The sequence below is a fragment of the Rhodococcus sp. NPDC077669 genome, assembly GCF_040686915.1.
GTDB classification, from domain to species: domain Bacteria; phylum Actinomycetota; class Actinomycetes; order Mycobacteriales; family Mycobacteriaceae; genus Rhodococcoides; species Rhodococcoides fascians.
Map to the genome: position 1 here is coordinate 57,672 of NZ_JBFBMD010000004.1, position 57,671 is coordinate 115,342.

The 57,671-nt window shown below is 64.9% G+C and carries 51 protein-coding genes, 1 pseudogene and 1 riboswitch (2 of these 53 cut by a window edge); of the genes and pseudogenes, 28 read left to right on the forward strand and 24 right to left on the reverse strand.

From position 1 onward, the window contains the following. The 12 genes from idi to gcvP all read left to right on the forward strand — a co-directional run. Positions 1-447: the 3' portion of an isopentenyl-diphosphate Delta-isomerase gene (idi, locus tag AB0P23_RS06600; RefSeq protein WP_032372389.1), read on the forward strand. The gene continues 162 nt to the left of window position 1, outside the view; only the last 447 of its 609 coding nucleotides appear in the window; its start codon lies beyond the left edge, outside the window; its stop codon occupies positions 445-447. A gap of 69 nt (positions 448-516) precedes the next feature. Continuing rightward, entirely contained in the window at positions 517-1,098 is a 582-nt protein-coding gene (locus AB0P23_RS06605; RefSeq protein WP_363797169.1) for a CoA pyrophosphatase, read from the forward strand. Positions 1,099-1,165: 67 nt separating this feature from the next. Next, positions 1,166-1,771, forward strand: a complete 606-nt coding sequence (locus AB0P23_RS06610; protein WP_032366166.1) for a CDP-alcohol phosphatidyltransferase family protein — start codon at positions 1,166-1,168, stop codon at positions 1,769-1,771. 59 nt (positions 1,772-1,830) lie between these two features. Continuing rightward, positions 1,831-2,628 (forward strand): DUF881 domain-containing protein, encoded by a 798-nt coding sequence (locus AB0P23_RS06615; protein ID WP_257886087.1) that lies wholly within the window; start codon positions 1,831-1,833, stop codon positions 2,626-2,628. Between the two features lie 56 nt (positions 2,629-2,684). Continuing rightward, a complete protein-coding gene (locus AB0P23_RS06620) occupies positions 2,685-3,065 on the forward strand; it encodes a small basic family protein (protein WP_027497171.1) in 381 nt (126 codons plus the stop codon). Positions 3,066-3,068: 3 nt separating this feature from the next. Further along, on the forward strand, positions 3,069-3,800 hold the full coding sequence (locus AB0P23_RS06625; protein ID WP_206497566.1) for a DUF881 domain-containing protein: 732 nt from the start codon (positions 3,069-3,071) through the stop codon (positions 3,798-3,800). Positions 3,801-3,840: 40 nt separating this feature from the next. Beyond that, a complete protein-coding gene (gene gcvH / locus AB0P23_RS06630; protein WP_027497169.1) occupies positions 3,841-4,245 on the forward strand; it encodes a glycine cleavage system protein GcvH in 405 nt (134 codons plus the stop codon). A 229-nt stretch (positions 4,246-4,474) separates the two neighbouring features. Next, positions 4,475-4,972 carry a glycogen accumulation regulator GarA gene (gene garA / locus AB0P23_RS06635; RefSeq protein WP_027497168.1) on the forward strand — a complete coding sequence of 166 codons (498 nt, stop codon included), beginning with the start codon at positions 4,475-4,477 and terminating at the stop codon, positions 4,970-4,972. Beyond that, complete coding sequence (locus AB0P23_RS06640; RefSeq protein ID WP_027497167.1) at positions 4,969-5,706, forward strand: MerR family transcriptional regulator; 738 nt, start codon at positions 4,969-4,971, stop codon at positions 5,704-5,706. Before garA ends, AB0P23_RS06640 begins: the two co-directional genes overlap by 4 nt. Before the next feature lie 97 nt (positions 5,707-5,803). Next, positions 5,804-6,277 (forward strand): bifunctional nuclease family protein, encoded by a 474-nt coding sequence (locus AB0P23_RS06645; RefSeq protein WP_027497166.1) that lies wholly within the window; start codon positions 5,804-5,806, stop codon positions 6,275-6,277. A gap of 413 nt (positions 6,278-6,690) precedes the next feature. After that, complete coding sequence (locus tag AB0P23_RS06650) at positions 6,691-7,230, forward strand: MerR family transcriptional regulator (RefSeq protein WP_157226114.1); 540 nt, start codon at positions 6,691-6,693, stop codon at positions 7,228-7,230. A gap of 12 nt (positions 7,231-7,242) precedes the next feature. After that, a riboswitch (glycine riboswitch) is annotated at positions 7,243-7,340 on the forward strand. 205 nt (positions 7,341-7,545) lie between these two features. Next, on the forward strand, positions 7,546-10,386 hold the full coding sequence (gene gcvP, locus AB0P23_RS06655; RefSeq protein WP_032400830.1) for an aminomethyl-transferring glycine dehydrogenase: 2,841 nt from the start codon (positions 7,546-7,548) through the stop codon (positions 10,384-10,386). Between the two features lie 31 nt (positions 10,387-10,417). Here gcvP and AB0P23_RS06660 read toward each other — a convergent pair whose 3' ends face one another. The 9 genes from AB0P23_RS06660 to AB0P23_RS06700 form a co-directional block, all read right to left on the reverse strand. After that, entirely contained in the window at positions 10,418-11,557 is a 1,140-nt protein-coding gene (locus AB0P23_RS06660) for a metallophosphoesterase (RefSeq protein WP_032372392.1), read from the reverse strand. 3 nt (positions 11,558-11,560) lie between these two features. Next, entirely contained in the window at positions 11,561-13,225 is a 1,665-nt protein-coding gene (locus AB0P23_RS06665) for a VWA domain-containing protein (protein ID WP_230595109.1), read from the reverse strand. A gap of 67 nt (positions 13,226-13,292) precedes the next feature. Further along, the gene (locus AB0P23_RS06670; RefSeq protein ID WP_032372755.1) at positions 13,293-15,467 is read right to left on the reverse strand and encodes a malate synthase G; all 2,175 of its coding nucleotides are present in this window, start codon (positions 15,465-15,467) and stop codon (positions 13,293-13,295) included. Positions 15,468-15,531: 64 nt separating this feature from the next. Next, positions 15,532-16,446, reverse strand: coding sequence for a 3-methyladenine DNA glycosylase (locus tag AB0P23_RS06675; protein ID WP_206497565.1), 915 nt, complete (start codon positions 16,444-16,446; stop codon positions 15,532-15,534). Then, positions 16,447-17,568, reverse strand: a complete 1,122-nt coding sequence (locus AB0P23_RS06680; protein ID WP_032370576.1) for a hemolysin family protein — start codon at positions 17,566-17,568, stop codon at positions 16,447-16,449. Next, the gene (locus AB0P23_RS06685) at positions 17,561-18,940 is read right to left on the reverse strand and encodes a hemolysin family protein (RefSeq protein WP_027497158.1); all 1,380 of its coding nucleotides are present in this window, start codon (positions 18,938-18,940) and stop codon (positions 17,561-17,563) included. Before AB0P23_RS06685 ends, AB0P23_RS06680 begins: the two co-directional genes overlap by 8 nt. Before the next feature lie 331 nt (positions 18,941-19,271). Next, positions 19,272-20,708, reverse strand: coding sequence for a GuaB1 family IMP dehydrogenase-related protein (locus AB0P23_RS06690; RefSeq protein ID WP_027497156.1), 1,437 nt, complete (start codon positions 20,706-20,708; stop codon positions 19,272-19,274). 11 nt (positions 20,709-20,719) lie between these two features. Then, positions 20,720-21,619, reverse strand: coding sequence for a DMT family transporter (locus AB0P23_RS06695; protein WP_032384324.1), 900 nt, complete (start codon positions 21,617-21,619; stop codon positions 20,720-20,722). Beyond that, positions 21,616-22,944, reverse strand: coding sequence for a DEAD/DEAH box helicase (locus tag AB0P23_RS06700; protein WP_204856581.1), 1,329 nt, complete (start codon positions 22,942-22,944; stop codon positions 21,616-21,618). The genes AB0P23_RS06695 and AB0P23_RS06700 overlap by 4 nt, the downstream gene beginning before the upstream one ends. A gap of 87 nt (positions 22,945-23,031) precedes the next feature. On the opposite strand from AB0P23_RS06700, the gene AB0P23_RS06705 reads away from it, so the two are divergent. Beyond that, positions 23,032-23,559: a DUF4262 domain-containing protein gene (locus tag AB0P23_RS06705; protein WP_052061585.1), complete on the forward strand. Its 528-nt coding sequence runs from the start codon at positions 23,032-23,034 to the stop codon at positions 23,557-23,559. 71 nt (positions 23,560-23,630) lie between these two features. On the opposite strand, the gene gndA is transcribed toward AB0P23_RS06705, so the two are convergent. The 4 genes from gndA to AB0P23_RS06725 form a co-directional block, all read right to left on the reverse strand. Next, the gene (gene gndA, locus AB0P23_RS06710; protein WP_027497152.1) at positions 23,631-25,082 is read right to left on the reverse strand and encodes an NADP-dependent phosphogluconate dehydrogenase; all 1,452 of its coding nucleotides are present in this window, start codon (positions 25,080-25,082) and stop codon (positions 23,631-23,633) included. 164 nt (positions 25,083-25,246) lie between these two features. Beyond that, positions 25,247-26,908, reverse strand: a complete 1,662-nt coding sequence (locus AB0P23_RS06715) for a DEAD/DEAH box helicase (RefSeq protein ID WP_230591740.1) — start codon at positions 26,906-26,908, stop codon at positions 25,247-25,249. Between the two features lie 382 nt (positions 26,909-27,290). Next, a complete protein-coding gene (locus AB0P23_RS06720; protein WP_032383817.1) occupies positions 27,291-28,247 on the reverse strand; it encodes a M56 family metallopeptidase in 957 nt (318 codons plus the stop codon). 23 nt (positions 28,248-28,270) lie between these two features. Continuing rightward, complete coding sequence (locus AB0P23_RS06725) at positions 28,271-28,687, reverse strand: BlaI/MecI/CopY family transcriptional regulator (RefSeq protein ID WP_032366177.1); 417 nt, start codon at positions 28,685-28,687, stop codon at positions 28,271-28,273. A 194-nt stretch (positions 28,688-28,881) separates the two neighbouring features. On the opposite strand from AB0P23_RS06725, the gene AB0P23_RS06730 reads away from it, so the two are divergent. Continuing rightward, positions 28,882-30,183 carry an alpha/beta hydrolase-fold protein gene (locus tag AB0P23_RS06730; protein ID WP_032370569.1) on the forward strand — a complete coding sequence of 434 codons (1,302 nt, stop codon included), beginning with the start codon at positions 28,882-28,884 and terminating at the stop codon, positions 30,181-30,183. A gap of 101 nt (positions 30,184-30,284) precedes the next feature. After that, positions 30,285-32,807, forward strand: coding sequence for a DUF2156 domain-containing protein (locus AB0P23_RS06735; RefSeq protein ID WP_032372757.1), 2,523 nt, complete (start codon positions 30,285-30,287; stop codon positions 32,805-32,807). Between the two features lie 9 nt (positions 32,808-32,816). Here AB0P23_RS06735 and AB0P23_RS06740 read toward each other — a convergent pair whose 3' ends face one another. The 3 genes from AB0P23_RS06740 to AB0P23_RS06750 are packed head-to-tail and all read right to left on the reverse strand — an operon-like array spanning position 32,817 to position 36,258. Further along, a complete protein-coding gene (locus AB0P23_RS06740) occupies positions 32,817-33,686 on the reverse strand; it encodes an ABC transporter ATP-binding protein (protein ID WP_032372399.1) in 870 nt (289 codons plus the stop codon). Then, on the reverse strand, positions 33,683-34,786 hold the full coding sequence (locus AB0P23_RS06745; RefSeq protein ID WP_045841749.1) for an iron chelate uptake ABC transporter family permease subunit: 1,104 nt from the start codon (positions 34,784-34,786) through the stop codon (positions 33,683-33,685). The genes AB0P23_RS06740 and AB0P23_RS06745 overlap by 4 nt, the downstream gene beginning before the upstream one ends. Further along, a complete protein-coding gene (locus AB0P23_RS06750; protein WP_080736528.1) occupies positions 34,783-36,258 on the reverse strand; it encodes an iron chelate uptake ABC transporter family permease subunit in 1,476 nt (491 codons plus the stop codon). The genes AB0P23_RS06745 and AB0P23_RS06750 overlap by 4 nt, the downstream gene beginning before the upstream one ends. Before the next feature lie 222 nt (positions 36,259-36,480). On the opposite strand from AB0P23_RS06750, the gene AB0P23_RS06755 reads away from it, so the two are divergent. The 8 genes from AB0P23_RS06755 to AB0P23_RS06790 all read left to right on the forward strand — a co-directional run bounded on the left by AB0P23_RS06755 (position 36,481) and on the right by AB0P23_RS06790 (position 43,686). Continuing rightward, complete coding sequence (locus AB0P23_RS06755) at positions 36,481-37,203, forward strand: hypothetical protein (RefSeq protein WP_228139410.1); 723 nt, start codon at positions 36,481-36,483, stop codon at positions 37,201-37,203. Between the two features lie 222 nt (positions 37,204-37,425). Beyond that, a complete protein-coding gene (locus AB0P23_RS06760; protein WP_027497142.1) occupies positions 37,426-37,887 on the forward strand; it encodes a PaaI family thioesterase in 462 nt (153 codons plus the stop codon). Positions 37,888-37,892: 5 nt separating this feature from the next. Then, positions 37,893-39,164, forward strand: a complete 1,272-nt coding sequence (locus AB0P23_RS06765; RefSeq protein WP_283550398.1) for an aldolase/citrate lyase family protein — start codon at positions 37,893-37,895, stop codon at positions 39,162-39,164. A 50-nt stretch (positions 39,165-39,214) separates the two neighbouring features. After that, on the forward strand, positions 39,215-39,847 hold the full coding sequence (locus AB0P23_RS06770; protein ID WP_363797093.1) for an urease subunit gamma: 633 nt from the start codon (positions 39,215-39,217) through the stop codon (positions 39,845-39,847). Continuing rightward, positions 39,847-41,568 carry an urease subunit alpha gene (locus AB0P23_RS06775; protein WP_027497140.1) on the forward strand — a complete coding sequence of 574 codons (1,722 nt, stop codon included), beginning with the start codon at positions 39,847-39,849 and terminating at the stop codon, positions 41,566-41,568. The genes AB0P23_RS06770 and AB0P23_RS06775 overlap by 1 nt, the downstream gene beginning before the upstream one ends. After that, the gene (locus AB0P23_RS06780) at positions 41,568-42,257 is read left to right on the forward strand and encodes an urease accessory UreF family protein (RefSeq protein ID WP_048320346.1); all 690 of its coding nucleotides are present in this window, start codon (positions 41,568-41,570) and stop codon (positions 42,255-42,257) included. Before AB0P23_RS06775 ends, AB0P23_RS06780 begins: the two co-directional genes overlap by 1 nt. 61 nt (positions 42,258-42,318) lie before the next feature. After that, positions 42,319-43,023, forward strand: coding sequence for an urease accessory protein UreG (gene ureG, locus AB0P23_RS06785; RefSeq protein WP_032370566.1), 705 nt, complete (start codon positions 42,319-42,321; stop codon positions 43,021-43,023). Positions 43,024-43,026: 3 nt separating this feature from the next. Continuing rightward, the gene (locus tag AB0P23_RS06790; protein WP_027497138.1) at positions 43,027-43,686 is read left to right on the forward strand and encodes an urease accessory protein UreD; all 660 of its coding nucleotides are present in this window, start codon (positions 43,027-43,029) and stop codon (positions 43,684-43,686) included. 91 nt (positions 43,687-43,777) lie between these two features. On the opposite strand, the gene AB0P23_RS06795 is transcribed toward AB0P23_RS06790, so the two are convergent. From AB0P23_RS06795 to dapA, 5 genes are all read right to left on the reverse strand, one after another. Continuing rightward, positions 43,778-45,181, reverse strand: coding sequence for an NAD(P)/FAD-dependent oxidoreductase (locus AB0P23_RS06795; RefSeq protein WP_032372402.1), 1,404 nt, complete (start codon positions 45,179-45,181; stop codon positions 43,778-43,780). Positions 45,182-45,293: 112 nt separating this feature from the next. Further along, positions 45,294-46,094: a DUF2470 domain-containing protein gene (locus tag AB0P23_RS06800; protein ID WP_363797096.1), complete on the reverse strand. Its 801-nt coding sequence runs from the start codon at positions 46,092-46,094 to the stop codon at positions 45,294-45,296. Between the two features lie 99 nt (positions 46,095-46,193). Continuing rightward, entirely contained in the window at positions 46,194-46,754 is a 561-nt protein-coding gene (locus AB0P23_RS06805) for an isochorismatase family protein (protein ID WP_094694514.1), read from the reverse strand. A gap of 32 nt (positions 46,755-46,786) precedes the next feature. Then, positions 46,787-49,168 (reverse strand): excinuclease ABC subunit UvrA, encoded by a 2,382-nt coding sequence (locus tag AB0P23_RS06810; protein ID WP_363797098.1) that lies wholly within the window; start codon positions 49,166-49,168, stop codon positions 46,787-46,789. Positions 49,169-49,239: 71 nt separating this feature from the next. Next, entirely contained in the window at positions 49,240-50,184 is a 945-nt protein-coding gene (gene dapA / locus AB0P23_RS06815; RefSeq protein WP_037220295.1) for a 4-hydroxy-tetrahydrodipicolinate synthase, read from the reverse strand. A gap of 73 nt (positions 50,185-50,257) precedes the next feature. On the opposite strand from dapA, the gene AB0P23_RS06820 reads away from it, so the two are divergent. Continuing rightward, a complete protein-coding gene (locus AB0P23_RS06820; protein ID WP_363797100.1) occupies positions 50,258-50,785 on the forward strand; it encodes a LysR family transcriptional regulator in 528 nt (175 codons plus the stop codon). Then, positions 50,698-51,177, forward strand: a complete 480-nt coding sequence (locus AB0P23_RS06825) for a LysR substrate-binding domain-containing protein (protein WP_363797102.1) — start codon at positions 50,698-50,700, stop codon at positions 51,175-51,177. The genes AB0P23_RS06820 and AB0P23_RS06825 overlap by 88 nt, the downstream gene beginning before the upstream one ends. Here the strand turns inward: AB0P23_RS06825 and helR are convergent. Then, entirely contained in the window at positions 51,133-53,295 is a 2,163-nt protein-coding gene (helR, locus tag AB0P23_RS06830; RefSeq protein WP_363797104.1) for an RNA polymerase recycling motor ATPase HelR, read from the reverse strand. The genes AB0P23_RS06825 and helR overlap by 45 nt on opposite strands. A 94-nt stretch (positions 53,296-53,389) precedes the next feature. Here helR and AB0P23_RS06835 point away from each other — a divergent pair, with 94 nt between their 5' ends. Next, a complete protein-coding gene (locus AB0P23_RS06835; RefSeq protein ID WP_363797105.1) occupies positions 53,390-53,908 on the forward strand; it encodes a hypothetical protein in 519 nt (172 codons plus the stop codon). 4 nt (positions 53,909-53,912) lie between these two features. On the opposite strand, the gene AB0P23_RS06840 is transcribed toward AB0P23_RS06835, so the two are convergent. Together AB0P23_RS06840 and AB0P23_RS06845 are read right to left on the reverse strand one after the other, a co-directional pair. Beyond that, positions 53,913-54,749, reverse strand: a complete 837-nt coding sequence (locus tag AB0P23_RS06840; RefSeq protein ID WP_363797107.1) for an EAL domain-containing protein — start codon at positions 54,747-54,749, stop codon at positions 53,913-53,915. 20 nt (positions 54,750-54,769) lie between these two features. Continuing rightward, positions 54,770-56,107, reverse strand: a complete 1,338-nt coding sequence (locus AB0P23_RS06845) for a diguanylate cyclase (RefSeq protein ID WP_363797109.1) — start codon at positions 56,105-56,107, stop codon at positions 54,770-54,772. Between the two features lie 373 nt (positions 56,108-56,480). On the opposite strand from AB0P23_RS06845, the gene AB0P23_RS06850 reads away from it, so the two are divergent. Together AB0P23_RS06850 and AB0P23_RS06855 are read left to right on the forward strand one after the other, a co-directional pair. Then, positions 56,481-57,425, forward strand: a complete 945-nt coding sequence (locus tag AB0P23_RS06850; RefSeq protein ID WP_032400734.1) for a hypothetical protein — start codon at positions 56,481-56,483, stop codon at positions 57,423-57,425. A gap of 145 nt (positions 57,426-57,570) precedes the next feature. After that, a pseudogene (locus AB0P23_RS06855) lies at positions 57,571-57,671 on the forward strand (hypothetical protein); it runs 997 nt beyond the window's last position.

Below are 57,671 nucleotides of genomic sequence, written 5' to 3' on the forward strand. Positions count from 1 at the left end.
GCGTCGAGCAAGACGACATGGCCCGGCGTGTTGACGAACAGTTGTTGTGGACATCCAGCACCCGGCGAGGACCTGGAGTCGGCAGTGCTCCGGCGCATCGGCGAAGAGCTGGGTCTGCAGGCACGGTCCGCGGAACTGGTGCTGCCGCATTTTAGGTACCGCGCTGTGATGGACAACGGGATAGTCGAGAACGAGATCTGCCCCGTCTACCGAGTGACGGTCGGCGACGACGCGACACTCGACCCGGATCCTGACGAGGTCGACGAAACGCGGTGGGTGTCCTGGGCCGAATTCTCGGCCGACGTGCTCGCAGACCGAATCGATGTATCGCCCTGGTGTCGAACACAAGTGGAGCAACTCGCCGGGTTGGCCGAGCACGCACTGGCCTGGCCCGCGTCCGCCGACGAACTCCTTCCTCCGGCAGCGCGTCTCGCGGATTCCCCATGACGGCAACCGAATCGGTGGGTACTCATGGCGGGTAGCGACGAATCGAGCGACTGCCTCGGCCGCGACTCGATGGAGCGTGCACTCGGCCACTTCGAGTTTCGGACAGCCGATGCCGACGGTCTGCGCCACGCAGCTGTTGCTCTGGCGGTCGGCGGGGAGCGCGGAGACCGTCGCCTGCTGTTGACCAGACGGCCGAGCCGATTGCGCGCTCACCCGGGTCAGTACGCGCTACCTGGTGGCGGAGTCGATCCGGGCGAAACCCCGGCACAGGCCTGCCCGCGTGAACTCCAGGAAGAGTTGGGCATTCGTACCGACCCGGGTGAGGTACTCGGGCGCCTCGACGATTACGTCACCCGTTCGGGTTACGTCATCACACCGTTCGTGGTGTGGGTGGGCGAGTACTCGTCGTCGCTGCAGCCCAGTGCCGACGAGGTGGCCGAAGTGTTCGAGGTGACCGAGGCCGAACTCGATGTCGATGCGGAATTCGTCACGATCCCCGAGTCGCCCCGACCCGTGATTCGGTGGCCGTTCCGAACCGGTGCCATCCATGCTCCCACGGGTGCGATAGTGCACCAGTTTCGTGAAGTGGTCCTTCGCGGTCGACACACCCGGGTCGCGGACTTCGAGCAGCCGGTGTTCGCGTGGCGCTAACGTGGCCTCGAACCGCCGGTGCGCTCGCGCCGGCTGCCACGACGCCCGAGGCGACAGGAGGTGAGCGGTGACGGACAAGAGCGAACTCGAGGTAACGGATCGGATCGCAACTGTTCCCAACCTGCTCAGTGCCGTGCGACTCGCCGGCGTTCCGCTGTTCTTGTTTCTTCTTCTCGGCCCCCAGGCAGACGGCTGGGCGCTGGTCATTCTGCTCGTCAGCGGCGGCACCGACTGGCTCGACGGAAAACTCGCGCGTTTGCTCGGGCAGTCGTCGCGGCTGGGGGCGATTCTCGACCCGCTCGTCGATCGCTTGTACGTCGTCAGCACGCTGGTCGCATTCGTGGTGCGCGGCATCATCCCGTGGTGGGTCGCTGCCATCCTGATCGGGCGAGACGCGGTTCTCGGCCTGACCATGTTCGTCTACCGACGTCGCTCCCTCCCGCCTCCGGACGTGATCTATCTCGGGAAGGCAGCCACGTTCGTGGTCATGATCGCGCTGCCGGTGCTGTTGGTCTCCGTGGGCACCGGTTCCGTGGCCGACGCCGCTGGGCCGCTCGGTTACGCGCTCCTGATCTGGGGGACGGTGCTGTACACGTGGACCGGTGCGTTGTACCTCGGCAAGGCAGTGGCCGTCGCGCGAGCGATCGCGCCCACCTCCGCACCGGGCAGGTGACGGTGCAGCCACCAGCACGACCGAAGAGGAACCCGACTCCGTCACTGCTCACATCGCTGTTGACGGATCACCTCGATCCGGGTTACGCAGCCGCCGCCGTCGAACGGTCGGCGCACCACGTGCGTAACCCGAGGGTGCCGCCTGTCCTCTGGCTGATCACCGGTGCCGTCGCTGTCGGAGTGGTCTTCGGGGTCGCGATGTCACAGCTGGCCTCGGATGCGGCGGATATCGACCGGGCCAGCGCCGACGCCTCTGCTGCAGTGCGTGCTGCCCAGGAGCGTGAGGCCGAACTGGACGTCACGAGGGATGAACTCGCAGCGCAAGTATCGACCGAGCGTGATCGCGCGCTCCAGTCCGATGCTGCCGGGAGCGAGCTTCTGGACCGTCTCGATGCGGTCGAGTCGGCTGCCGGTATCGACTCGGTGACCGGTCCCGGCTTGTCGGTCGTCGTGACAGAACCTGCCGCAGGCGGTGCATCCAACAGATCGGTCCGTACCGGGTCCGGCGCAACCGTTCTCGACCGCGACATCGCTGCCGTCGTCAACTCTTTGTGGGCCAGCGGCGCCGAAGCGGTATCCGTCGACGGCAATCGAGTCGGGCCGAACGTGACGATCAGACAGGCAGGCGGCGCGATGCTGCTCGACAATCGCCCGATCACCTCGCCCTACGACATCGATGCGATCGGTCCACCGCAGCGCATTCAGGTGCAGTTCGCCGTCAGCGATGCATACCTGCGCATGAGCACGGTCGCTCAGCTCTACGGTGTCGGTTTCTCGGTACGGCCTGCCACCGATCTCGAGTTCGGGCCGGCCGTCGCCAGGGAGTCGTTCGAGGCGAAGGAGGTGGCCCCACGATGACGGCGAGTGACGTCCCGGACGTCGAGCCATCCGACTCCGGCAGCCCCGGTCCCGAGGTGCCCGGCGGCACCGAGCCCGCCGCGACCGGCCGCGCCGGATTCGCGCTCGCAGCATTGGTCGCGCTCGTCGTCGGAGTCGTGATCGGTCTCGTCGCCGGGCCTCGGGTTCCTGCAGTCGTCGCCCCATACCTGCCGATCGCCGTCGTGGCCGCTATCGATGCAGTGTTCGGCGGCGTGCGCGCCTTTCTCGACGGCATTTTCGACGCCAAGGTGTTCGTCGTGTCGTTCGTCTTCAACGTCCTCGTCGCGGCGCTCATCGTGTGGCTCGGCGATCAGCTCGGAGTCGGAACGCAACTGTCCACCGCCATCGTCGTCGTGCTCGGAATACGTATCTTCGGCAACGCCGCTGCGTTGCGCCGACGGCTTTTCGGTGCCTGACCGATGAACGCAGGCCCCGGACGGCACGGTCGGCGCACCCGACGTGGACAGCGCACGTGGTTCGGCATTCTCGCTCTCGTGTTGATGTGTGCCCTCGGAATCGGAATCGCGACACAGGTGCGCGAAACGAGCACGTCGGGCAATCTGGAGAATTCGCGGCCCGAGGACCTGTTGGTGGTGTTGGACTCACTGACGCGACGCGAGGCGTCGATCCGCGACGAGATCAGCGCGCTTCAGGGCACGCTCGCCACCCTCCGGCAGTCCGGTTCAGGGTCGGACGCCGCGGTGGCGGAAGCCCAGGAAAGATTGTCCGCGTTGTCCATTCAGATCGGCACCGTGGCGGCCCGAGGACCCGGCGCCACGTTGACGATCGACGACACCGACGCCGGCGTCGGAGCAGAGGTTCTGCTCGACGCGTTGCAGGAGCTGCGGGCCGCCGGTGCCGAGGCGTTGCAGATCAACGGTGGTGGGGTCGCCGTCCGCATCGGTGTGGATTCGTGGATGGCCGGACCGGCCGGCCGAGTCGTGGTGGACGGCCGAGAACTACGCGCTCCCTACACCTTCACTGCCATCGGAGATCCGGCGACTCTGGAAGCTGCACTGAACATTCCGGGAGGGGTGATCGACACGGTCGCCCGCAACGGGGCGAGCTCGCGAGTCGAGCGATCGGACCAGGTCACGGTCTCCGCCTTGCGGGATCCGCGCCCACGTCAATACGCTCAGCCCGGAAACTGATCGCCCGCTCGCCCCGGGCACGATGGAAGGGAATGCCGCGTTGAGCGACATCGACACACCAGCTGATCTGCTTTACACCCCCGAGCACGAGTGGGTGCAGCGGACGGGGCCTGCGACGGTTCGAATCGGTATCACCGACTACGCCCAGACTCAGTTGGGCGACGTCGTGTTCGTTCAGCTTCCGGCGATCGGTGACAGCGTCACCGCGGGCGAGTCTCTCGGTGAAGTGGAATCGACCAAGAGCGTGTCCGACGTGTTCAGTCCTCTCACGGCCAAAGTCGTTGCCGTGAACGAAGATCTGGATTCCGAACCCGAGAAGGTGAACTCCGGACCGTACACCGGCGGGTGGCTGATCGAGCTCGAGGTCGCATCCTCGGAGGCATTGGACGCGGCGCTGGCACCGATGCTCGATGCCGCCGGATATGCTCTCATCACAGCTGAGTGACGAAGGGCCGTACACACCGGCCAACCGACCACAGGTCCTCGGCGCGCAGGGTACGGTCGACACCGAGCGAACAGCCTGTCGGGGCGAAGGTCGCGCATGGTGAGTGGTCCGCCACGCACCGAGGAACCGAAACGCACCACCGAACGCCAGCAGAACCAGAAGTGAAGACCATGTACTGCGTTACCCGAGGTGATCGTTGCCCGGGTCAACGGACTGAGAAGGAGTAACGGTGAGCCAGAACGACAACGACAGCAACTACGGGGAGTCGCCGGCCGAGACCACCTCGGTCTTCCGCGCCGATTTCCTCCAGGAGCTGGACAACTCCGCTACCGCCCAGAGCACCGAAGCTCCGGTATCGGGTGTCGAGGGCTTGCCTGTCGGAGCTGCCCTGCTCGTCGTCAAGCGTGGTCCCAACGCCGGATCCCGATTCCTGCTCGACCAGCCGACCACGTCGGCCGGTCGTCACCCCGACAGCGACATCTTCCTCGACGACGTCACCGTGAGCCGTCGACATGCAGAGTTCCGCCAGGACGAGGACGACTTCCAGGTCGTCGACGTGGGCAGCCTCAACGGCACCTACGTCAACCGTGAGCCGGTCGACTCCGCCGTGCTCGCCAACGGTGACGAGGTGCAGATCGGCAAGTTCCGTCTGGTCTTCCTCACCGGGCCGCGTGGCGGCAATGGATCTGCAGTCGGCGAGTCGTCTGCGGGTGCAGGAAGCCAGTGACCGCCGTCGGGCAGCAGTCCAGCGGGGGGATGTCGATTGGCTCCGTCCTCGATCGACTCCGGCCCGACTTTCCCGACGTGACTATCTCGAAGATCAGATTCCTCGAAGCCGAGGGTCTGATCTCTCCGGAGCGCACTCCGTCGGGCTATCGGCGTTTCTCGATCGCGGACTGCGAACGGCTGCGGTTCGTGCTCACCGCTCAGCGTGATCAGTACCTGCCGCTGAAGGTGATCAAGGAACAACTCGAAGCGATCGACCACGGCGTTGCAACCGTCGAGAGAGCAGACGCCTCGGTCAAGCGCCCACGGTCGTTGACGATCGCGGCCGGTGAAGTCTCGCCGGAGGAGTTCCTGCCCGATCGCGAGGTCCGCATCAGCAAGGCAGATCTACTGGCTCAGGCCGGCATCGACGACGCCTTCCTGACCGAGTTGCTGCGCAGCGGTCTGATCACTCCCGGGCAGGCCGGGTTCTACGACGACGGTGCCGTCACGCTCGCTCGTACCGCGCACGCGATGTTGCAGTTCGGGCTCGAGGTTCGTCACCTCCGTGCGTTCAAGCTCGCGGCGGACCGCGAAGCGGGTCTCGTCGCTCAGATCGCCGGGCCGGTCGCCAAGGGGCGCGATGCCGGTGCACGTGATCGTGCCGAAGAGATGATCCGGGAATTGGCAGCTCTGTCGTTGACCTTGCATACGTGTCTGGTCAAAGCAGCGGTGCGTGGTGCGCTCGACCGGTGAGGTTCGCTCGCGCCGGTTCGGATTCCAATAGACTCGGTTCTGGTGAGCTGGACCAGCGACGACCAGCGAAGATTTCTCGAGGTGTGAGGTGGACACGATGAGTGAAATGCGTGTGGTCGGTATTCGTGTCGAACAGCCGCAGAACCAGCCCGTGTTGCTGCTGCGTGAATCCGACGGAGATAGGTACCTCCCGATTTGGATCGGCCAAACCGAAGCTGCCGCAATAGCTTTGGAGCAGCAAGGTGTGCAGCCGGCTCGGCCGCTGACGCACGATCTGGTGAAGAACCTGATCTCTGCGTTGGGGCACGAGCTCAAGGAGGTGCGCATCGTGGACCTCCAGGAAGGCACCTTCTACGCCGATCTCGTATTCGACAAGGACATCCGCGTGTCGGCGAGGCCGTCGGATTCGGTTGCCATCGCGCTCCGTGCCGGAGTCCCGATCTATGCGGAGGAGCCTGTGCTCGCCGAGGCCGGCCTGCTGATGCCGGACGAGCGGGAGGACGAGGTGGAGAAGTTCAAGGAATTCCTCGAATCGGTGTCGCCGGACGACTTCAAGGCCACCGACGGGTAACGGAATAGTCTCAACCTCAACTTTAGGTTCAGGTTTACGGCGCGTTGCGTTGAATCTGGTCGATCGCCCCCATAACGTTCGTGCCAGTGAAGTTCATCGCCGGCGCAGTCCGGACCGACGCAGTTCACGCCTCTTCGGTTGCCGCCGAGGCGTAGTCTGGCCCTGGTACACGGTATGACTTCACGCGAGTACACCGAGGCGTTCAGGCGCGCTTCGGACGGATCCCAGTACTGACTGGATCCGAACGCAGTGAGACATCCGAGAGGGAGCAGTCAGTGGGAGATCAGCCGCAGCAGCATCACGGCAGTCGAGAATCCGACGCCGCAAGCCGGACAGAGGACGCGTCCGCAGCCGATGCTCGGGTCGAGACCCCCGACGAGGCGTCGAATCGCCCTGTCGCACAGTCGCAGGACATTCAACCCGGCCTGTTCCCCGACGATTCGGTGCCCGACGAACTCGTCGGATACCGCGTACCCAGCGCGTGCCAGATTGCCGGCATCACCTATCGGCAACTCGACTACTGGGCTCGTACGGGCCTGGTCGTACCGTCCATCCGAGGCGCAGCAGGTTCGGGCAGCCAGCGGCTGTACTCGTTCAAGGACATGCTGGTCCTCAAGATCGTCAAGCGCCTACTCGACACCGGAATCTCGTTGCAGAACATCCGCGTCGCGGTGGATCACCTGCGCCAGCGTGGCGTGGGCGACCTCGCCAACATCACCCTGTTCTCCGACGGCACCACCGTCTACGAGTGCACGTCGGCCGAGGAAGTAGTCGACCTGCTGCAGGGCGGGCAGGGCGTCTTCGGTATCGCCGTCAACGGCGCGATGCGCGAGCTCACCGGCACCATCGCCGACTTCCCGGCCGAGCGAGCAGACGGCGGAGAGAGCCAGCCGAGCCCCGAAGACGAACTGGCGTCCCGCCGCAAGAATCGCGCGAGTCGTAAGACCGGCTAGACTTCTCACCGTCGCGCCTGCGCGGGAGAGTTCCGAGGCATCCAGTCTCGGACGCCGAAGGAGCAATACCTCCCCGTCAATCTCTCAGGCACACGGACCGTGTGGGCTTCGACAACTCTGGAAAGTGGTGGGAGCACCCACCCGCCCAAGGGGAAAGGTGCCGGTGCGCGCACGTCAGCGCGCCGTGTTCTACCGAATCTCTCAGGCGCACGCGTCAGCGAGCACACGACAGAGGGGGAGGAGCGGTCGGCGCGTATGCCCCGGCCGTCCGACGCCTTGTCTTGGGACCCCTGGGAGTAGACCGTGACCGACCGAATGACTTCGACCGCATCGGCTTTCGTCGACAGACACATCGGCCCCGACACCACCGAACTGGCCCGCATTCTCGACGCCATCGGTGTCGACAGCCTCGACGAGCTGGCCCGCAAGGCTGTTCCCGAGTCCATTCTCGATACCGTCGTCGACGGGGTTCCCGATGGCCTGGCGACATTGCCGCCTGCTCTGAGCGAGCACGATGCGCTGGCCGCGCTGGCCGATCTCGCCGGCCGCAACACGGTGGCCACCTCGATGATCGGCCTGGGCTACTACGACACCCTGACGCCTCCGGTGCTCACGCGCGGCATCCTGGAGAATCCGGCCTGGTACACCGCCTACACCCCTTATCAGCCCGAGATCAGTCAAGGCCGACTCGAGGCACTGCTCAATTTCCAGACGATGGTGTCGGACCTGACCGGTATGGATGTCGCGAATGCCTCCATGCTCGACGAGTCCACTGCCGCAGCCGAATCCATGACGCTCATGCGTCGCGCCAACCGAGGCTCGAAGTCACCCCGCCTCGTCGTCGATTCGGATATTTTCCCGCAGACCAAAGCCGTGCTCGCTACGCGCGCCGAACCGCTCGGGATCGAGCTGGTGTACGCCGACCTCGCCGACGGCCTGCCCGAAGGCGACTTCTTCGGAGTGCTGGCGCAGCTGCCGGGAGCATCAGGCCGTCTGGTGGACCACACCGCCACGATCGAGGCAGCACACGAGCGCGGTGCGCTGGTTGCAGTCGGGGTCGATCTGCTGGCCGCCACCCTGGTGACCGCGCCCGGCGAAATCGGTGCCGACGTCTGCTTCGGAACCACCCAGCGCTTCGGGGTTCCGATGGGGTACGGCGGTCCGCATGCCGGTTATCTCGCAGTGCGCTCCGGTCACTCGCGCCAGCTGCCAGGGCGGTTGGTGGGAGTGTCCGTCGATGCAGACGGACATCGGGCCTACCGCTTGGCCCTGCAGACGCGCGAGCAGCACATTCGCCGTGAGAAGGCGACCTCCAACATCTGCACCGCCCAGGTGCTGTTGGCCATCGTGGCCGCGATGTACGCCAGCTACCACGGCGCGGATGGGCTGCGCGCGATCGCACGTCGCGTCAACACCCGTGCTCGAACCGTCGCAGCAGGGTTGCAGGCTGCGGGCATCGACGTGGTGCATGCCGAGTTCTTCGATACCGTGCTCGCCGCGGTCCCCGGCGCGGCCCACACCGTCGTCGATGCCGCCAAACAACGCGGTATCAACCTCCGACCGGTCGACGACGATCACGTCGCGATCGCCTGTGACGAGGCAACCACGGAGGCTCACATCGTCGATGTGCTCGCTGCATTCGGTGCCGAGCCCGCCGGCCCGGGAGCCGAGTCCGTCCCGGCCGATTGTGCCCGCACGTCCGAGTACCTGACGCATCCCGCCTTCACGCGCTACCGCACCGAGACAGCCATGCTGCGCTACCTTCGCGCGCTGTCGGACAAGGACATCGCCCTCGACCGCAGCATGATCCCGCTGGGATCGTGCACGATGAAGTTGAACGCGACCGCTGAAATGGAGTCGATCACCTGGCCTCAGTTCGCGCGCCAACACCCGTTCGCGCCGTCGACCGACGTCCCCGGACTACTCCGGGTGATCGCCGACCTCGAACAATGGCTCGTCGACATCACCGGCTACGACGCGGTCAGCCTGCAGCCCAATGCAGGAAGCCAGGGCGAGTACGCGGGACTACTTGCGATCCGCCGATACCACCAGGCCAACGGCGACACCGGTCGCACGGTCTGCTTGATCCCGTCGAGCGCACACGGCACCAACGCCGCCTCCGCGGTGATGGTCGGGATGCGCGTCGTCGTGGTTGCGTGCCGACCGAACGGAGACGTCGACGTCGACGACCTGCGGGCCAAGATCGCCGAGCACGCCGACACCCTCGCCGCCATCATGATCACCTACCCCTCCACCCACGGTGTGTACGAGCACGAGATATCCGATATCTGCGCCGCGGTGCACGACGCGGGTGGACAGGTGTACGTCGACGGTGCCAACCTCAACGCTCTGGTCGGGTTGGCTCGGCCGGGTCGTTTCGGCGGAGACGTCAGTCACCTGAACCTGCACAAGACCTTCTGCATCCCGCACGGCGGTGGCGGTCCCGGCGTCGGACCCATCGGCGTCCGTTCGCATCTGCAGCCGTACCTGCCCGGCCACCCGCTGGCACCGCAACTGGGCGACGGTCCGACCGTTGCGGGCGCACCGTACGGAAGCGCGTCGATCCTGACGATCACGTGGGCATACATCGCGATGATGGGCGCGGAGGGGCTGCGCCGGGCGACCTTGACCGCCATCGCGTCGGCCAACTACATCGCGCGCCGCCTCGACGAGTACTTCCCCGTGCTCTACACCGGCGACAACGGCATGGTGGCGCACGAGTGCATCCTCGATCTGCGAGGTCTGACGAAGGACACCGGCGTCACCGTCGACGACGTGGCGAAGAGACTGGCGGACTACGGCTTCCACGCGCCGACGATGAGCTTCCCGGTGCCGGGGACCCTGATGGTCGAGCCGACCGAGAGCGAGAATCTGGAGGAGATCGACGCATTCTGCGACGCGATGATCTCCATCCGCAGGGAAATCGACCGCGTCGGCTCCGGCGAGTGGACCGTAGAGGACAACCCGTTGCGCGGCGCTCCGCACACGGCGCAATGCCTCGTCGCCGACTGGAACCACCCGTACTCGCGGGAACTCGCGGCGTACCCCGCAGGCTACGACCGACCGAAGGTGTGGCCCGCGGTCCGGCGGATCGACGGCGCGCACGGCGACCGCAACCTGGTGTGTTCCTGCCCGCCGATCGAGGCGTTCGCCTGACCTGCTGTTCGCCCGATGGACGGGCAGATGGTCAGCCCCGCGTGAGTTCGAGCATCGCGATCTCGGGCGGGGCTGCCACGCGCACCGGCGGACCCCACGCGCCTGCACCGCGGGTGGTGTAGAGCGTGGTGTCACCGATCGTGTCCAGCCCCTCGACACTGGGCTGCTGGAGCGGCACCAGATAGCGGATCGGCCAGATCTGCCCGCCGTGAGTGTGTCCGGACACCTGCATGTCCACGCCCAGCTCGGAGGCCTCCACAGCCTGCTTGGGCTGATGAGCCATCAACAGCACGAAGCGATCCGGGTCGATGCCGTCGAGCGCAGCGCCGAGATTCGGTTCGTACGGTTCCGGGGCAGTGGCGTCGTTGATGCCGGCGATATCGATGGCAACGCCATCACGGGTGATCGTCGTGCGCTCGTTGCGCAACACGTCGATGTCGAGGGTCGACCAGAAGTCGAGCCACTCTCCGCCGTCGCCCGCGTAGAACTCGTGGTTGCCGCTGACAGCGAAGACCCCGAGAGGGGCTTCGAGGTCGCGCAGCGGCTCGAGGTCTTCTCCGACCAACTCCACTGTCCCGTCGATGAGATCGCCGTCGAGCAGCACGACATCAGGCTGCTGCGCGTTGACCGAATCCACGACCGTGCGCACGAAGCCCGCACCGCGAGACGGTCCGGCGTGAATATCGGACACCAATGCCACTCGCAGACCGTCGAATTCGGCCGGCAACCGGTCGAGCGCAACCTGGGTGCGTGTGACACGAGGCGAGGCGGCTTCGACGAGGCCGTACCCCACTGCGACGACGCTGACGAGAGCCACGACGACGGAGCCGACCCGCGATATGCGCAGCCGAACAGCAGTCGAATCACGATGCGACAGCGCGAACATCACCCGCACGACGGTGCAGATAAGAGCAACGAGGACCGTGCCGAGGAACAGATACAACACCACCGCCAACCAGGTCAGGCCGAGGAAAGCCGGGCCACGGGCCCAGGACGGATCGAACTCGACGCCGCTGCCGAAGCCGACCACCGCGCACAACCACAGAAGTATCAGCAACAGATCTGCAGGGCGTCCGACACGTGCCGGTGCCCTCGTTACGGAGAGAAACCGCCAGTGCAGGAAGAGCGTGACGAGGAGTAGGAAGACGCCGACAAAAAGTACACGAGACATGTTCTAGTACAGCAACTTTCCGAGTCGATCGAGGAGGTCTGGGGAATCCGATGTCGGGACCGTGTCCACGGTGCCGCCGGTGCGAGCTGCGATGTCGGTGAACACGGGGGCAGGGCTGCCGTCGCCGATGCGCACGACGTTCACCGCGACCGGCCGCGCCGGATCGGACGCCGATGTCAGTTCGGTGAGTAGCTCGTCCGCCGACAAGGGTGAGTCGTCCGGGCCGTCCGTGATCAGCACGACCGAATTGACGCGGCCGGGGACGTAACCGGCCACGGCGTCGAGATACGCGACGAGGACGGACGCGTACGTGAACGAGCCGGTTGCCGGCGTCAACGCCTCAGCGGTCGCATCGAGGGCGGAGCGCCTCGGAGTGGTCCCGACGGGAACTGTCATCGGTCCGGTCGGGACATCCACCCGGAAGGGCAGCGAGTTGTTCAGGTCTTCGCTGAAACTCCACAGACCGAGTTCGGTGGCGTCGGGGACTCGTCGGAACTGCTCGCTCAGTGCGCGAACAGTGTTCTGCAGCCGCGTCGCACCGCCTTCGGTGGTGCGCATCGACTCGGACACGTCGAGTAGAACAGTGGCACGGCGGGGCAGAACCGGATTGCGAAGCACAGCGAGCAGAGCGTCGGCAACCGGCCCCGATGGTGGGGCGACGATGCCCGCGTCCTGGGGCTCGTCCACGCTGAATCCCGCGTCCAGGAGTGTCTGCGTACCGTCGGGCTGACGAACGAAATCCACGAATGCCGCGGCTGCTCGGGTGGAGGTCTCGTCACCGGAGAGCACGACCGCCGGATGATCGGCGACAGGCGTTGCACCCTGTGGGCGAACGGCGGTCAGCGTCGAGGAATCGGTCGACGCGAGTTGCTGTTCGGTGACCGGGACCGCGTGGACGGCGGCGTCGGGGCCTGCAGCATTCTCGAGCGCCGCGAGGGCGTCGTACGTGGTGGAGGCCAAGGTTGCGGCAGCGCCGGTATCGGTCACCGCCAACTCCGACATCGCCGACACCAGTTGCGTCGAGGAGGCCTCCTCGACGGTGAGTGTGGTGGTCGGGTCACCGCGTACGCCTGCCGCGATGGCCGTGACCGCAAGAGTGCTCGCGCCGGTGTCGGAGCCGGACGGCACGGCGAGTCGAAGCCCACCCCACTCGGGGAGTCCGAGAGCCTGCGGGTCGCGTTGCAGTCGTATCAGATCTGCCCAGCTAGAGCCTGCAGCGACGACGGCGTCGGCCACCGCGCCCGGTGCAGCGAGGACGATCGGACTCGATGCGACGGGCCGCGGCGTACCGTCGATGGCTCCACGGTCTACGACGGCCTCGACGTCTGCCGAGGACTGGGGTATCCACAGACCTGGACGAGCGCCGAGCGCACCGACATCCCAGTTGTCGGCGCCGGAGTTCAGTGCCGCCCGCACCGCATCGGACGCGATGGCTCGAACCTCTACTGTTACACAGTGATCGCGAATTACCGGGGCGGTCGCGTCGAATCGTGTTGCCAGCTGTTCGATCGCGGCGGAGATGTCGGGGTCGGCCGCCACGGTGAGGACGGCCGGTCCCTCCACGCAGGTGTCGGCTGCCTCGATCCCCTGATCCGAAATTCGATCACGCAGCGCAAACCATCCGAACACGGCTGCCACCAGGACCGCGATCGTCAGTACGACGATCACGGGCCCGGCGGCTATGGAACGTCCGCGCCCTGAGTTCCGGTGTTCACCCACGTGGTCGACAAGTCCGTCAGGCGTTGACGGCCTTGTACTCCCGTCGGCGACGATGCAGGATCGGCTCGGTGTACCCGTTGGGCTGGCTCGTGCCCTGGAAGATCAGATCACTCGCAGCCTGGAAGGCGATGTTGGTGTCGAAATCGGGTGCCAACGGCTTGTACGTCGGATCGGACGCGTTCTGCCGGTCGACCACCGGTGCCATTCGCTTCAGCGATTCGCGCACCTGCTCCTCGGTGACAATGCCGTGCCGCAACCAGTTCGCGATGAACTGGCTCGAAATGCGCAGCGTCGCACGGTCTTCCATGAGAGCGATGTCGTTGATGTCGGGCACCTTGGAGCATCCGACACCGTGGTCGATCCAGCGCACGACATAACCGAGGATGGACTGCGAATTGTTGTCGAGTTCGTTCTGCTTCTCCTCGTCGGTCCAGTCGGTGGACGGCGCGAGAGGGATCTCGAGGATCTCGTCGACGGTGGCGCGCTTGGCTTTCGCGATCTCGTGCTGACGGGCGAACACGTCGACCTTGTGATAGTGCAAGGCGTGCAGGGTCGCTGCGGTGGGGGAGGGAACCCACGCAGTGTTCGCGCCGGCCTTGGGGTGGCCGATCTTCTGCTCGAGCATGTCGTGCATCAGATCGGGCATGGCCCACATGCCCTTGCCGATCTGCGCCTTGCCCTGCAAGCCGGCCGCCAGCCCGGTGTCGACATTGAAGTCCTCGTAGGCGGCAATCCACTTCTCGCCCTTCATCGCTCCCTTGCGAACGACGGGCCCTGCCTCCATCGAGGTGTGAATCTCGTCGCCGGTGCGGTCGAGGAAGCCGGTGTTGATGAACACGACCCGCTCGGACGCGGCCTGGATGCAGGCCTTGAGGTTGACCGTCGTGCGGCGCTCCTCGTCCATGATGCCGACCTTGAGCGTGTTGGTGGGCAGGCCGAGGACCTGCTCGACGCGGCCGAACAGTTCGGCGGTGAAGGCGACCTCGTCCGGTCCGTGCATCTTCGGCTTGACGATGTAGAGCGAGCCCGTACGCGAGTTCGAGAGCACGTTGTCCGGAGTCAACGAGTGCAGACCGGCGAGCGAGGTGAACAGTGCATCGAGAATGCCCTCGGGAACCTCGTTGCCCTCGGCGTCGAGGATCGCGTCGGAGGTCATCAGGTGGCCGACGTTGCGGACGAACAGCAGCGAACGACCGTGCAGCGTCAGCTCGGAACCGTCGACCGAGGTGTAGGTGCGGTCCCTGTTCATCGCGCGAGTGAACGTCTTACCGCCCTTGGAGACCTCCTCGGTGAGATCGCCCTTCATCAGACCGAGCCAGTTGCGGTAGCCCAGAACCTTGTCGTCGGCATCGACTGCGGCGACCGAATCCTCGAAGTCCATGATCGTGGTGACAGCCGACTCGAGGAGCACGTCCTTGACGCCCGCTCCGTCGGTCTTGCCGATCGGGCTCTCGGGGTCGATCTGGATCTCGAAGTGCAAACCGTTGTGCACGAACAAGATTGCCGTCGGCGCATCGGGTGTGCCCTGGTAGCCCAACAGCTGGGACGGATCCTTCAGGCCGACGGTGCTGCCGTCGGCCAACGTCACCGTCAGCGACGCGGCGTCGACGACGTATCCGGTGGTCCCGACGTGCGAGCCGGAGCTCAGCGGCAATGCCTCGTCCAGGAAGTCACGCGCGAACGCGATGACCTTGTCTCCGCGGACCTTGTTGTAGCTCGTGCCCTTCTCGGCTCCGTCGGTCTCGGGAATGGCGTCCGTTCCGTAGAGGGCGTCGTAGAGCGAGCCCCATCGTGCGTTGGAGGCATTGATCGCAAAGCGTGCATTGAGCACAGGAACCACCAGCTGCGGCCCGGCCGTGGTGGTGATCTCGGTGTCCACGCCGGAGGTGGTGATCTGGAAGTCGGCAGGCTCGTCGAGCAGGTAGCCGATCTCTGTCAGGAAGGTCTTGTACGCTGCGCGGTCGTAATCGGCACCGGCATGTTCGCCGTGCCACGCGTCGACCTTGCCCTGGATCTCGTCACGGACGGCAAGCAACGCTTTGTTCTTGGGAGCGAGATCGGCGATCACCGACGCGGCACCGGCCCAGAAGGCCTCCGAATCTACGTCGGTACCCGGCAGCGCCTCCTTCTCGACGAAATCGAATAGGACCTTGGCGACCTGAAGTCCACCAGCCTGCACACGATCGGTCATGAATTCCTCACTCTTTCCGGTCACGGACACCGGTGACGGTGTCCCCACGACAACGCTGTCGATGTTACTCGGCGGTAGGTCCGACGCCGAACCCGCCGCCGGTGAGCAGCTTTCGACACCGATCCACCAGTGCCGAGCGTAGGGGAGCGGCCTTTTCCGACAGCTCTCCCTGCGCGCGAACGTACTCTGCCCGTCCAACCGCAGTTTCGATTCGGATGGGATCGAGATGGTACTCGCTCAGATCGTACGGACTTGCGCGCATATCGATCGTTCGCGCCTCCAACGCCAACTCGAAACAGTCGGTCACGAACTCCGAGTCGATCAACGGACCCAATTTGTAGCACCACTTGTACAGATCCATCGACGCGTGGATGCAACCGGGCTGCTCGGACCCCAGGCGCGACTCGGGGGACAACGCGAGGGCGTTACGCGGTACCGCGTCCTCGGTGAAGAAGCGGTAGGCGTCGTAGTGAGTGCACCGCAACGTCATCGAGTCCACCACGGCGTCGGTTCCCTCGTGACCGAGTCGCAACGGGACCTGGCTGTGCCGGACTGCCGAGTCGCCGCCGCGGTAGACCATCGCCCATTCGTGCAGACCGAAGCAGCCGAGCAGGGGCGGTCGCTCCCGCGTCGCCGACAGCAGACCCAGAACGAACTCGATGCTGGGCCGGCGTCGCTCGAGCAGATCCGACCGCACCCGGAATCCTGGACCGTCCGCAGTCTCGACCTGCTCGTACGAGGCGAACTCGGCGAAGTCACGCGCCCGATCGCCCGTCAGAACCGTGCCGTGGCCGGGATTCCATCGGCGCAACTGACCCGGGCGGTGGCTGTAGTAGGTGAACAAGAAATCCACCACCGGATGCACATTGCCGTGTCCGCGATCGACCAGATAGCTGCCGACGAGACTCTCCACCCGCGCCGAGTGCGCGTCTCGCCGGGCAGTCCACTCCGCCTCGGTCAGCGTTGCCGATTCGCCCATTCAGACGTTCCGCGGGGTACCGGTAGGTGCGGACTGACCCGGTCGGGGACCGGCGACACGGTGAGTCCCGTCTCGAACCGTGCCCACGAACTCCTCCACCAGATCCTCCAGCGCGACGATGCCGACCGTGGCACCGGTCGCATCGTGCACGGCACCGAGGTGGCTGCTGGCGCGCCGCAGCTTCGTCAGCGCGTCGTCGAGCACGGTGTCTATGGACACCACGGGCAGGGCCCTGACATCGCTGCGGGGAATGACGGTCTCCGGGCCGGCGGAGTCGTCGGCCATGTCGTCGAGCACGTCCTTCAGGTGCAGATAGCCCACCAGGGAACCGCTCGCATCACGCACCGGGTACCGAGAGAACCCGGTTTCGATGACTGCGCGTTCCACCGAACCGAGGGTCGGACCGAGAGTGTGGTCCGGCCCGGACAGCTCGATACTCCGAACCTGATGCGAGGGAATCAGAACCTCGGCCACGGTTCGGCCCGAGGTCTCGAGAGCCTGGCGCAATCTGCGGTGTTCCTCGGCGTCGATCAGTCCCTCCGAGCGCGATTCGCCGATCATCTGCGACAGCTCCACCGCCGAGACGGACGAACTCAGTTCGTCCTTGGGCTCGATGCGAAGCATGCGCAGCGTCAGGTTGGCGCACAGGTTGTAGAACGAGATCAGGGGCAACGCCACCTTGATGAACATCAGGTGGATGGGCACGAGCACCATGGCGGTGCTCTCCGGGCCGGCGATGGCGATGTTCTTCGGGACCATCTCGCCGACGAGAATGTGCAGAACCACGACGAGCGTCAGCGCGATGGCGAAGGCGATCGGGTGCAGGAACGAGCCGGGGATGCCGACCAGCTCCAGGGGCACCTCGATCAAGTGCGCGACCGCGGGCTCGGCGACGCGGCCGAGCAGAATCGAGCAGATCGTGATGCCGAGTTGTGCCGCGGCGAGCATCTGCGACAGATTTTGACCGGCCTCGATGACGCTCTGCGCGCGCTTCTTGCCCTGCGCCAGCAATGCTTCGAGACGATCACGGCGAGCTGAGATCAGTGCGAACTCGGCACCGACGAAGAAGGCGTTTCCGGCCAGCAGCAGAACTGCCAGACCTACCCCGAGAAAGTCACCCATCGACCTCACCGTCCGATCGCAGACGCGCCACTGCTTCGGCGTCGACCGGCAGGATCAGCACACGATCGATACGGCGGCCGTCCATGCGGATCACGCGCGCCATCCACCCGCCGTCGCCGTCGGGGACGTCCTCCGTCGCCGGGGACGGTAGAAGCACCGCGTCTCCCTCTGATGGAATCCGGCCGAGTTGCATCAGTACCAGGCCCCCGATGGTTTCGTATTCGCCTTCCGGGGCCGAATAGCCCGTCGCCGACGCAACCTCGTCGATGCGAAGCAGCCCCGCGCAGTCCCAGCCGTCGCCCGAACGAGCGACGTCCAGTTCCGGCTCGTCGTGTTCGTCGCGCACGTCGCCGACGATCTCCTCGATCAGATCTTCCATCGTCACCATGCCTGCGGTGCCGCCGTACTCGTCCACCACGAGGGCCACCTGCATTCCGTCGGCTCGCACGCGTTCCATCACAGCGTCGCCGTCCAGGCTCGACGGAACGACCGGAACGTCGCGCGCCAGGGACTCGACAGTGGTGGACCGGCGGTCCGCTCCGGCCACCGTGAACGCATGCTTGATGTGTACGACACCGACGGTGTCGTCCAGGTCGCCGTCGACCACCGGGAACCGAGAGAAGCCCGTTCGCGCAGCGGTTTCGATCAGGTCGGCGACGGTCGCGTCGGTGGCGAGAGTCTCGATCTTGACCCGCGGAGTCATCAGTTCCTCGGCGGTGCGGTCGCCGAACTGCAACGACCGGTCGACCAGACGTGCGGTGTTCTCGTCGATCGAGCCCTGCTGGGCCGACGTTCGGACCAGTGAACCGAGCTCCTGCGGTGATCTTGCCGAACGCAGTTCCTCGGCCGGTTCGATGCCGAGCCGTCGCACGAGCCAGTTGGCCGAGCCGTTGAGTCCGTTGATCGCCCATTTGAAGATCAGGGAGAACCCGGCCATCGCTCCGGCTGTGACCCGCGCGGTCGACATCGGTTTCGCGATGGCGATGTTCTTGGGGACCAGTTCACCGAAAATCATCGAGAACGACGTGGCCAAGATCAGAGCCACCGCGAGGGAGATGCCCGACGCAAGAGAGTCCGAGGCACCGAGCGCGGTGGTCACCGGCCGAATGAATCCTGCCAGCACCGGCTCCGCGAGATAACCGGTGATGAGGGTGGTGATCGTGATGCCCAGCTGCGCGCCCGACAACTGAAAAGACAGCGTCTTGTGAGCATGCAGAACTTGGCGCGAGCGTAGGTCGCCGTTCTCGGCCTGAGACTCGACCGCACTGCGTTCGAGAGCAGTGAGGGAGAACTCTGCCGCGACGAAGAGGGCAGTACCTGCCGTCAGCGCCACGAAGCCGATCAGGCTGACGATGGTGACGAGAGTGGCCACAGGTCAACGCCGCCGAAGTTGAGAGAGCAGTACCGCTCCGCTCGTCTGCGGGGACCTGTCGAAATCGGTGTCGCCGGGTTTCTCTCCCGGCTCGATAGAGGATCCCTCCGATGTGGAACCGTCGTCGTGCTGTTCCGCAGTTGCCGAACCGGCAACCGAAATAGTGGGTGCCTCGGGCACCTGATTCCCTTCTGTCTGGTTCGCGTTGCGGCACACCGGTGGTGGCCGACGCGTCGTCGATCCGCGCCGAGTCGACGTTGTCGTCTCGGCGCGGGCAACGACAGCGAACGTCGTCGAACTCGTAGTGGGTGAGTCTAACCGTGTCGGTGCGTTACCACCCGGACGGCAGGGGGCGCCCTTCGGCAAATCCTGCGGCCGACTGGACTCCGAGGACGGCTCGTTCGGCCAATTCGGGCAGGGAACGGGCCCCGGCATAGGTGCATGTGCTGCGCACACCTGCGCAGATGTGATCGATGAGGTCTTCGACGCCGGGACGATCCGGATCCAGTCGCATCCGGGAACTGGAAATCCCTTCCTCGAACAACGCCTTGCGGGCGCGGTCGAAGGCCCCGTCGGTGGCAGTGCGCGCCGCGACGGCACGCTTGGACGCCATGCCGAAGCTTTCCTTGTATCGGTTGCCCGCCGCGTCGACGCGAAGGTCTCCGGGAGATTCGTAGGTGCCCGCGAACCAGGATCCGATCATGACGTTGGCGGCACCGGCCGCGAGCGCGAGCGCGACGTCGCGAGGATGGCGAACACCGCCGTCGGCCCAGACCGACGCACCGAGTTCGGCTGCGGCAGCCGAACAGTCGGCCACGGCGGAGAACTGCGGCCGACCCACGCCGGTCATCATGCGAGTGGTGCACATGGCCCCGGGGCCGACACCGACCTTGACGATGTCCGCACCCGCCGCCACCAGGTCACGGGTGCCCTGAGCGGAGACGACGTTGCCGGCGGCGAGCGGTACGCCGAGATCGAGCGAACGCACTTCGGCCAACGCTTCGAGCATCTTCTGTTGGTGCCCGTGGGCGGTATCCATCACCAGGACGTCCGCACCGGCCTCGACCAGTGCCGTCGCCTTCTTCGCCACGTCGCCGTTGATGCCGACCGCGGCAGCGATCCGCAGCCGTCCCGACGCGTCGACGGCAGGGGCGTAGATGCCGGTGCGGACGGCACCGGTGTTCGTCACCACACCGGCCAACGAACCGTCGTCCTCGACGACGATCGCGAGCTGGGCGTGGGCGGCCTCCATCAGCTCGAAGACCTCTTTGGGTGAGGCGTTGCGGGCCACCCGCACGAAGTCGGTCGCGGCCACCGAGCTGAGCCGAGCGAAGCGATCGACGTCCGCGCAGGCGCTCTCGGTGACGACACCGACGGGCTTGCCGTGCTCGACGATCACGACGGATCCATGAGCGCGCTTGTGCACCAGGGCGAGCGCATCGGAGACCGAGGCGTTGGGGCCGAGAACGACCGGTGTGTCGGCAACGAGATCTCTGCTCTTGACGAATGCGACGGTTTCGGCGACGGCCTCGGTGGGCAGGTCCTGCGGAATGACGGCAATGGCACCGCGTCGTGCGACGGTCTCGGCCATCCGCCGACCAGATACTGCGGTCATGTTCGACACCACGATCGGAATGGTCGTTCCCGACCCGTCGACCGTGCTGAGGTCCACGTCGAAACGAGAAGTGACATCGGTCCGGTTCGGGACGAGGAAGACGTCGTCGTAGGTGAGATCGTAGGGCGGCTGGTGACCATCGAGGAACTGCACGTTGATCGAGACTACCGGTCGGATGGACTTCCTGGGTTCGACGCCCCGTCCCGAGCGGTCGGTTCGGACGCGTTCGCAGCCTGCGTACGCGACAGCAGGACCGTCGTGACGACCATGACGGCCACGGCCACGACGATGACCGTCAGGGCTGCGCCCTCGGTTCTGATTCGCTCGTTCAGGACAGTGACTCCGACGAACGCCGCGCCGAGTGGTTCACAGATCGTCACGGCCGGCATCGACGCCGACAGCGGACCCACCTGGAATGCACGCTGCTGCAGGTAGAAGCCGACGACGCCGGATCCGATCAGCGTGTAGGTCTGCCAGGCCGTCAGCGCCTCGACCGGGTTACCGTCGACGAGGTCGGTGACGTTCTTGGTCAGCGCAGCCGCCAGGCCGAACAGCAATCCTCCCGCTGCACCGAGCAGTAGTGCCCGAACTCCCGGCGAGGTGAGCAGCAATCCGCCCGCGGCGGCGCAGCCGACCACGACGGCCACCACGATCAGTGGAACGAGCCATTGCACGAAAGGGGCGTCGGTATTGCCCTCGCTCGGGTCGCCCACCACGATGAAGACGGCGAGTGCCGCGGCCATCGCCACGGCGAGCGCCCAGGTGGTGGCGGGCAGTGTTCTCCCGACCAGCTTTGCCGACATCGGGAGAGCGAACAGCAGTGCTGTCACCAGCAGAGGTTGGACGATCAGTACCGAGCCGACCCACAGCGCGGCGATCTGAACCGCATAGCCACCGCCGTCTCCGAGGACCCCTACCCACCACCGCGGGCTGCGCACCAGTGCCGAAACGAGGGATTCACCTTCGGGGACGGACGCGGCCGCGCTCTGTTGCGCGACCGACGCGCAGGCGAACAGGAACGCCGAAATCAGCGCGAGTACGACCGCCGGCCAGGACGCGGTCACCCGCGTCGTCCTCTGCTACCGCCACCCCGCCGGCTCCCGGTGCCATCGCTCCGCCCACGCCTGCCCGGCGTACCCGTCCGGCCCGCACCGCGCGCAGTTCGGGGGTCGGCCGCAGCACCGCTCGTCGTCGGTACCGAGGCCGGTAGCGGTCGACCGATCGGGGTGCGTGCGCCCGTCGGTCGACGCCACGCGGACTGGTCCAGATCGGTATCGATGATCGTGGCGGCAACGCCGGCCTCGTCGGCCATCGATCGGACGCGATCCAACTGGTCGTCCGTTGCCAGCGTCACGACGGTTCCACGGGCACCGGCACGTGCAGTGCGTCCGGCGCGGTGCAGGTAATCCTTGAAATCGACGGGGGGATCGACGTGAACGACGAGCGTCACGTCGTCGACGTGAACACCGCGGGCTGCCACGTCGGTTGCGATGAGAGCCACGGACGTGCCCTCGCCGAAGGCCGCGAGCGATCGGGTGCGGTGCGCCTGAGTCTTGTTGCCGTGCAACGACGATACCGGCACACCCAGCGCGAGGCACTCGTCGGTGAGTCGATCGACGGCATGGGTGGTCCGTAGGAACAGAAGTGTCTTTCCGTCGCGGTTGGCAAGTGCGGCAGCGACTTCGGTCTTTCGGGCCGCGTCGATTCGGAAGACGAAATGGGTCATGTCGGGTTCGCTGACGGCTGCCGCAGTGGAGTGCACAGCGGGGTCTTTCAGAAACTTCTCGACCAGTCCGTCGACCTCCCCGTCCAGCGTCGCGGAGAACAGCATCCTCTGACCGTGTTCCGGGGTGGCAGCGAGCAGTGAATCGACCTGAGGCAGGAAACCCATGTCCACCATGCGATCTGCTTCGTCGATGACGGTGACCTCGACATGCTCGAGTGTGATCGAGCGTCGCTGGAGGAGATCGATGAGCCGGCCGGGAGTCGCGACCACGATGTCGACTCCGCGCTGAATATCTCGGACGTTGCGTTCGAGCGGAACACCTCCGACGACGCCGACGGTACGAAGTCCGAAGGTGGCACCGTGGATGTCGAGTACTTCACGAATCTGCAGTGCCAGTTCCCGAGTGGGGGCGAGAATCAACCCGCGCGGTGCCGCCGGTGCGCTTCGCTTGCCGGCGAGGTGGACGAGAATCGGCAGGGAGAACGCCAGGGTCTTACCCGAGCCCGTGGGTGCGCGCCCGAGGACGTCCCGTCCGGCAAGGGCATCGGGGATCGCCGCGACCTGAATGGGAAACGGGTCGCGAGCACCTGCATTTCTGAGGGAGTGCACCAGAACGACGGGGAGACCGAGGTCTGCGAACGATCGAGTGGATTGACCCGGCATGGAGCTGACCTTACCGCCGGATCGACGACGCGTTCGACCGTTCTTGTCGGTACCGCACGCAATACTTGTCCTAGAACGTGAGTTCGAATGGCGTTCGAGACGCAATCTCCGCAGGGGCGGTTGCACGGCGAAGGTGGGGGAGTCATGTGCAAGATGTGCCGAGGGTTCGGTGTCGACAATTACATCGATGACGTGAGGGCAACGATCGAGACATTCGGGTGGGCGCTGCAGTACGTGGAATCGGAGGTCGATCGAGACGGCATTCATCCCGCGTTCTGCTACACGGTCGGTCTCACCGACCTGGGCAGTCCCGAAATCGTCGTGACGGGACGCGGGCCACGTGAATCCTCGATGATCCTGAACGCGCTGGGGACTTCGGTGGCGTCGGGGATGTTGGAGATCGAATCCGGAATCGGTTGTGCAGCAGCAGGATTCGATCTTCTGGCCATCGACGTACCGGATTGTGCGGACATCCTGTACGTCGCCTCCGACGTGTACGGCACGGGACGCTTCAGCGCCGTACAAGCCGTCTGGAGGGACCTCGAAGGTGCACTGCCGTGGGAGGGATTTCCGTCGACGGTGGTGCAACCGATACTCGGGCCGGTGCCCTTCTGAGCGAGCGAAGACCGATCACACCGGTGGCACCGCGCGAAAGTACGCGCGGTGCCACCGGCGAGGGACCGATGTCAGGCTTCGATCTCGGAGCGATCTCCACTCCACAGAGTGTGGAACTTGCCCTCGGAATCGGTGCGCTCGTAGGTGTGCGCACCGAAGAAGTCGCGCTGTCCCTGTGTCAAGGCCGCAGGCAGACGCTCGGCACGCAGCGCGTCGTAGTACGAGAGCGAGGATGCGAACGCAGGCACCGGGATGCCGAGCGACGCAGCCGTGATGACGACGCGCCGCCAACTGTCGATCGCGTTCTCGATGGCGTCACGGAAGTACGGCGCCAGGATGAGGCTCGGTAGTTCGGCGTTGTCGTCGTACGCGTCCTTGATGCGGTTCAGGAATCGCGCCCGAATGATGCAGCCACCACGCCAGATCGTGGCGAGATCGCCCGGATGCAGATTCCAATCGTATTCGGCGCTACCCGCCGCGATCTGATCGAAGCCCTGTGCGTAGGCGACGATCTTCGACGCGTACAGCGCCCGGCTGATGTCGTGGGTGAACTGCTCGGCATCGGTCGGCTTGTCGGCCAGTGTTCCCGATGCGAGGCCGACAGCCGCCTTGCGCTGGGCTCGCGATCCCGACAGAGCCCGTGCGAACACTGCCTCGGCGATGCCGGTCACGGGCACTCCGAGATCGAGTGCCGCCTTGACGGTCCATCGACCGGTGCCCTTCTGTTCGGCAGCATCGACGATCACATCGACCAGTGGCTGCCCGGTCTTCGCGTCGACCTGGCGAAGGACCTCCGCAGTGATCTCGACGAGGTAGCTCTCCAGATCGCCCTTGTTCCACTCGGTGAAGACGTCTGCAACCTGCGCAGGCGAGTACCCGAGCGCGTCGCGAAAGAGGTTGTACGCCTCGCCGATGAGCTGCATATCGGCGTATTCGATGCCGTTGTGCACCATCTTGACGAAGTGGCCGGAGCCGTCGGGCCCGATGTGGGTGCAGCACGGCGTGCCGTCCACCTGCGCAGCGATGGACTCGAGCAACGGTCCCAGTGCCTTGTAGGACTCGGCCGGGCCACCCGGCATGATCGACGGGCCGTTGAGCGCGCCCTCTTCGCCGCCGGAAATACCGGCACCGACGAAGAGCAGACCGCGGTCCTTCATGGCCGCCTCGCGGCGGATCGTATCGGTGTAGAGCGCGTTGCCGCCGTCGATGATGATGTCGCCTTCCTCCATCACACCGGCGAGTTCCTCGATCACCGCATCTGTCGGGTCGCCTGCCTTCACCATGATGAGCACGCGCCGCGGCTTCGCCAGCGCGGCCACGAACTCCTCGATGGTCTCGGTACGGATGAAGTTGCCCTCGGTACCGTGCTCGGCGATCAACGCGTCGGTTTTCGCGATACTGCGGTTGTGCAACGCGACAGTGTGCCCGTGGTGGGCGAAGTTACGCGCGATGTTGGAGCCCATGACGGCGAGTCCGGTGACTCCGATCTGAGCCAGTTCTGTCTCTTTTGCTGCTGAGGTCATACAGACAGCTTTCCTTGCCGCGCGATTTCGCGCGAGCCAACCCCCTGGGTCGGGTGCGACGCCGGCCGACACGACGAAAAAGGTGCCGCATTCGCGAAGAATGCGGCACCTCGGGGTTCGAGCGACGAAGCCCGTCGAATCAGGACTTCGCCTCGAACGATCGATCAGTGGCTGCGTGCAGGCCCGTCGAAACCGTCGTACGAACGACGCTCGGTGCGGCTACGGAACCCACCCGACCGGTTCTCGTCCTGGCGCGGGGCGGATGCGGGACGACGGTTGTCCGAGCCACGGTTGTCCGAGCCGCGACCTTCGTAACCGCGACCCTCTGAGCCGCGGTACGAGCTCGAGTCGGAGCGACGCGGGCGGTCACCTTGGTAGCCGCCTTCGCTGCGCGGGTTGGATCCCTGGTAGCCGCCGGTGCGAGGGCTCGATCCCTGGTAGCCGGTGCGGGGACGGTCACCCTGGTAGCCGCCTTCGCTGCGCGGGTTGGATCCCTGGTAGCCGCCGGTGCGAGGGCTCGATCCCTGGTATCCCGTGCGGGGACGGTCACCCTGGTAGCCGCCTTCGCTGCGCGGGTTGGAACCCTGGTAGCCACCGCTGCGGGGGTTGGATCCCTGGTAGCCACCGGTGCGCGGGCGGCTGTTGCGATCACGCGGGGTGGATTCGGCACGCAACGGCTCACCGGTCGGCTTCTTGGCTCCGGTGATGCTGTTGAGTTCGGCCGAACCGGGGGAGACGTTGACCGCGGTGGCCTTGACGCCGGCCATCCCGGTCAAACGCAGAACCTGACGACGCTGATTGGGGAGCACGATCGCGACGACGGTGCCCTTTTCTCCGGCGCGTGCCGTGCGGCCGGCGCGGTGCAGGTAGTCCTTGTGGTCAGCGGGCGGATCGACGTGTACGACCAGGTCGATTCCGTCGACGTGAATTCCGCGGGCCGCGACGTCGGTGGCCACGAGCACAGGGGTGCGACCGTTCTTGAATCGCTCGAGCACTCGGGTGCGCTGGTTCTGTGCCTTGCCGCCGTGCAGCGACTCTGCAGCGATGCCGAGGGCGCGCAGGCGATCGGTGATGCCGTCGCAGCCCAGCTTGGTGCGCGCGAACATGATGGTGCGGCCGCCTTCACGGGCACCGATCTCCGAGAGCACCAGATCCTTCTGGCCGCGGTCGACCATGAGGACGTAGTGGTCCATGGTTCGGACGCTGGCCTTGCCGTCCTGGGTGGAGTGCTCGACGTGGTCGGGCAGGAACTGGCGAACCAGTGACTGGACCTCGCGGTCGAGGGTGGCCGAGAACAGCATCCGCTGTCCGTCTGCGGGTGTATCGGCGAGTACGGCGCGCACCTCGGGCAGGAAGCCCATGTCGGCCATCTGATCGGCCTCGTCGAGCGCGGTGATCTCGATGGAGTCGAGGATGCAGGTGCCCTGACGCAGGTGATCTGCCAGTCGTCCCGGAGTGGCGACCAGTACGTCGACTCCGCGGCGAAGCTGCTCGACCTGCTTGTTGAACGGGGTGCCGCCGACGGCAGGCATGACCCGGAGGCCCTGTGCGTTGGCGTAGGGAGCGAGCGACTCGACTACCTGGAACGCGAGTTCGCGGGTGGGAACCAGTACGAGCGAACGCGGGCGCTTGGCGGCCGGTCGATCGGTGTGCAGCGACAGGCGCTGCAGGATCGGCAGGCCGAAGGCGAGGGTCTTGCCCGAACCTGTCTGCGCGCGACCGAGGACGTTCTTGCCGGCGATGGCGTCGGGGAGCGCCTTTTCCTGGATGGGGGACGGCACGGTGATCGAGTTACGAGCGAGAGCCGCGACGACTGCCTCGGGCAGACCGAGCTCGGCGAATGTGAATGCCGGTGCCGCTGCGGGCGTCGGTACGGCCGTCGAGTCGGACTCGGGGGAAACGGTGGTATTGGAAACAGCGTTGGTCACGCAGTAAAGCCTCTCCGGATTGCGGGCACGCCAATAAGCCCGAAGCTGAGAGACCCGACGAGAAGGGAAACACGAAAAACAGCCAGAACACATTGATACGAGCCAGGGCACTGTCACCTGGCCATCGGTACGCAGGTCGAACCTGCATAAAGTGGGGCTGTTTGTGCCATTTCGATTGCTTGGTCGCGATGGCGACCGAGTTCTATTGTACGGGACGTACCGCCATTTGTTCACCCGGGTGGGTGTGACCTGCGTGACCCCCTGACGTGGCGGCGCTCGATCAGCCGAGGAGTTTGCTCAGCTCTTCGAGCCACGGCATCGCGACGTAGATGGTCGGCAGCACGAGTATGACGACGGCGGCCAGATATGCCACAGCGGCGATCCGGACGTCGCTGCCCGGCCCGCTCAACCGCTGGACGCGAATGAGTGTGTGCGGTCCTCCGGCTGCCATGGCACCCCGCGGTGCGGTGGATCCGGCACACGTCACGAGTGCGCGCGCGAGAGGGGTGGGTCCGGTGACCTTGACCGCCGTGTCATCGGCCAGCAGCTCGACCAACAACTGAACGCTGCTCAGGGCGGACTTGCTACGAACGATTCTGGGGAACGCCTCGTTGACCGCGGTGAACGCTTCCAGCACGAGGTCATGACGGGATCGTAGGTGTGATCGCTCGTGACTGAGGATCGCGGTCACCTCCGCTTCGGAGAGGCTGGCAAGCGTTCCGCGGCTCAGCACCACCCGCTGCCGTAGTCCGGGCAGGCAATACGCAATCGGTTCCGCCGCGTCCAGAACCCGGATGTCTGCATCACGCAGGCCCCTGAACGGATTGTCGCTCTTGTCGGTCCTGTCGAGCAGATCGACCAACATGCGATGACGGGAGCGGCGACGGCGGGTACGCACCGCCACCTGAGCCACCGAGAACATCAGTTTCGCTCCGATGCCCAGAGTGATCGCGAGCACCACCACGTACAAGGTCCACAGAGGCAGGCCCAAGGCGTCGATCTCGTCGGTCGGAGCCGTGGTCGGACGGCCGTCGGGGCCCGGCACGAGCAGCAATCCGCCGATTGCGAGGCCGGAACTGAAGGCCGACAACACGGCCGCGAGGGCGATGGCCTGCCACAGCACCAGAGCAGCGCGAGGCGACCGGTACGGCCAGCTCGCGCGGGCGAGCATCGCCGGCACAGGTCCAGCCAGGATCAGCGCGAGTATCGCGAATACCAGCGCAGTGGTGGAGTTCATGTCCTCACTTACTACGAGGAGCCTCAGTCCGTCGGACGGCCTTCTGCAGCAGAAGGTGACTCTGTCGTCGATTGTGCCACTTCCAGCGCCGCGAGTGCTTCACGGAGGGCGGCGGCCTCATCTGCTCCGACCTGCCCGACGAAGTGCACGAGGGCAGCTGCACGACCGCCGGAGGCGGGGGCCTGGGACAACGCGTCGACCATCAGGCTCGCGACCAACTCGTCGCGACCATGGACCGGGGCGTAGCGGTGAGCTCGGTCGTCGCGCTGCTGGACGACCAAACTTTTCTTCGCCAGACGCTGCAGGACCGTCATCACGGTCGTGTACGCGAGTTCACGATGAGTCGCAAGGGCCTCGTGGACCTGACGAACGGTCTGCGGCTCCGTCGATTCCCACAGATGGTCCATTACTGCGCGTTCCAATTCACCAAGGCCAGCCATTCCTCCGAGTCTACGGCCAGTCCGACGCGGATGCGTACTACTCGTAGTAGTAACTACCGTCCGAGTGCTGTGGTCTCGGTCATAGCCGCGGTCGAGTGGCGTCGGCGGGTCGTGACTGTGAGCGGGTCCGTGGGCATACTCTGTCGTGAGTTGGTGCCGCTGGGCCGAGTCGGAAAGATGAGTGGAGACCTCGCGTGAAGTGGTTCGATTCACTGTCGTTGCTCGATGGGCCACTGCCGGTGATCGTGTCCGTGCTCGGCGCCGCCGGCGGACTGTGGTTGCTGGTCTCGAGGTCGCGTCGGTACGCCAGGCGTGCGCTGCCGATCGCTGCCACCGCGGCGATCGTCGTCACGGCCATCGGTTACGTAGTGGTCGAAAAAGTATGGCGTCCGTTCCCCGATCCGATCGACATGTCGATCTACGTGTGGATCGGGGTGGGTGTGGCTGCCCTGTTCGCACTCGTACCACGGTCGATCGCTGCCCGCGGCGTGGTCGGCACAGTGGTGTCGGTGCTGGCGGCGGTACTCGTGGTGGCAACGTCTGCTCTGCACGTCAACCTCGAATTCGATGCGTATCCGACCGTGGGAAATGCGCTCGGTGTCGAGTCGGCCGAGCGCATAGCGTTCTCGGACGTGCCGCCTCCGGTCTCCGACACCGTCACCGGCACACCCCTGGAATCTGCCTGGTCCGCACCTGCCGACCTGCCTTCCGCCGGCCGCGTCACCTCCGCCACCATTCCTGCCACCGCGTCGAACTTCACGGCGCGAGACGCCCAGATCTACCTACCGCCGGCCTATTTCGCCGATCCCCGTCCGCTTCTTCCTGTCCTCGTACTGCTCGCCGGCCAGCCCGGCGCACCCGAAGACTGGTTCAACGGGGGCAAGCTCGCCGAGACCATGGACAACTTCGCGCGTGATCATGCCGGTTTGGCACCGGTGGTGGTCGTGGCCGACGGCACCGGCTCGTCGATCGCCAATCCGCTGTGCGTGGATTCGACACTCGGCAACGCGGCCACCTACCTCGCACGTGACGTTCCCGATTGGATCGACAACTCCCTGCAGGTGGATCGAAACCGTGCTCATTGGGCGATCGGCGGATTGTCCTACGGCGGAACGTGCTCGATACAGATGGCCACCAATCATCCCGAGGTCTATCCCACGTTTCTCGACCTGTCGGGTCAGCGCGAGCCGACCCTCGGCGATCGAGATCGAACCGTGCAGCAGGCGTTCGGCGGCAACGCCGCAGCGTTCACCGCGATCAACCCTCTCGACCTGCTGAAATCGCGTCGATACCCGGACTCTGCCGGTATTTTCGTCGTGGGGTCCGAGGACAAGGATTACCAACCGGGCCAGCAGGAGATGTACGACGCGGCGAAGGCCGCTGGAATGGATGTGCAGTACGTGGAGGTACCAGGGGGACACAGCTTCGCGGTGTGGTCCGAAGGCTTACGTCGAGAACTGCCGTGGCTGGCTACGAGAACAGGACTGACGGCGTGAACACCGACGAGTCGGGGGGTCCGACGGAAGCGATCGATGCTGCGGCACCGACGTGGATGTCCGAGAAGGTGGCCGTCGTGAGATCCGCCGCCTCGGCGACGATGCGGCAGTCGCGGCGATTGTGGTCGCTGATCCTGTTCGGTGCCGTGGGTGCCCCGGTCAGCTTCACCCTGCTCGCCGTGGTCTGGCTTTCGGGGATGTATGCCGTCGTGTCGGACGGCCATGGTCAGGTCGACAGGTACTTCGCGGTCGGCATCGTCCCGTTCGAGCACTGGCATCTCTGGACGCCGCTGACATCTGGTCTGGCAGCGCCGAATATTGCGGGCTGCGTGGTGGCGACCGTTGCGGTGCTCCTCGCTGCTGCCCCGATCGAACGTCGTATCGGTTCCCGTCGGTTCGCGGTAGCCGCATTCGTGACGCAGGTTGCGGGGTCGTTGTTCGGGCTGGGCCTGGCCGTGCTGGCGAAGACCGTCGACGAGGATTGGGGTTTCCGCCTGCACGTAGGTACGGCCGTGGGCCCGACGACATGGGTCTGCGGAGTTGTGCTGGTTGCCACGTCGCGGATGGACACGCTGTGGCGCAGGCGGATTCGCGTCGGACTGCTGACCCTTCTGGTGACCCTGGCCTTGTTCGGCGGTCACCTGCAGGACGTCGTTCGGTTGGCGGCAGCGGTGATCGGTCTGATCGTGGGCCCGTGGATCGTCGGCCGCTCGGCGCGCGGTCCGAGATTGGCGGGAACGCAGCGTGAAGGACGTGTGCTGGTCGCGCTGATCGTCGCCGCCAGTGCCCTCGGTCCGGTGCTGGCGGCCTTGAGCCCCAATGCCGTGGGGCCGTTCGCGGTGCTTCGCGACGTGGTGCGCGGCGTGCCGTACACAGCTGCCGAGGTTCGTGAGATCTGCGCCGATGCCACGACCGATCCGGTGGAATGCCGCCGCGGGCTGCTCGACCTCAGGCTGGGCGGAGTCGGACCGACGATCCTGAGCATCATGCCGTCGCTGTTCCTGTTGGTGGTCAGTGACGGTTTGCGCCGCGGTCGACGGTTCGCGTGGGCGATGGCAGTGATCTCGCAGGTGGTTCTGCTCGCGCTGTCGGTGGCGAACTACGCCATCCGATTCCTCGAAGCCGGTGACGACGAATCGTTGTTTTACGGGCTGGAATCTCCCACGGCCTACCGCACTGCCGTGCCCTTCCTTCTGCCCCTGATCGTCCTGCTGGTCCTGATCGTCACTCGGAAGTTCTTCGACGTGTCGGCACCGGCTGGCACGTACCGACGCTGGGCCGCGTCCGTCGTGGCCGCCGTAGTAGGACTCGGCCTGATCTACTCGATCGGTGGCTATCTCGGTCGCGGCGGTTTCGCCGACTCGCCGTCCTTCGGCGGATTGCTGGTCGATTTCCCGCAGAGGCTGGTTCCGCCGGTCTATCTGCAGTGGCTCGAGCCCGCCCTTCTACCCCAGAGCACCCCGACCACCTTGCTGTTCGAGTGGACCGGCGTCGTGTTCTGGGTCGTGGTGTGTGCGCTCACGATCAGCACCTTCCTCACACCGGTGTACGGCCCGGAGACCGATGCCACCGAACGGGCTCGCAGCGTGCTGATGTCGAGCAGCGGCTCGGCGCTGTCGTGGATGACGACCTGGCGCGGGAACAAGTACTGGTTCAGCGCCGACGGCCGCAGCTACGTGGCGTATCGCGTCATTTCCGGCGTGGCTTTGACCACCGGTGACCCTGTCGGGCCGCGAGCATCGTTGCGAGACAACGTCGTCGAGTTTGCCGAGTTCGCGTCGAAGAACGGGTGGATTCCGTGTTTCTACTCCGTCACCCCGGCCGTCCGGCGTATCACCGATTCTCTGGGATGGGGCGGTATCCAGGTCGGTGAGGAGACCGTGCTCGATCTGGACGGAATAGCGTTCACCGGCAAGCGGTTCCAGGATGTTCGTACTGCGCTCAATCGAGCGAAGAAGGCAGGCGTCGTCGCGGAGTGGATTCGGTTTCCCACCGCTCCACTGGCCATCACCGATCAGATCACCGCGATCTCCGAGGAGTGGGTGGCAGACAAGGGGATGCCGGAAATGGGCTTCACCCTCGGCGGACTCGAGGAGGTCGACGACGAGAACGTGCGATGCCTGATTGCCGTCGACGAACATCGAACCGTGCACGGGGTCACGTCGTGGATGCCCGTCTACGAGGACGGCGTCATCGTCGGGTGGACGCTCGATTTCATGCGGAGACGGTCGGAAGGTTTTCGGCCGACAATGGAGTTTCTCATCGCCTCTGCCGCCCTGCTCCTCGAGCAGGAGGGGGCCAGGTTCCTGAGCCTGTCCGGTGCACCTCTGGCCAAAGTCGACGAGAAGCAGCCCGAGCACGTGTCCAGCGCCGAGCAGTCGACGCTGTCCGGCTTGCTCGAACGGTTGCTCGATGTACTCGGGCGAACCCTCGAACCTGTCTACGGGTTCCGGTCTCTGCTGGCATTCAAATCCAAATTCCAGCCGCGCTACGAGCCGATGTACATGACGTTCGCCGATCCGGCCGCCCTGCCCAGTATCGGCAACGCAATCGGCCGGGCCTACCTGCCCGACGTGTCCATCGGTCAGGGCTTCAAGCTCGTCCGAACGATGATCGAGCGGTGACGCTCTGCGCTAGACGGCCCGCGAGTCCAGTGTCCCGGAACGCCTGTCCGATTTCACCGGACCACCGACCGACCCGTACACGTGGCGAGTTCCGATCGGAACGATGAGCGGGCGATCCGACATGGGATCGTCGATCACGGCTGCCTCGAGTCCGAACACGTCGAGCAGTAGTTCCTCCGAGATGACGTCCTGGGGGCGACCGGACGTAACGATGGTTCCTTGCTTCATGACGATCAACTGGTCGCTGTATCGCAGTGCGAGGTTGAGATCGTGCAACACCATGACGATGGTGCGGCCGAGCTCCTCGTGCAGGCGATCGACGAGGTCGAGTACCTCGATGGAGTGGGCGAGGTCGAGGTAGGTGGTCGGCTCGTCCAACAGCAGGATGTCGGTGCCTTGCGCCAGTGCCATCGAAATCCAGGCGCGTTGCCGTTGACCACCGGACAGCTCGTCGACGGGACGGTCGGCGAGGTCGCCGACGCCGGTGAGTTCGAGTGCGTTGGCCACTTCTGCCTCGTCGTCCGAGCTCCACTGCCTTATCCACGACTGATGGGGGTGACGACCGCGCGAGACCAGATCGGCGACGGTCAGTCCTTCCGGAGCAGTGGGTGCCTGCGGCAGCATGCCCAGGGTTCGGGCAACCTCTTTGGTCTTCATCGAGGAGATCGCCCGGCCGTCGAGCATCACGCTTCCGGCCTTGGGCTTGAGCAGGCGTCCGAGCGATCGCAGCAGGGTCGACTTGCCGCAGCCGTTCGGGCCGATGACGGTGGTGATCACTCCGGTGTGAATCGCGAGGTCGAGGTGCTCGATGATGGTCCGGTCGCCGTAACCGAGGCTGAGATCGTCTGCGACCAAACGCGAGGCGTGGCTGATTGTCATACGGAAGCCTTTCGATTACTGCGCACGAGAAGGTACAGAAGGAACGGTCCACCGAGTGCCGAGGTGACGATGCCGACCGGCAGTTCCACCGGCAGGATCGTCCGCGCGATGAGATCACTCGCCACTACCAGCAGTCCGCCCAGTAATGCCGAGGCAATGATCGGCGGTCCCGGGGTTCGAAGGAGCCGTACCGCGATCTGCGGGGCTGCCAGTGCGACGAACGCGATCGGTCCGGCCGCAGCTGTGGCAACGGCAGCGAGTGCGACGGCGGCGAGCAACATCACGGCTTGGCTGTGCTGCAACCGCACTCCGAGCGATCGTGCATTGTCGTCACCCAGACGCAGTGCTCCCAGCGTGAAGGTCGACACGATGGTTGCGCCCCCGACGATGACGACGGCGACTGCGACCGGCCACACCGTCGACCAGTTGGCTCCGTTGAGAGAACCGTTGAGCCAGACCTGCGCGCGCGACACGTCGTTGATGTCGGCGCTGATCAGCAACCACCCGATGACGGCCGTGAGCATGGCGTTGACGGCGATTCCCACCAGAATGAAGCGAAAGCCGTCGACGCCTTTCCGCCAGGCGAGTGAGTAGATCGCTATTGCGGTGAGTACTCCGCCGATCAGCGCTGCCAGTGGCAGACCGAGGGTGGCGAGCAGACCGCTGAAGGTACCGCCGCCACCCAGGACGATCAGCGCGACGGCTGCAGCACTGGCACCGGCGGTGATGCCGAGAATATCGGGACTGGCGAGTGCGTTCCGAGAGATGGATTGCGTGATCGCACCGGAAATTCCCAAGGCCGCTCCGACGAGCAAGCCCGTCAACGACCGGGGCAGGCGTAGGTCCATGACGATGAACCGTTCGATCCGCGTTCCGCCGCCGAGCAGGACATCGAGCACCTGGGGGATCGACAGCGGAAAGTCGCCGCGGCCGATGTTGACACACATGACGAGAATCAAGGCGGCAGCCACGAGGACGGTGGTGACGACCATCAGTGGACGGCGGACGAGGGACACCCGCCCCAGGCGAACGGCGGGCCGCGCGGGCACGGTGCCGGGACCGGCCGTGGAGGGTTCGGGGGACCGGATCTCGGCGGTCACAGGCTCGCCAACTTTCTACGGCGTACCAGTGCGATGAAGAACGGCGCGCCGAAGAGTGCGAGGACGATGCCCACCTGCAACTCGCCCGGGCGCACCACGACGCGTCCGATGACGTCGGCGATCATCAGCATCACGCCGCCCATGAGGCCCGCGTAGGGCACGAGCCAGCGGTAGTCGGGTCCGGTCACCGCTCGGGCGATATGCGGAACGACGAGGCCGACGAAGGCAATGGGCCCGCACGCGGCCGTTGCCGCTCCGGTCAGCAAAGTGATGGCCAGGATTCCGACGGTTCGGGTGACCGCGATGTTGGTTCCGAGGGACCGCGCAACGTCCTCGCCCAGGCTCATGACGTTCAGGCCCGGGGTGCTGGCGAGTGCGATCAGCACACCGAGAATCAGGAAGGGGAGAACCTGCCACAGCACGTCGAGCCCCCGACCGGCGACCGATCCGACCACCCAGAAGCGGTAGCCGTCGAGGCTCGTCTGGTCGAGCAACACGACGGCATTCGTCATCGCGGAGAGGAAGAACGCGACACCCGCGCCCGCCAGGGCGAGGTTGATCGGACTCGATCTGCCCGACCCGATGGACGACAGACCGAACACCACGACGCTCGCCACTGCCGAACCTGCGAACGCGAACCACAGGTACTGGCTCGGAGAGGTGAACCGAAACAGGTAGATGGCCATGACGACGAAGAACGCCGCCCCGGAATTGAGGCCGAGCAAGCTGGCATCGGCCAGCGGGTTGCGCGTATGTCCCTGGATGAGGGCACCTGCGATACCGAGCGCGAGGCCGACCACCAACGCCAGCACGGTTCGGGGGACCCGCAAGGTCCGCACGATGATGTCGGTGTCCGTGCCGTTCGAATCGATCAATGCATGGGCGATCTCGGCGAACGTCAGTGGTCGGGCACCGATGGCGATGCTCGCAAAGATGCCGGCGGCCAGAGCGACGACCAGCACTGCCAGGCCGAGCAATCTGCGTCGGCGAATGGCGGCAACCGAACCATCTTTGGGAATGGGCTCGAAATCATCAGCTGCAGCGGTCTTCTCGCGCACGACCTCCGAAGTGGACCGGCCGAGACCGAACTGGCGACGGAGAGCTCGACGGACACCGACCGGGCCAGTGGTGTCGGTGTCGCGGAGCGTCAGACTCATCCACCGTCTACCTGTGCTCTGCCCCTCGTTGCCATCGCGGTAGCCGCGGTTCCAGACGAACAAGGCGACGGCCACCGAAACAGAAATTGCTCCGAACACGACACGGTCGGCCTGACCACCGCCGTTGTCGTCACGAAGGGCGTCGACGATCGACCACCCGATGAACAACGGCACGAGCACGATCAGCGCGTCGATCCCCGCGGCTGCTATGCGTGTACTCCACGGTGCTGGCCCGGTGGGCACGTCCTCGGTCCCGTATCGCTCGTCGGGCGAGCGACGCGAGCCGTGGGGGCCGAGTAGCGGAGCTGTGGTCACTGGGGTCGTGACTCCTCGCTGGATCGAAGGGACACGGTTTAGGTTACGGAACCCTTCCTCTCCGTGCGACACGAGGTAAGGGTAGCGGTGCCTGACTCGGCAGCCGGATCTGGTTAGGCTAACCTACATCCATTGGTCGACGGTGGGGCGAGTTCACCGGTCACGAACAGAAGGAGCGTTCAGGTGTCAGTTGCAACTGCGGCATTCACGGGCTGGGCCGATGTGCACCGATTCTCGGACCGATCCGGTGGGCACGCTCTGTTGGCCGAGTCGTGTTCCACTCTGCGCGCGCTCAATCCCGACTATCCGCGGATGTACGCGGTGGCCGCCATGGCCGACGAGGGTAAGCGGCGTTGGTGGCAGCTGTCGGTCGGTCTCGACGACGGTCGCGTCGAGCAGATGTACCGCCGTTCGCTCGAGGATCTCGAAGTGCCGCACGCTGCGGCGGTGCAGGTGGCGACTGCGCTGATTCATGCGGTGGTCGGGCGGGTTGCAGCACTGCTCGTGCTCGAAGCGCGTGCCTGGGATCCGGGCATCGAGAACTTGTGGATCCATATGGACAGCGACGGGGGAATCGATTGGGCGGGTGTTGCGTCGCCCATCTTGCGAGTGCTGCCGGAGGATCCGGCAGCCGGCGAGCCCGGAACCGTGACGTTGCCCTGTGAACAGGCTCTTCTCGTCTGGACCGCGCATCGGTGCCTGACGTCTCTCGGGTCTGTCTATCGTGCGATCAGTGAGCGGGCTCCGCTGGATGCTCGCGTCTTCTGGGCGCTGGTGGGTGACGCGATCCTCGGTGCGTCGACGTACGTCCCGATTTTGGCCGGGACCGGCCCATCCGCCGGAACGCGGCGAGGCCAGTTACTGCTCGACGCGATGGTCGCTGCCGGCGCGCCCGTGCGATCGCGAGTCGGAGTCCCGGGCCGGCAGCGGCTACGCGCCTCGTGAAGGCCTTGCGTCCGAACTGAGGTATGCCTATGCTAATTTCATACCAACGGACCGCGCCGGAGACCTGAGGGCTGCAGTGTCTCCCGGTCCTTGCCACGGTGGGCCTCTCGTTCGACTCGAACGAGAGGCCCACCGATTTTCTCGGGCGGAGTGTCGTGTATTTCTGGTCATGGGTCGACTGCAGTCGGCGAACATTCTCAGTACGCGACCGGAAGCGGAGCAATGACCGATTCGAACGGCACCACCGAAGCGAGCCCCTTCGAGACCCTCACCCCGGAACAGCTGACCGAACTCTGCGGACGCGGATTCGACGGCGTGGTCGGACTGACCTACCGAGAAGTGACCGGCGACGTCGTTCGCGCAGAGTGGGATGTCACCCCGCAACTGCACCAGCCGGCCGGGATCATGCACGGTGGTGTTCTGTGCGCCGTGGTGGAATCGGTTGCCAGCATCGGTGGATCGGCCTGGTTCGGTTCGCGCGGTCATGTCGTCGGGGTGAACAACAGCACGGACTTCCTGCGAGCAACGCGCTCGGGCTCTCTTGCCGCGCACGGACATCCGATCCATCGAGGCCGCACCCAGCAACTCTGGCAGGTCGACATCTCCGACGAGGGCGGCCGCCTGGTGGCACAGGGCAAAGTGCGGCTGGCGAATATCGAAAACACAGCACGTCTGGGACAGTGAAGCCCATGACCGGACACGACAATGTCGTTCCCCCTTCCGCCGGCGGAGCGCTGACCGACGACGCGTTCGACCGCCTCGAAGCACTCTTCGAGCCCATCGATGCCGATCTGGCGCAGCACTATCCGGGAGACCGAATAGGAGGGCAGCCCTCCCACACTGTCTACATCCCGGCCTCCGAGGCGTCCGAGAACATCCCGGCCGCATGGGGAACCGCAGCCCTCGGCCTGCTCGATGCGCACCCCGAGGCCTTCGCCGGCCTCGGCACCACCGATGCTCTACCGGTGGTACGGGACCGGCTGAACGCAGCACCGATCCAGGACCTCAGGTTCGATTTCGAGGACGGCTACGGGTGGCGCTCCGACGCCGTCGAGGATCGTCACGCCGCGGCAGCAGGTGCAGCGTTGGCTGCGCTGGCACACGACGCGGCGGGCCCGTCGTGGCTGGGCATCCGTGCGAAAGGCCTTGCCGCTCATGAGCGTCGGCGTGGCATTCGAACCCTGGAACTCGTCCTGGACGGGGCCGGGGGAGTGCCCGACGGGTTCGTGTTCACAGTGCCCAAACTCCGCGCGGTCGAGCAGGTTTCGGCCGTGGTCGCGTTGTGCGAAGAACTCGAGCGGGCTCACGGTCTTCCCGATCGGGCACTCCGTTTCGAGTTGCAGATCGAAAGCCCGCAGGCCGTGATCGGTGCCGACGGTACGACGACGTTGGCGCGTGCGATAGCCCGCGCGGATGGTCGCTGCACGTCGCTCCACTACGGCACCTACGACTACAGCGCGGCGTGTGGAATCACGTCGGCGCAGCAATCTCTGGCTCATCCGGTGGCAGACCACGCCAAGAACGTCATGTTGGTTGCGGCAGCGCAGACAGGCGTGTGGGTGTGCGACGGGTCGACCCAGGTGGTTCCGACCGGTAGCTCCGAACAAGTGGCAGCGTCGGCGCGGCGTCACTTCGATCTGGTGACCAGATCCCTCGAGCGGGGCTTCTACCAGGGGTGGGACATGCACCCCGGTCATCTGGTGACGCGATGGTTGGCCACGTTCGAATTCTTTCGTCACGCGATGCCCGTCGCCGCAGCTCGAATGGGCAACTACCTCGATCGTCGCGGCGGAGATGTGATGGACGAGCCGGCGACGGCGCAGGCTCTCGCGGGCGTATTGGTACGCGGCCTGGACGCGGGCGCGTTCGGGGTCACCGAACTGCAGGACGTGGCCCCTTCTGTCGACCGAAATGTCCTGCGGGGTCTGCTCGATCGGTCGGTCACCGTGCCCTTGGGCTGACTGCGTGTCAGAATTGCCGAGCATCATCACCGATCGGACGGAGAACCTACATGCGGTTGTCTCCGCACGAGCAGGATCGACTGCTCGTCAGCTACGCCGCCGAACTCGCGCGGCGGCGCCGTGCTCGCGGCCTGAAACTCAATCACCCCGAGGCGATCGCGGTCATCACCGATCACCTTCTCGAGGGTGCTCGTGACGGAAAGTCCGTGGCCGAGCTGATGGCGTCGGGCCGGGAAGTGCTCACGGCCGACGACGTACTGAGTGGTGTGCCCGAACTGCTTCCCGAGGTGATGGTGGAAGCGACGTTTCCCGACGGAACGAAGCTGATCACGGTGCACGAGCCGATCTCGCCCGAGCGCGGAGACGGCCATCTGGTTCCGGGTGAGATCTTCACCGTCGCAGGAGATATCGAGATCAACGACGGTGTCGAATCGATCACCTTGACGGTGGTGAACGGCGGCGATCGACCGGTGCAGGTGGGAAGTCACGTGCATCTTCCTCAAGCGAACGCCGCCCTGCAGTTCGATCGCGATCGCGCCTACGGGTGTCGGCTCGACATTCCGGCCGGCACTGCCGTGCGCTTCGACCCGGGCATCGAGCAGACGGTGCAACTCGTGCCCCTCGGTGGGACCCGCGAGGTATACGGCTTGAGCATGACACCTCCAGGAAAGTTGGACAGCTGATGGCGCGTATGAGTCGCAGTCGATACGCCCAGTTGTTCGGCCCCACGACGGGTGATCGGATTCGGTTGGCCGACACCGACCTTCTGATCGAGATCACCGAGGATCGAAGTGGTGGTCCGGGCAAGGCCGGCGAGGAAGCGGTGTTCGGCGGCGGCAAAGTGATCCGTGAGTCGATGGGCCAGTCTCGTGCCACCCGGGCAGACGGTGCCCCGGATACCGTCATAACCGGCGTCGTCGTCGTCGATTACTGGGGAATCATCAAGGCAGACCTCGGTATTCGCGACGGTCGGATCGTTGCGCTCGGAAAGGCCGGCAATCCCGACACCATGACCGGCGTTCATCCGGATCTCGTGATCGGACCATCGACCGAGATCATCGCGGGCAACGGAAAGATCGTCACGGCCGGCGGCATCGATTGCCATGTGCACCTCATCTGCCCGCAGATCAAGGAAGAAGCCCTCGGCGGCGGCATCACCACGGTGATCGCAGGTGGTACCGGGCCTGCCGAAGGAAGCAAGGCAACCACCGTCACCCCGGGTGCCTGGCATCTGTCCAGAATGCTCGAATCTCTCGACGACTGGCCGATGAACATCGTGCTGCTCGGCAAAGGCAATACGGTCAATCCCGATTCGATGTGGGAGCAGTTGCGCGGCGGCGCTTCGGGATTCAAGTTGCACGAGGATTGGGGGTCGACTCCCGCCGCGATCGACGCGTGCCTGCGAGTGTGCGACGAGGCGGGGGTTCAAGCGGCTCTTCACTCCGACACCCTCAACGAGGCTGGATTCGTCGAGACCACCCTCGCTGCGATCAACGGCCGTGGAATACACGCTTATCACACCGAAGGTGCAGGCGGCGGGCACGCTCCCGACATCATCACCGTTGCCGCGCAAGCACACGTGCTGCCCAGCTCGACCAATCCGACGCGTCCGCACACCGTGAACACGTTGGACGAGCATCTCGACATGTTGATGGTGTGCCATCACCTCAGTCCGAGCATTCCGGAGGATCTGGCGTTCGCCGAGAGCCGCATTCGGCCGTCGACCATCGCGGCCGAGGACTTGCTGCACGACATGGGAGCGATCTCGATGATCGGCAGCGACGCCCAGGCCATGGGACGTATCGGTGAGGTGGTACTGCGAACCTGGCAGACGGCTCATGTCATGAAGGCGCGGCGCGGATACCTGCCCGGGGACAACGGTGCCGACAACAATCGGGTCAGGCGATACGTCGCGAAGTACACGATCTGTCCGGCCGTGGCCCACGGTCTCGATGCGGAGATCGGGTCGATCGAAACGGGCAAGCTCGCCGATCTGGTGTTGTGGGATCCTGCCTTCTTCGGTGTGCGTCCGCACATGGTCATCAAGGGCGGCATGATCGCGTGGGCCGCGATGGGCGACGCCAATGCATCCATTCCTACGCCGCAACCCGAGCTGCCGCGGCCGATGTTCGGAGCGTCACCCAAGGCAGCCGCTGCGACGTCGCTGCATTTCGTTGCGCCACAAGCGATCGAGGACGGTCTGGCCGATCGCCTTGCGTGCGATCGCCGTCTCGTTCCGGTTGCGAACGTGCGCGGGATCAGGAAAGCCGATATGCCGCTCAACGATTCGCTTCCGGAGATCGAAGTCGATCCGGACACCTTCACCGTGCGTATCGACGGCGAGGTGTGGAAGGAACAACCGGCGTCCGAATTGCCGATGGCGCAACGGTATTTCCTCTTCTGATGGCCCTAGGATCCCTCTCGTCGACTGCGTCGTCGTACGCTGCACGTCGACAGGTCACAACCCTTCTCTCGCTTGCAGATTCGCGGCTTCCCACCGGTGGGCACGTCCATTCCGGGGGAGTCGAAGAAGCGATCGCATCAGGTTTCGTGCGCGACATCGATACCCTCGAGGCATTTCTGCGTCGGCGAATTCGGACGTCGGGAGCCACGGCGGCGTCCATCGCGGGTGCGGTTGTTCTCGGCTCGTTGGACACGGATGCGGCCGATGCCGAGTGCGATGCCCGGACGCCGTCGCCGGCAGTGCGAGCTGCGTCGCGGGCTCAGGGTCGGGGGTTGCTCAGATTGGCCAAATCAGCATGGCCGCATCACGATTGGCTGTCCATTGGCCGGCGGCCGCATCTGGCCGTCGCGGCCGGGCACGTGGGACTCGCAGCCGACCTGTCCGTCGCCGACACCGCGGCTGTGCAGGTGTACATCACCATGACCGGCTCGGCGATCGCGGCGCAACGTCTGCTTGCGCTCGACCCCGCCGAGGTTGCCTCGTGCACCATTCGGTTGGGGGACTTCTGCGACGAGGTGGCCGACGCCGCGTGCGCATCGCTTCCGGTTCTGATGGAGCTGTCCGATCCGCTGCTGGACATGTTCGCGGAAGCCCACGCCGTCCGCGATCGCCCATTGTTCGTATCCTGAATTCACGACCGCTGACACGGTTCTCGACCGCAGTACCGTTTTCTCGACCGAAGGAGATGTCATGCCCCCGCACCTGATCGACGGTGAGCCCCACGACCACGGGTTGGACCGACCCAAGCGCACACGGGTCGCAGGCGATGCTTTGCGTGTGGGAATCGGCGGACCCGTCGGGTCGGGCAAGACCGCCTTGGTGGCCGCCTTGTGCCGCCAGCTCCGCGACGAGCTGTCTCTGGCCGTGCTCACCAACGACATCTACACCACTGAGGATGCCGACTTCCTGCGGCGGCACGCAGTGTTGCCGGACGAGCGCATCACGGCCGTGCAGACCGGCGGCTGTCCGCATACCGCGATACGCGACGACATCACCGCCAATCTCGACGCGATCGACGACCTGATCGAGAACAACCCCCCTCTCGACCTGATTCTGGTGGAGTCCGGCGGCGACAATCTCACCGCCACGTTTTCGTCCGGTTTGATCGACGTCCAGATTTTTGTCGTCGACGTCGCGGGAGGAGACAAGGTGCCTCGTAAGGGTGGTCCCGGCGTGACGTTCTCCGACCTGCTCGTCGTCAACAAGACCGATCTCGCGCCGTACGTCGGTGCGGATCTGGGTGTCATGGAGCGCGACGCCGCGCAGGTGCGCGAGGGTCGCCCCACGGCCCTGATCTCTCTCACGGACGATCCCGCAGCAACGACGGTGCTCGGCTGGGTGCGTGAGCAATTGAAGGTTATCGCCGACGCCGACGCACACGACCACGCGCACTGAACGATGCACACCGAGCTCCGCATCGACGCGAGTCGTCGACGCAGTCCCCGCATCACATCGGTCGGCGGACTCGCAGGTAGGCAAACGGGGCCCGACACCGTCCACCTGATCGGCACCGCGGCCACGCCTCTCGGCGGAGACACCATCAGCGTCAGGATCTCGGTGGCTGCCGGCGCTCGTCTGGATGTGCGCAGTGTGGCAGCGTCCTTGGCGATGCCCGGTGCAGCACAACGTCATTCGTCGGCGCACTGGCACGTCGAGTTGGGGGCGGGGGCGTCACTCGTTTTCGACCCCGAGCCGATGGTCGTCGTCTCCGATGCCTCTCATACGGTGCTCAATGTCATCGAACTGGAACAAGACTCGGATCTGTGGCTGCGTGAGCGCGTACAGATCGGCAGGCTCGACGAGGTGGCGGGACAGTGGGCGAGTTCGATGCACTGCGATGTGGGAGGCCGGCCGCTGTTGCGCCACCGGGTGGAACTGGGGGAGGGGACGGTGGCGCACGACGGGTTGTCGGCACCGATGTCGATGTCCAGCACGCTTCGCTATCCGGACAGTCGGGATTCCGAGGTCGATCTGGCGGGCGGCACCGTGCGCTTGGCCTTGGCCGGGGGTGGCTCGCTGAGTACCTCCGTCGGTCATCGCCTTCAGCCGACCCGATAGATCGGGCAGGGCAGAAAGAAAGGGCTCCGTCCGACGATGTGCGTCGGACGGAGCCATTTCTGCTTCGCTTACCTTGCGGGTGCTGCGTGGATCAACCCGCTGCTTTTTCGCGTTCCTCTTCGACCTCGGCCGTCCGCTGGTTCACGTCGCCCGCTTTCTCGAGAGAGTTCAGTTGTTCGATGGCAAGCCGCGCGAACACCTGCTGCTCCGTCGATGCCATCTGAGCACGGCCTCTACCGAGGAACGTGACGAACCAGGAAATGACCGTGGTGATACGGCTGCGGTACCCCACCAGGTAGTACAGGTGGAGGGCGAGCCACATGAGCCATGCGATGAAGCCACCGAACTCCAGCTTGCCGACCTTGGCCACCGCATTGAATCGCGACACCGTGGCCATGGAGCCCTTGTCGAAGTACTTGAAGGGTGCTCGCTGGGTGGGGTCGTCCTGCCCCTTGACCGATGCCTTGATCAGCTTGGCTGCGTAGGTGGCACCCTGGATCGCACCCTGTGCCATGCCGGGAACGTCCTTGACCGACATCAAGTCGCCGATGACGAAGACGTTCGGATGACCCTTGACAGTCAGATCCGGTTCCACCAGAACTCGGCCGGCGCGGTCCGTCTCCGAACCCGACTGGTCGGCCAGCTGCTTGCCGAGCGGGCTGCCCTGCACGCCCGCGGACCAGACCTTGCACTGAGCCTCGATACGACGCGTGGTTCCGTCTTTTTCCTTGACGGTCAGGCCGTCGTTGTCGACGTCGGTGACCATCGCGTTGAGCTGGATCTCGACACCGAGCTTCTCGAGCCGTTCGGCTGCCTTGCGGCCGAGTTTCTCGCCCATCGGGGGAAGGACGGCCGGTGCGGCGTCCAGCAGGATGACGCGCGCGTCGCGGGGATCGATGTTGCGGAACGCTCCGTCGAGGGTGCGGTCGGCGAGTTCTGCGATCTGCCCTGCGAGTTCGACACCCGTCGGACCTGCTCCGACGACGACGAACGTCATCAGGCGGTCCTTCTCCTCCTGGTCGTCGGAGAGTTCCGCCTGCTCGAAGGCTCCAAGGATGCGTCCGCGCAGTTCGAGTGCATCGTCGATTGTCTTCATGCCGGGCGCGAACTCGGCGAAATGGTCGTTACCGAAGTACGACTGCTGGGCACCGGCGGCCACGATCAGGCTGTCGAACGGGGTGACGGTGACGCGCTCGAGCAACTTGGACGTGACCGTCTTGGCCTCGAGGTCGATGTTCAGCACGTCGCCCAGCAACACCTCGGCGTTCTTCTGCTTGCGCAGGATGACGCGGGTAGTGGGAGCGATCTCACCGACGGACAGAATGCCTGTGGCCACCTGGTAGAGCAGCGGCTGGAATAGGTGGTGGGTCGTCTTTGCGACGAGGGTGATGTCGACGTCGGCCTTCTTGAGCGCCTTGACGCCGAACAGACCTCCGAACCCGGAACCGATGACGACGACACGGTGACGCTTCGATTCGACCGGTTGGATGCTCATTACCTGCTCCCTAGACGTTGCGATGTAGCCACAACGGTAGTCGCCCCGGGGCGGAGCGTCTCGCCAAGGGCCCAGCTACCGGTCGTCGGGCAGCTATCGCTGTCGCGGGGAACTACGGGGCAGTAGCCGACCTCTTGGCCAGTTCCACCGTTGCAGCGCGCAGATCGTCCGCGGAATCGATGGGCTCGGCGTAACCGACTCTGGTGTAGGCCACACCGCGCGGTGTGTGGACGTTCAGATCGAGGCCGTATCGATCTGCGGCCGTACACGTCGCTGAGGTCGCGTCCGGGTAGCCCCCCAGCTTTCGGGCCATCGCCAACAGAGACGTCGAATGGTCCGCGTTGAGGTGCTCGACGGCATAGGCCGAGGACGGAGACACGGGATCCGGGGACGCCTCGGAGTACGCGTCGGCCGTCGCCGAATCCATTCGGCCGTACCCGCCGACCCATCGCACCCGATGCACTCGCATGACCCAAAGCGTGAAGTCGCTGTAATCCACGTAGTACTTGGCGGCCGGCACCGCGTCGAGATGCGCTTGTCGTGCGGCAGTGAGCTCGGCTCCTGCCGGTCGCTCGACCACCCCGGCCAGCGTGATGCGGCCCGAGGCCAGCGGGTCCGTCTGTGACTGGGGTGCAACGATCGACAGACTCGCTCGTGGATCACCGTCGAGATTTCGACCATGCTCCGCCATCCGCGACACGCACAGCACGGGTGCTCCGTCGAGCAAGCCGTATGTCACGAACGACGCCCATGGATCGCCGTCGGCGGTCAGGCTGGCCAGCGTCGCGATATTGGTGGACGCAGCGATCGTGCGCGCCTCCTCGGCCGCCGACGGACGACGCTCCGCGACCACCGGAGACAGAGGAGGGGGAACGGACGGGGCGTCGCCGGGATCGCCGTGATCGAGTGCCATGGGCGGCAGTCTACGTTCGTCCCGGAACGAGATGGTGTGCGTGCGTGACCGGGTTGCCGATCAGCACGAGTCGAACAGAGCAACCATAGGAGCGTCAGGCTAGCGGCCGACGAACGCGACGTCCTCTGTGGCGACGGCCGATGCGGTTCGGCCGGGTGCGGTCTGGTTGTCCCAATACATGTTCGTGTGCGCGATGACCTGCTGCGGTGTGGGCAGGGCGGGGTCCGGCAGGTTCTCCGTCGTGTGGGCGTCGCTGACCAAGGTCACGTCGTACCCACGAATCAGAGCTCCGTGCAGAGTCGATCGCACACAGAAGTCCGTTTGCGCGCCGGCAACCACCACATGACCGACGCCGGCATCGGCGAGCACCTCCTCCAAGGACGTGCCCTCGAAGGCGTCTCCATGCTTCTTGTGCACCAAGGCGTCTCCGGCTTCGATCGGAAGTTCCTCCACGAGTTGCCAGCCCGGGCTGCCGGACACGAGCTCGTGGTCCGAGGAATGCTGCACCCAGATCACCGGTGTGTCGGTCTTTCGCGCTCGTGAGACCAGTCGCACCATGTTGTCGACGACGCGAGTGCGATCGAGGGCGGCGGCCATGACGTCGTTCTGGACGTCGACGATCAGCAGCGCAGTTGCAGGGCGGTCGGGCAGGGTCGTCACGTCGTCTCCATCGAGTATCCGGTTCTGGTCAGCTATCCGACGTACGCGGCCAGGTGCTTCGCGGTCAAGGTGGATCCGTCCGCCACCAGATCTGCGGGGGTGCCCTCGAAGACCACGAGGCCGCCGTCGTGCCCGGCCCCGGGGCCGAGGTCGATGATCCAGTCGGCGTGGGCCATGACGGCCTGATGGTGCTCGATGACGATCACCGACTTACCCGAATCGACCAGGCGGTCGAGCAACCCGAGCAGTTTGTCCACATCGGCGAGGTGTAGCCCGGTGGTCGGCTCGTCGAGTACGTACACCCCACCCTTCTCGGCCATGTGTGTCGCGAGCTTGAGTCGTTGCCGTTCGCCGCCCGACAGAGTCGTCAGCGGCTGGCCAATCTTCAGGTAGCCGAGTCCGACGTCATTCAGCCGTTGCAGAATCTTTTGTGCTGCAAGCAGTTTCGCCGGTCCGTCGGAGAAGAAATCCTCGGCCTCGGCCACCGACATGGACAGGACCTCGTCGATGTTTCGGCCGCCGAAATGGTACTCGAGTACCGAAGCTTGAAACCGTTTGCCCTCGCACACCTCACACGTCGTAGCAACGCCGGCCATCATGGCGAGGTCGCTGTAGATGACTCCCGCCCCATTGCACGTCGGGCAGGCACCCTCCGAATTGGAGCTGAACAGAGCGGGTTTGACCGCATTCTCCTTCGCGAAGGCTTTGCGGATGGGTTCGAGCAGACCCGTGTAGGTCGCGGGGTTGCTTCGCCTCGATCCGCGGATGGCACCTTGATCGACCGAGACCACATCGTCGGTGCCCGAAAGCGACCCGTGAATCAGCGAGCTCTTACCGGAGCCCGCCACTCCGGTGACAACGACCAGCACGCCGAGTGGAACGTCGACGTCCACGTCTCGCAGATTGTGCGAATCCGCCCCTCGAATCTCGAGCACCTCGGAGAACTCGCGAACCGAATCCTTGAAACTCGCGCGGTCGTCGAAATGGCGGCCGGTGACCGTATCGCTCTGCCTCAGTTGGTCGACGGTGCCCTCGAAGCAGACGTGCCCACCCGCACTGCCGGCACCGGGCCCCAGGTCGACGACATGGTCGGCGATGGCGATCGTTTCCGGCTTGTGCTCCACGACGAGAACGGTGTTTCCCTTGTCCCGCAACTGCAGAAGAAGGTTGTTCATCCGTTCGATGTCGTGGGGGTGAAGACCCGTCGTCGGCTCGTCGAACACGTAGGTGACGTCGGTCAACGACGAGCCGAGATGTCGAATCATCTTCGTGCGCTGCGCTTCTCCGCCCGACAGTGTGCCCGACGGCCGATTCAGGCTCAGGTAGCCGAGGCCGATCTCCACGAACGAGTCCAGGGTCTCGCTCAGCGTCGTCAGCAGCGGTGCGACCGACGGTTCCTTCAGGCCTGCGACCCACGTGGCCAGATCGCTGATCTGCATCGAGCAGGCGTCGGCGATGTTGATGCCCTTGATCTTCGACGATCGTGCACCCTCGTTGAGCCGCGTTCCGTCGCATTCGGGACACGTGGTGAACGTGATCGCACGCTCCACGAACGCCCGGATATGCGGCTGCATCGCGTCGACGTCCTTAGAGAGGAACGACTTCTGGATCTGAGGGATCAGGCCCGAATAGGTCAGATTGATGCCCTCGACCTTGATCTTCGTGGGCTCTCGATACAGCAGATCGTCGAGCTCTTTCTTCGTGTATTTCGCGATGGGTTTGTCGGGGTCGAAGTAACCGCAGCCGCGAAAGATTCTGCCGTACCAGCCTTCCATGCTGTAGCCGGGAATCGTGATGGCGCTCTCGTTGAGGGACTTGCTCGCGTCGTACAGGGCATTCAAGTCGAAGTCGCTGATCGAGCCGCGTCCCTCGCAGCGCGGGCACATTCCACCGGTGACGGAGAAGGACTTCTTTTCGGTGGTCTGACGACCTCCCTTGTCCACCTTGTAAGCACCTGCACCGGAGACCGATGCCACGTTGAACGAAAAAGCCTGTGCAGAGCCGATATACGGCTTCCCCACTCTACTGAATAGAATGCGAAGCATGGCATAGGCGTCGGTGGCGGTTCCGACGGTGGAGTGGGGATTGGCACCCATTCGCTGTTGATCGACGATGATGGCCGTCGTGAGCCCGTCCATCACATCGACGTCGGGCCGCGCGAGAGTCGGCATGAAGCCCTGAACGAAGGCGCTGTAGATCTCGTTGATCATGCGCTGGGATTCGGCCGCGATGGTGCTGAAGACGAGGGAGCTCTTTCCGGACCCGGAGACACCGGTGAACACCGTGAGGCGTCGCTTGGGAAGTTCGACGCTGATGTCGGCGAGATTGTTCTGCCGCGCGCCCTGTACTCGAATCAGATCGTGACTGTCGGCGGCGTGCGCTGCCGATTTCTGCGTGACCTTGGTCGTCGCCATGCTCGCGGTGTCTCCTGATCGTCACGGCAACCGAAACCGAGAAGGTCGATTGCACCGAGGTATGTGTGCGATCACGGTAGTCGTATCGGAACGCGCATGCTTCTCGATTCCTGATCGATTCCTGTCACCGCCAACGCGTGGGTCAGACGCTGCAGATCTGCGGCGGACGATTCGAGCAACGGTCGCCGCACCGTGGCGTCGACCAGCACACCGATGGCGACCAAGGCCGCCTTGGCCATGATCGCTCCCTGGGTGGTGCGCATGACGGCCTCGACGAGAGGTAGCAGCGATCGCTGTACCGCGTTCGCGCGAGTCAGATCTCCGGCACGGACCGCGTCGAAGAGGTCGGCGTAGCGGTCGGCGACGACATTGCCGACCACACTCACCGAACCCGTTGCACCGCAGCACAGATAGGGCAGGGTCAATTCGTCGATACCGCAGTAATAGGCCAGGTCGGTTTCAGCCATGACGTTCATCGCCTCGTACAGGTCGCCTTTCGCGTCCTTGACCGCCGTGATCGAGGTATGCCGCGAGAGGTCGACCAGCGTCGACGCGTCGATCGGCACACCGGTCCGAGCCGGCACGTCGTACACCATGACCGGGAGCGCTCCGGCGTCGGCGATGGCAACGATGTGATCGGCGATGCCGGCCTGCGTGGGGCGCGAATAGTAGGGGGCGGTGACGAGCAACGCGTCGGCCCCTGCATCGGCGGCACGTCGCGCCGACTCGATCCCGGCGGAGGTGTCGTTGGTGCCGACACCCGCGATCACGCGCAGGGCGTGGCCCGAGAATTCGCGCGTCGCCGTGATCAGATCGGCCTGCTCACGCGGCGTGAGAGTCGGTGCCTCCCCGGTGGTGCCGGCGACAACGACGCCGTCGCAACCGGTCGCGAGCAAGTGGGCCAGCAAGGCGTCGGTTCCGGTGCGGCTCACCTGCCCATCGGCGTTCATCGGTGTGCACATGGCAACCAGGTTGGTGCCGAACGTCGACGTGGCCGAAGAAGTGGACATGTTCATCGTCCGAGTGTGAGCCCACATGATCGTCTCGGTCCAGCGATGTAATTTCGGCAGTATTGCGTACCGTTACTTCATGATCGATGTCAATGCACTCCACGCGCTGCGTGCAGTTGCCGCCCTGGGCACGCTGACGAAAGCGGCCGACGAGCTCGGCTACACCGCGTCGGCCGTCTCCCAGCAGATCAAACGGCTCGAACGCCAGGTCGGAACGCCGGTACTTGCGCAGGCGGGCAGAGGTGTTGTCCTCACGCCGGCCGGACGGGCAATGGTCGAATCTGCGGACGAGGTGTTCCACGCTCTCGAGCGGTGTCTGGAGTCGGCGAGATCGGCAGACGAGGGTGCCGCGCGCGGGGTGGTACGAGTGGTCGGATTCTCCACTGCGATCCGCGGTTTGCTCGCCCCTGCACTCGCGACCCTGAGCGCTCGCCATCCCGACCTCACCGTGCAGATCGGGGAGGAGGACCCGGATAGGCGCTGCACAGTGTGCATTCGGGGGCAGCCGACCTGGCGCTGGTGCACGACCCCGACGGAGTTCCCGCAGTGGCTCCCCGCTCGATCGTTCGGCGATCCATTCACACCGACCACGGCGATGTCGTCATGAATCGAACCCACCCCCTCGCCGCAGGGAAGTCGCCCCTGACACCGGCAGGCCTCGCGACGTACCCGTGGGTGACGAGCCCGGCGGGCACGTTGTGCCACCAGTGGTTTCGTCGACTGTTCGCGGACACGTCGAGCGAGATCGACGTTCGGCACCTCGTCGACGACTTCTCCACTCAGCTTTCCCTGGTGGAGGCAGACGATGTGCTGGCACTGATTCCCCGTCTCGCAAGACCGCCTCTCGGCCCGGCGCTCGTGGCGGTCCCGCTGGCGCGCGCCCCCAAGCGAGAAGTGCATGCCGCGTGGAGGCGCAGCGCCGATGCGAGTCCGGCGATCCACGCCGTGCTGGATCTACTCGATTCGCTCGCGCTGCGACGAGGTCAAGATGACGAGTAGACCTGTGGCTCGTGTCATCGCCACATACGTGTCGACAGCACCTGCGACGCCGGAGCCGAACAAATCCGGGTCGATCAGAACGACCAGATCGAATTCCAGACCTTTGGCGAGCTGCGGTGTCAGCGAGCTGATTCGATCGGACTGCGGAAAAGTAGGATCACCGATCACGCATGCGGTTCCGCCGGTCGTCGAACCGAGCCAATCGGCGAGAACCGTCGAAAGCGATGCGACGTCACCGTATTCGACCGGCACGCCGGTACTGCGTATCGACGTGGGAACGTTGGCGTCGGGCAGCGCCGCCCGGATCACCGGCTCGGCCACGTCCATAATTTCCTGCGGCGTCCGGTAATTCACGCCGAGAGCGGCGACGGTCACCTCGTCGATACCTACTCGTTCGAGCCGATCCGGCCACGTCTCGGTAAAGCCCCGACGAGACTGCGCTCGGTCTCCGACGATGGTGAAACTCCCAGCAGGGCATCGCCGAATCACCATCTGCCACTGCGCATCGGTCAACTCCTGAGCCTCGTCGATCACGATGTGCGCGAAGGGACCCGCCAGCGGATCCGTCGGATGGTCCTCGAAGCCGGACGAATCGACGAGTGCATCCCGAATTATCTCCTGACGGAATTGCGCGGCCATCATCTCGTCGTCGTCGACCGCCATCAACTCGTCGACGACACTGTCCATTCGCGAGCGTTCGATCGCAGCAGCCAGTGATCGGTGTCGTTGTCGTAGAGCATGTTTCGGATCGCCGAGTCGCGCCCGTGCCGCGTCGAGCAGCGGTAGGTCGGCCACAGTCCAGCGTGTCGCATCAGCGCGTCGAAGTGCTCGAATGTCGTCCGCGTCGAGCCAGGGTGCGCATGTGCGCAGGTATGCCGGAACGGTCCACAAGTCCGCGACGAGGTCTGCGGCATCGACGATCGTCCACGAGCGTTCCAGGACGTCACGCAGATCCTCGTTCAACTGCAGCGACTGCCGAAATTCTTCGCGGGATCCCTGTGCGGCACAGCGATCGGTCACGATGGTCGTCAGTAGGTCCCAGATCAGCTCGTGAGCCTCGTTGTGCGGCGTACCGGGATCTGGCGCACCGAATGCCTCCACCCAGTCGTTCGGCGTCAATACAAATGTTCCCCAGTCTGTTTCGACTGTGACGTCGTGGGTCGGTGGTTGTTCGTAGAAGGCAACAGCCGCCTCGATGACGGCGTCGACGTCGAGGTCTTCCTTGAGCCGCGCCGCAACAGGATCGGTGTCGTCGAGCGCATGTGTTCCCTCTGCGACGAGGTCGCGCAGGGTGCATGTTTGTACTCCCTCCTCGCCGAGACTGGGGAGTACGCCCGAGACGTACGCGAGGTAGGGCTGATGCGGACCGATGAACAGTACTCCGCCGCGGTTGTGTCCTATCCGTGAGTCTGCGTACAGCAGGTACGCGGTGCGGTGAAGGGCAACAACAGTTTTCCCAGTTCCCGGTCCGCCGTCGACCACCAGTGCCCCGTGCGCATCGGCTCGAATGATCGCATCTTGATCCGCCTGGATCGTGCCCACTACGTCACGCATCCGAGGTGAGCGCTCGGCACCCAGACTGGCGATGAACGCGGACTGATCGTCCAGCGCGGCGTTGTCGTCCAGAGACGTGGGATCGAACACTTCGTCCCAGTAGTCGGTGATGCTGCCGTTCGTCCACCGATAGCGGCGACGGCTCTTCAGCCGCATCGGGTTGGCATGGGTTGCACCGAAGAACGGCTCGGCAGCGGGGGAGCGCCAGTCGACGAGCAGTTGCTCGCCCGCATCGCCGAGCAAGCCGGTACGCCCCACGTACACCGGTTGGTCCGAGTCGATGGGGACGAACCTCCCCAGACACAGATCGGCACCGTAACGACGCAGTTGGCGCAGTCGCCCGTTCAATCGGTGAATCTCGAAATCACGTTCCATCACCTCCTGCCCCATCCGCCCGGATGACTTCTGGATGGCGTTCAATCGAGCGATCGTGTCGGAACGTGACCTCTCGATGCTGGCGGTGATTGCCGAAAAGTGCTGTCGGTCATGACCGATGAGCGTGGGTTGGCGCTTCGGTGCGAGCCTGTCGGGGAGGTCGAAGACATGAGGCGGCACTGATTTCACGGGACTCCGATCCGATGGTGCGGGTGTGCAGCGAGCCATTCTGAACCCTCGACGGGGTCTTGCCGCAAGACCCCGGGTGAGCTATACATTGAAAGTGGAAAGAGGGCGGATCTTCTTCTCCGCATCACGCCGCAGACGCCCGTTGCGTGTTCTGCGTGGATTACTTCCCTTGATCGGCACGGGCGTATTGGCCGGCGGAGCCGTTCAGCTCGGTTTTGTGACCGGCGTACGGGTCGACGGTCACGGCGGTGAGGTCGGCGCTGCTGTCGCTCTGATCGGCCTGACATGTTGCGTAGCGCTTCTCGCGTGGGGTTGGACCGGATTTTGTGCGTCCCCGAAGGCGCTCGCGGCGGCCATCTCGACCGGGGTCCTGGCGTTCCTCACCACGGCGCTGACCATTTCCTTCGTGGCAACGCCTTACGACGCGATCGTGTGCGGACACTCATCGGACTTCTGCGGACTGGGAGTGCTTCAGGTGGTTCCGACTGTCGGGGCGGTAGCGCCATGGACCGTCGCCGGAATTCCCGGTCTACTTCTCGTACTCAAGGATCGGCGTGCACGACGCGTAACAAACGATCAGACGGTCAGCCCACCACCGCGGTGGAGTCGGTAGTCGTTCACTGAGAAGACAGCAGCAGATCGGTGATTGCTGCGGCGCTCATCGGACGTCCGAGCAGGAATCCCTGAGCTACGTCGCATCCTGTTGCGGCGAGTGCTTCGAGTTGTTCTTCGGTTTCGACGCCTTCGCCGACGACTGTGACGTCGAACGCGCGGGCGAGTGCAACGATCGCCGAGTTTATTGCCCTGGCGCGGACGGCGGGCAACCGGGCCACGTATGACTTGTCGATCTTGAAGCTCTCGAACATCGGGTACCGGTCCAGATACGACATGGAACTGTGCCCTTTGCCCATATCGTCGAGGAGCAAGGACACGCCCATTGCGTGCAGCGCCGCAACGGTATTCGCCACTCGTTCGGTGTCTGCGACCCACACTGTTTCGGTCACTTCCAGACCCAATGCGTTCGGTGGTAGGCCGGTGTCAGCCAGGACAGTGGCGACCTGCGCCGGAAACTCGTGGTCTCGCAGTCGGAGCGCACTGACATTGACGCGCACCACGACGTCGGAGAATGCGCGCCACCGCACTGCGTCGCTGCGCGCGACGCGGAGTGCCCATGCGCCCAATGGTGTTGCGAGACCTGTTCTTTCGGCGACTGCGACGAATTCGGTCGGCTCGACAGGCCCTAGATCATGATGATTCCAGCGGGCGAGCGCCTCGACTACAACGACCTCACGCGTCGAGATGTCCACCAGAGGTTGGTATACCATGGTGAGTTCGTTCGAGCTCAATGCCGCGCGCAGGTCGACCGACAGCGATCTGATCCGGTCGGCGTCGTACAGGTCTCCCGGGTCGAAAACTGCATGGCCACCGGTTCCGCTGTCCTTGGCGCGGTACATTGCCAGATCTGCCCGGTGAATCAGCTCATGCCTTGTCGAATTCGAGTCGGAGACAGCGACACCGATGCTGGCACTGAGGGGGATGGGGACGTCCTCGCAGCGAATGGTTTCGCGATGGTGCGGGCGATGTGTCGCGCGATCTCCTCCGCTCGTTCCACAGTGCGCACCCCTTCGCAGATGATCAGGAATTCGTCCCCGCCGAGACGAGCAATGGTGTCGGTCGCGCTCGTTGCGGACACCAGTCGCTCCACGAATTTCACCAGCGCCCTGTCTCCGGCGTCGTGGCCCAGGCTGTCGTTGATGATTTTGAAGTCGTCGATATCCAGCAGAAGGAGGGCCAAAGTATCGGACTGAAAGCGTGCCCGAGCCAGAGCGGTGTCGAGGACGTCGTAGGCGAAAGTGCGATTGGGCAACCCGGTGAGTGCGTCGTGGGTGCTGCGCCGTCGGAGTTGGCTTTCCAGTTCCATTCGTCGAAGTGCCGCGGAGACGATACCCGCGACGGAGCTGAGGAACGAGACTTCCTGTTCGCGATACAACCGTGCTTCCACACTGTGGATCGAGAGGACTCCCCAGGCGTCTCCAACCGCAGTCATGATCGGTACTGCCACACCGCTGCGCAGTCCGAGCTCCGCCATCGTGTCTGTACGAAACCGGCTTTCGTCGCCGCGGTTGCTGCAAATCACTGGCTGTTCGTGAGCGAGTGCGTACCCGGTCATGGAGCCGTCGCCGGAAGGAACGTCCCGACGAATACCGAGCGAACCGCTCGCGGCATCCATGGTCAAGTAAGGATCGGTGGAATTCTCGAGGTGCGCGATGGCGGAGTTTCCCACACCCATCAACGTGGCGGCAGTGTCGGTGGCTGCAGTCAACAGCTCCGACAGCTCGGCGACGACTGCGAACCGACTGAGGTCGGCCAGGGCTTTTTGCTCCTGTGCGTGTCGGCTGGCGGTTACGGCATCGGCCGCCATCCGGGCACTACGTTGTTCGACGGTGTGCCGATGCCGGATGATCGAGGCGACGACGTCAGGTCGGCCGTCCGGGGTGTGAACGACGTATGCCGAGACCACGACCGGAATACCTGCACCGGTCCCGTGATGGCGTAGTTCGCAGTAGCCGTCCCACCTCCCGTCGGAACGCAGCGCCGTACCGATCTCCTCGGCGCGCTCACGGCCGTCCGCAGTGAGGAAATCCAAAGCTGGCAGTGTCGATGCCTCGGCCCAGTCGGACACGCCGATGAGTTCCAAGCCTGCTGGGTTGATGTGGAGAACTGTGCCCGTCAGGTCGGCGAGTGCGACGAAGTCCGGCGATCGCTCCAGAAATTGCCGAAGCGACATCACATCGTCGGCAGCATCGAACATCGGCCCTCCGATCTGCGTCGCTCGGTGTTCGAGCGGCTCGGGCCAATGTTATTCGGCCACCGAGTTCGATGGGTTCGAACACGAGCGGGCAGTAACCCAATTGTCAGAAGCACGCCGCCTTCGGACAGTCGACAACGGTTGCGGTCAGAGACTTCTCCGCCACGGAGAACGCGAGCTTCGATGGGGCCGAAAAACAACTGGGCCAGCAATACATTTTCCGACTCGGACCCTCCCCGAGAATCACGTGCAGGCGACTCGGATGTCTTCACCAATTGTCTCGGCAATTTTGCAGAAATTCGGAACGTAGAGAATGCCCGATGACCCGTCCGCGCACAGCGCCGAAAAGATCGATTTCATTGCTAGCCTCGCCTTCATGGTCATCGACGAGTGGCTGCTCGATTCCGATCCAGCGATTCGATGGCAGGTCCTGCGCGATCTGCACGACGCGCCGCCTGCTGATGTGGCGAGTGAGCGCAACCGAATTGTGTACGAAGGCTGGGGCGCTCGTTTGCTTGCTGCACGCGACCCGAACGGCCTGTGGGCCGGAGGTGCTTGCTTCCCATCGGGTTTCGACGGCGATTTCTCAGGAGGGCAGCCGTGGACTTCGACGCTTCATTCGTTGACGTTGCTGCGCGAGATGGGTGTCGACCCGTACGCCGGTGAAGTACGGACCGCCATCGAGGCGGTGCGCCGGAATTGCCGGTGGGAACACGCAGGCCAACGGTTCTTCGACGGTGAAGTCGAGCCCTGCATCAACGGGAGGACCGTCGCCGTGGGTGCATATTTCGGAGTCGACGTCGACGCGATCGTCACCGGACTGGTGAAAGATCAGCTCGCCGACGGCGGCTGGAACTGCGAGGCGGAGTACGGATCGACTCGCGGGTCTTTTCACTCGACGATCTGTGTGCTCGAAGGGTTGCTCGAGCACGAACGAGCCACGGGCGGCACTCCCGCGTCGATTGCCGCACGCCACCGAGGCGAGGAGTACCTTCTGGAACGCCGGCTGGCCAGGAGGGTGAGCACGGGGGAGCTCGTCGAACCGAACTGGTTGCTTTTCTCCTTTCCGACCTGGTGGCATCATGACCTGCTTCGTGGAGTCGACTACTTCCGAACCGCTGGATCTTTCGTCGACCCGAGGTTGACGGAGGCAATCGAACACATCCGGTCGAGACAGTGCGACGACGGCACTTGGCTGCTGGACAGAACTCACGCCGGTGCGGTCCACTTTCCGATGGAGAATGGCGATGGGCGTCCGAGCAGGTGGAATACCCTGCGCGCCCTGCGAATCATGAGATGGTCCGGAGTGGAGACATCGTGACAATCCGCGCGTGAGCCGGCGACCGAGTGAGCAGCGAAAACCTCTGTGCGGACATCGGTTTGGTGAACCGATGCCGAATTCGCCGAGCCTCAGGAATTCTCGAGCCAGAGGGTTCCCGGATCGGACCTGACTGGTTAATAGAGCGGTGTCGGGGATCGACCACAACCAGGTGGATCGAGCGGGTTCCGCAGGCGAACCGGCTTCGGTGTTATTGATCGCTGATCCCGGCAAACCCACTGCGCTCGC

What these genes read in the sequence shown, in the direction of transcription:
- AB0P23_RS06605 (WP_363797169.1), top strand. Translation starts at nt 517, where the DNA reads ATGGAGCGTGCACTCGGCCACTTCGAGTTTCGGACAGCCGATGCCGAC.
- AB0P23_RS06625 (WP_206497566.1), top strand. Translation starts at nt 3,069, where the DNA reads ATGAACGCAGGCCCCGGACGGCACGGTCGGCGCACCCGACGTGGACAG.
- AB0P23_RS06645 (WP_027497166.1), top strand. Translation starts at nt 5,804, where the DNA reads ATGAGTGAAATGCGTGTGGTCGGTATTCGTGTCGAACAGCCGCAGAAC.
- gcvP (WP_032400830.1), top strand. Translation starts at nt 7,546, where the DNA reads ATGACTTCGACCGCATCGGCTTTCGTCGACAGACACATCGGCCCCGAC.
- AB0P23_RS06660 (WP_032372392.1), bottom strand. Translation starts at nt 11,557, where the DNA reads ATGTCTCGTGTACTTTTTGTCGGCGTCTTCCTACTCCTCGTCACGCTC.
- AB0P23_RS06670 (WP_032372755.1), bottom strand. Translation starts at nt 15,467, where the DNA reads ATGACCGATCGTGTGCAGGCTGGTGGACTTCAGGTCGCCAAGGTCCTA.
- AB0P23_RS06675 (WP_206497565.1), bottom strand. Translation starts at nt 16,446, where the DNA reads ATGGGCGAATCGGCAACGCTGACCGAGGCGGAGTGGACTGCCCGGCGA.
- AB0P23_RS06680 (WP_032370576.1), bottom strand. Translation starts at nt 17,568, where the DNA reads ATGGGTGACTTTCTCGGGGTAGGTCTGGCAGTTCTGCTGCTGGCCGGA.
- AB0P23_RS06700 (WP_204856581.1), bottom strand. Translation starts at nt 22,944, where the DNA reads ATGCCGGGTCAATCCACTCGATCGTTCGCAGACCTCGGTCTCCCCGTC.
- AB0P23_RS06705 (WP_052061585.1), top strand. Translation starts at nt 23,032, where the DNA reads ATGGCGTTCGAGACGCAATCTCCGCAGGGGCGGTTGCACGGCGAAGGT.
- gndA (WP_027497152.1), bottom strand. Translation starts at nt 25,082, where the DNA reads ATGACCTCAGCAGCAAAAGAGACAGAACTGGCTCAGATCGGAGTCACC.
- AB0P23_RS06720 (WP_032383817.1), bottom strand. Translation starts at nt 28,247, where the DNA reads ATGAACTCCACCACTGCGCTGGTATTCGCGATACTCGCGCTGATCCTG.
- AB0P23_RS06725 (WP_032366177.1), bottom strand. Translation starts at nt 28,687, where the DNA reads ATGGCTGGCCTTGGTGAATTGGAACGCGCAGTAATGGACCATCTGTGG.
- AB0P23_RS06735 (WP_032372757.1), top strand. Translation starts at nt 30,285, where the DNA reads ATGCGGCAGTCGCGGCGATTGTGGTCGCTGATCCTGTTCGGTGCCGTG.
- AB0P23_RS06740 (WP_032372399.1), bottom strand. Translation starts at nt 33,686, where the DNA reads ATGACAATCAGCCACGCCTCGCGTTTGGTCGCAGACGATCTCAGCCTC.
- AB0P23_RS06760 (WP_027497142.1), top strand. Translation starts at nt 37,426, where the DNA reads ATGACCGATTCGAACGGCACCACCGAAGCGAGCCCCTTCGAGACCCTC.
- AB0P23_RS06765 (WP_283550398.1), top strand. Translation starts at nt 37,893, where the DNA reads ATGACCGGACACGACAATGTCGTTCCCCCTTCCGCCGGCGGAGCGCTG.
- AB0P23_RS06770 (WP_363797093.1), top strand. Translation starts at nt 39,215, where the DNA reads ATGCGGTTGTCTCCGCACGAGCAGGATCGACTGCTCGTCAGCTACGCC.
- AB0P23_RS06775 (WP_027497140.1), top strand. Translation starts at nt 39,847, where the DNA reads ATGGCGCGTATGAGTCGCAGTCGATACGCCCAGTTGTTCGGCCCCACG.
- AB0P23_RS06780 (WP_048320346.1), top strand. Translation starts at nt 41,568, where the DNA reads ATGGCCCTAGGATCCCTCTCGTCGACTGCGTCGTCGTACGCTGCACGT.
- ureG (WP_032370566.1), top strand. Translation starts at nt 42,319, where the DNA reads ATGCCCCCGCACCTGATCGACGGTGAGCCCCACGACCACGGGTTGGAC.
- AB0P23_RS06790 (WP_027497138.1), top strand. Translation starts at nt 43,027, where the DNA reads ATGCACACCGAGCTCCGCATCGACGCGAGTCGTCGACGCAGTCCCCGC.
- AB0P23_RS06795 (WP_032372402.1), bottom strand. Translation starts at nt 45,181, where the DNA reads ATGAGCATCCAACCGGTCGAATCGAAGCGTCACCGTGTCGTCGTCATC.
- AB0P23_RS06800 (WP_363797096.1), bottom strand. Translation starts at nt 46,094, where the DNA reads ATGGCACTCGATCACGGCGATCCCGGCGACGCCCCGTCCGTTCCCCCT.
- AB0P23_RS06810 (WP_363797098.1), bottom strand. Translation starts at nt 49,168, where the DNA reads ATGGCGACGACCAAGGTCACGCAGAAATCGGCAGCGCACGCCGCCGAC.
- dapA (WP_037220295.1), bottom strand. Translation starts at nt 50,184, where the DNA reads ATGAACATGTCCACTTCTTCGGCCACGTCGACGTTCGGCACCAACCTG.
- AB0P23_RS06820 (WP_363797100.1), top strand. Translation starts at nt 50,258, where the DNA reads ATGATCGATGTCAATGCACTCCACGCGCTGCGTGCAGTTGCCGCCCTG.
- AB0P23_RS06840 (WP_363797107.1), bottom strand. Translation starts at nt 54,749, where the DNA reads ATGTACCGCGCCAAGGACAGCGGAACCGGTGGCCATGCAGTTTTCGAC.
- AB0P23_RS06845 (WP_363797109.1), bottom strand. Translation starts at nt 56,107, where the DNA reads ATGTTCGATGCTGCCGACGATGTGATGTCGCTTCGGCAATTTCTGGAG.
- AB0P23_RS06850 (WP_032400734.1), top strand. Translation starts at nt 56,481, where the DNA reads ATGGTCATCGACGAGTGGCTGCTCGATTCCGATCCAGCGATTCGATGG.